Annotated in this window: 57 protein-coding genes (1 of these 57 only partly in view); 16 read left to right on the plus strand and 41 right to left on the minus strand. The window is 72.9% G+C overall.

Features of this window, described 5'->3' with window-relative positions; all coding sequences use genetic code 11:
• Nucleotides 1–79: 79 nt before the first annotated feature.
• Nucleotides 80–1,351, minus strand: a complete 1,272-nt coding sequence (locus ABD296_RS24570) for a DUF349 domain-containing protein (protein ID WP_344271417.1) — start codon at nt 1,349–1,351, stop codon at nt 80–82.
• A 37-nt stretch (nt 1,352–1,388) separates the two neighbouring features.
• Nucleotides 1,389–2,141, minus strand: coding sequence for a peptidylprolyl isomerase (locus ABD296_RS24575; protein WP_344271420.1), 753 nt, complete (start codon nt 2,139–2,141; stop codon nt 1,389–1,391).
• A 252-nt stretch (nt 2,142–2,393) separates the two neighbouring features.
• Here ABD296_RS24575 and ABD296_RS24580 point away from each other — a divergent pair, with 252 nt between their 5' ends.
• The 3 genes from ABD296_RS24580 to aspS are packed head-to-tail and all read left to right on the plus strand — an operon-like array spanning nt 2,394 to nt 6,139.
• On the plus strand, nt 2,394–3,089 hold the full coding sequence (locus ABD296_RS24580; RefSeq protein WP_344271423.1) for an MBL fold metallo-hydrolase: 696 nt from the start codon (nt 2,394–2,396) through the stop codon (nt 3,087–3,089).
• A gap of 12 nt (nt 3,090–3,101) precedes the next feature.
• Entirely contained in the window at nt 3,102–4,382 is a 1,281-nt protein-coding gene (gene hisS / locus ABD296_RS24585) for a histidine--tRNA ligase (RefSeq protein WP_344271426.1), read from the plus strand.
• Nucleotides 4,379–6,139, plus strand: coding sequence for an aspartate--tRNA ligase (gene aspS / locus ABD296_RS24590; RefSeq protein ID WP_344271429.1), 1,761 nt, complete (start codon nt 4,379–4,381; stop codon nt 6,137–6,139). The genes hisS and aspS overlap by 4 nt, the downstream gene beginning before the upstream one ends.
• A gap of 60 nt (nt 6,140–6,199) precedes the next feature.
• On the opposite strand, the gene ABD296_RS24595 is transcribed toward aspS, so the two are convergent.
• The 18 genes from ABD296_RS24595 to pgsA all read right to left on the minus strand — a co-directional run bounded on the left by ABD296_RS24595 (nt 6,200) and on the right by pgsA (nt 24,859).
• Complete coding sequence (locus ABD296_RS24595) at nt 6,200–8,374, minus strand: RelA/SpoT family protein (RefSeq protein WP_344271614.1); 2,175 nt, start codon at nt 8,372–8,374, stop codon at nt 6,200–6,202.
• A 708-nt stretch (nt 8,375–9,082) separates the two neighbouring features.
• A complete protein-coding gene (locus tag ABD296_RS24600) occupies nt 9,083–9,607 on the minus strand; it encodes an adenine phosphoribosyltransferase (protein ID WP_344271431.1) in 525 nt (174 codons plus the stop codon).
• Nucleotides 9,608–9,713: 106 nt separating this feature from the next.
• Nucleotides 9,714–10,886: a protein translocase subunit SecF gene (secF, locus tag ABD296_RS24605; protein WP_344271435.1), complete on the minus strand. Its 1,173-nt coding sequence runs from the start codon at nt 10,884–10,886 to the stop codon at nt 9,714–9,716.
• A gap of 3 nt (nt 10,887–10,889) precedes the next feature.
• Nucleotides 10,890–12,680 carry a protein translocase subunit SecD gene (secD, locus tag ABD296_RS24610; protein ID WP_344271437.1) on the minus strand — a complete coding sequence of 597 codons (1,791 nt, stop codon included), beginning with the start codon at nt 12,678–12,680 and terminating at the stop codon, nt 10,890–10,892.
• A gap of 42 nt (nt 12,681–12,722) precedes the next feature.
• Complete coding sequence (gene yajC, locus ABD296_RS24615; RefSeq protein WP_344271439.1) at nt 12,723–13,223, minus strand: preprotein translocase subunit YajC; 501 nt, start codon at nt 13,221–13,223, stop codon at nt 12,723–12,725.
• Between the two features lie 178 nt (nt 13,224–13,401).
• The gene (ruvB, locus tag ABD296_RS24620; RefSeq protein WP_344271442.1) at nt 13,402–14,466 is read right to left on the minus strand and encodes a Holliday junction branch migration DNA helicase RuvB; all 1,065 of its coding nucleotides are present in this window, start codon (nt 14,464–14,466) and stop codon (nt 13,402–13,404) included.
• Nucleotides 14,466–15,071, minus strand: a complete 606-nt coding sequence (gene ruvA / locus ABD296_RS24625) for a Holliday junction branch migration protein RuvA (RefSeq protein ID WP_344271445.1) — start codon at nt 15,069–15,071, stop codon at nt 14,466–14,468. Before ruvA ends, ruvB begins: the two co-directional genes overlap by 1 nt.
• Entirely contained in the window at nt 15,068–15,703 is a 636-nt protein-coding gene (gene ruvC / locus ABD296_RS24630; RefSeq protein WP_344271616.1) for a crossover junction endodeoxyribonuclease RuvC, read from the minus strand. The genes ruvA and ruvC overlap by 4 nt, the downstream gene beginning before the upstream one ends.
• Nucleotides 15,704–15,784: 81 nt before the next feature.
• Nucleotides 15,785–16,936, minus strand: coding sequence for a GNAT family N-acetyltransferase (locus ABD296_RS24635; protein WP_344271448.1), 1,152 nt, complete (start codon nt 16,934–16,936; stop codon nt 15,785–15,787).
• A gap of 94 nt (nt 16,937–17,030) precedes the next feature.
• Complete coding sequence (locus tag ABD296_RS24640) at nt 17,031–17,786, minus strand: YebC/PmpR family DNA-binding transcriptional regulator (RefSeq protein WP_344271451.1); 756 nt, start codon at nt 17,784–17,786, stop codon at nt 17,031–17,033.
• Nucleotides 17,787–17,790: 4 nt separating this feature from the next.
• Nucleotides 17,791–18,414 (minus strand): pyridoxal 5'-phosphate synthase glutaminase subunit PdxT, encoded by a 624-nt coding sequence (gene pdxT / locus ABD296_RS24645; RefSeq protein WP_344271454.1) that lies wholly within the window; start codon nt 18,412–18,414, stop codon nt 17,791–17,793.
• 106 nt (nt 18,415–18,520) lie between these two features.
• Nucleotides 18,521–19,135, minus strand: coding sequence for a DUF6928 family protein (locus ABD296_RS24650; RefSeq protein ID WP_344271457.1), 615 nt, complete (start codon nt 19,133–19,135; stop codon nt 18,521–18,523).
• 146 nt (nt 19,136–19,281) lie between these two features.
• Nucleotides 19,282–20,202 (minus strand): pyridoxal 5'-phosphate synthase lyase subunit PdxS, encoded by a 921-nt coding sequence (pdxS, locus tag ABD296_RS24655; RefSeq protein WP_455363863.1) that lies wholly within the window; start codon nt 20,200–20,202, stop codon nt 19,282–19,284.
• Between the two features lie 121 nt (nt 20,203–20,323).
• Nucleotides 20,324–21,355, minus strand: a complete 1,032-nt coding sequence (locus tag ABD296_RS24660; protein WP_344271463.1) for a DUF3048 domain-containing protein — start codon at nt 21,353–21,355, stop codon at nt 20,324–20,326.
• 142 nt (nt 21,356–21,497) lie between these two features.
• Entirely contained in the window at nt 21,498–22,040 is a 543-nt protein-coding gene (locus ABD296_RS24665; RefSeq protein ID WP_344271466.1) for a LemA family protein, read from the minus strand.
• A 10-nt stretch (nt 22,041–22,050) separates the two neighbouring features.
• Entirely contained in the window at nt 22,051–23,205 is a 1,155-nt protein-coding gene (locus ABD296_RS24670; protein ID WP_344271469.1) for a glycosyltransferase family 4 protein, read from the minus strand.
• Nucleotides 23,202–24,134 carry a phosphatidylinositol mannoside acyltransferase gene (locus ABD296_RS24675; protein WP_344271472.1) on the minus strand — a complete coding sequence of 311 codons (933 nt, stop codon included), beginning with the start codon at nt 24,132–24,134 and terminating at the stop codon, nt 23,202–23,204. Before ABD296_RS24675 ends, ABD296_RS24670 begins: the two co-directional genes overlap by 4 nt.
• Nucleotides 24,131–24,859 (minus strand): phosphatidylinositol phosphate synthase, encoded by a 729-nt coding sequence (gene pgsA, locus ABD296_RS24680; RefSeq protein WP_344271476.1) that lies wholly within the window; start codon nt 24,857–24,859, stop codon nt 24,131–24,133. The genes ABD296_RS24675 and pgsA overlap by 4 nt, the downstream gene beginning before the upstream one ends.
• Nucleotides 24,860–25,188: 329 nt before the next feature.
• Here pgsA and ABD296_RS24685 point away from each other — a divergent pair, with 329 nt between their 5' ends.
• From ABD296_RS24685 to ABD296_RS24700, 4 genes are all read left to right on the plus strand, one after another.
• Nucleotides 25,189–27,357 carry an elongation factor G-like protein EF-G2 gene (locus ABD296_RS24685; RefSeq protein WP_344271479.1) on the plus strand — a complete coding sequence of 723 codons (2,169 nt, stop codon included), beginning with the start codon at nt 25,189–25,191 and terminating at the stop codon, nt 27,355–27,357.
• A gap of 195 nt (nt 27,358–27,552) precedes the next feature.
• Entirely contained in the window at nt 27,553–28,359 is an 807-nt protein-coding gene (locus ABD296_RS24690) for a polysaccharide deacetylase family protein (protein ID WP_344271482.1), read from the plus strand.
• 9 nt (nt 28,360–28,368) lie between these two features.
• On the plus strand, nt 28,369–28,824 hold the full coding sequence (locus ABD296_RS24695; RefSeq protein WP_344271485.1) for a hypothetical protein: 456 nt from the start codon (nt 28,369–28,371) through the stop codon (nt 28,822–28,824).
• Nucleotides 28,821–29,774 (plus strand): hypothetical protein, encoded by a 954-nt coding sequence (locus tag ABD296_RS24700; protein ID WP_344271488.1) that lies wholly within the window; start codon nt 28,821–28,823, stop codon nt 29,772–29,774. The genes ABD296_RS24695 and ABD296_RS24700 overlap by 4 nt, the downstream gene beginning before the upstream one ends.
• Before the next feature lie 39 nt (nt 29,775–29,813).
• Here ABD296_RS24700 and ABD296_RS24705 read toward each other — a convergent pair whose 3' ends face one another.
• Nucleotides 29,814–30,215, minus strand: coding sequence for a thiol-disulfide oxidoreductase DCC family protein (locus ABD296_RS24705; RefSeq protein WP_344271491.1), 402 nt, complete (start codon nt 30,213–30,215; stop codon nt 29,814–29,816).
• 58 nt (nt 30,216–30,273) lie between these two features.
• On the minus strand, nt 30,274–30,813 hold the full coding sequence (locus ABD296_RS24710) for an HIT family protein (RefSeq protein ID WP_344271619.1): 540 nt from the start codon (nt 30,811–30,813) through the stop codon (nt 30,274–30,276).
• Nucleotides 30,814–31,071: 258 nt separating this feature from the next.
• On the opposite strand from ABD296_RS24710, the gene ABD296_RS24715 reads away from it, so the two are divergent.
• The gene (locus tag ABD296_RS24715; protein ID WP_344271495.1) at nt 31,072–31,632 is read left to right on the plus strand and encodes an Asp23/Gls24 family envelope stress response protein; all 561 of its coding nucleotides are present in this window, start codon (nt 31,072–31,074) and stop codon (nt 31,630–31,632) included.
• Nucleotides 31,633–31,667: 35 nt separating this feature from the next.
• Here the strand turns inward: ABD296_RS24715 and ABD296_RS24720 are convergent, their stop codons facing one another.
• On the minus strand, nt 31,668–32,288 hold the full coding sequence (locus ABD296_RS24720) for a hypothetical protein (RefSeq protein WP_344271498.1): 621 nt from the start codon (nt 32,286–32,288) through the stop codon (nt 31,668–31,670).
• 69 nt (nt 32,289–32,357) lie between these two features.
• The gene (locus ABD296_RS24725; RefSeq protein WP_344271622.1) at nt 32,358–32,579 is read right to left on the minus strand and encodes a hypothetical protein; all 222 of its coding nucleotides are present in this window, start codon (nt 32,577–32,579) and stop codon (nt 32,358–32,360) included.
• A gap of 116 nt (nt 32,580–32,695) precedes the next feature.
• Here ABD296_RS24725 and ABD296_RS24730 point away from each other — a divergent pair, with 116 nt between their 5' ends.
• A complete protein-coding gene (locus tag ABD296_RS24730; protein ID WP_344271501.1) occupies nt 32,696–32,836 on the plus strand; it encodes a hypothetical protein in 141 nt (46 codons plus the stop codon).
• A 56-nt stretch (nt 32,837–32,892) separates the two neighbouring features.
• On the opposite strand, the gene thrS is transcribed toward ABD296_RS24730, so the two are convergent.
• The 4 genes from thrS to ABD296_RS50655 form a co-directional block, all read right to left on the minus strand.
• The gene (gene thrS / locus ABD296_RS24735; protein ID WP_344271503.1) at nt 32,893–34,878 is read right to left on the minus strand and encodes a threonine--tRNA ligase; all 1,986 of its coding nucleotides are present in this window, start codon (nt 34,876–34,878) and stop codon (nt 32,893–32,895) included.
• 299 nt (nt 34,879–35,177) lie between these two features.
• The gene (locus ABD296_RS24740; RefSeq protein WP_344271506.1) at nt 35,178–36,647 is read right to left on the minus strand and encodes a sugar porter family MFS transporter; all 1,470 of its coding nucleotides are present in this window, start codon (nt 36,645–36,647) and stop codon (nt 35,178–35,180) included.
• Between the two features lie 138 nt (nt 36,648–36,785).
• A complete protein-coding gene (locus tag ABD296_RS24745; protein WP_344271509.1) occupies nt 36,786–37,301 on the minus strand; it encodes a cysteine dioxygenase in 516 nt (171 codons plus the stop codon).
• Between the two features lie 74 nt (nt 37,302–37,375).
• The gene (locus ABD296_RS50655; RefSeq protein ID WP_375046440.1) at nt 37,376–37,462 is read right to left on the minus strand and encodes a putative leader peptide; all 87 of its coding nucleotides are present in this window, start codon (nt 37,460–37,462) and stop codon (nt 37,376–37,378) included.
• Between the two features lie 156 nt (nt 37,463–37,618).
• Here ABD296_RS50655 and ABD296_RS24750 point away from each other — a divergent pair, with 156 nt between their 5' ends.
• Together ABD296_RS24750 and ABD296_RS24755 are read left to right on the plus strand one after the other, a co-directional pair.
• Nucleotides 37,619–38,866 carry a sensor histidine kinase gene (locus ABD296_RS24750; RefSeq protein WP_344271512.1) on the plus strand — a complete coding sequence of 416 codons (1,248 nt, stop codon included), beginning with the start codon at nt 37,619–37,621 and terminating at the stop codon, nt 38,864–38,866.
• 22 nt (nt 38,867–38,888) lie between these two features.
• Nucleotides 38,889–39,566: a response regulator transcription factor gene (locus ABD296_RS24755; RefSeq protein WP_344271515.1), complete on the plus strand. Its 678-nt coding sequence runs from the start codon at nt 38,889–38,891 to the stop codon at nt 39,564–39,566.
• Nucleotides 39,567–39,570: 4 nt separating this feature from the next.
• On the opposite strand, the gene ABD296_RS24760 is transcribed toward ABD296_RS24755, so the two are convergent.
• Nucleotides 39,571–40,527 (minus strand): quinone oxidoreductase family protein, encoded by a 957-nt coding sequence (locus tag ABD296_RS24760; protein WP_344271518.1) that lies wholly within the window; start codon nt 40,525–40,527, stop codon nt 39,571–39,573.
• A 35-nt stretch (nt 40,528–40,562) separates the two neighbouring features.
• The gene (locus ABD296_RS24765) at nt 40,563–41,309 is read right to left on the minus strand and encodes an SDR family oxidoreductase (RefSeq protein ID WP_344271520.1); all 747 of its coding nucleotides are present in this window, start codon (nt 41,307–41,309) and stop codon (nt 40,563–40,565) included.
• Nucleotides 41,310–41,355: 46 nt separating this feature from the next.
• Here ABD296_RS24765 and ABD296_RS24770 point away from each other — a divergent pair, with 46 nt between their 5' ends.
• Nucleotides 41,356–42,579 carry an acyl-CoA dehydrogenase family protein gene (locus ABD296_RS24770; RefSeq protein WP_344271522.1) on the plus strand — a complete coding sequence of 408 codons (1,224 nt, stop codon included), beginning with the start codon at nt 41,356–41,358 and terminating at the stop codon, nt 42,577–42,579.
• A complete protein-coding gene (locus ABD296_RS24775) occupies nt 42,576–43,256 on the plus strand; it encodes a TetR/AcrR family transcriptional regulator (protein ID WP_344271524.1) in 681 nt (226 codons plus the stop codon). The genes ABD296_RS24770 and ABD296_RS24775 overlap by 4 nt, the downstream gene beginning before the upstream one ends.
• Nucleotides 43,257–43,294: 38 nt before the next feature.
• Here ABD296_RS24775 and ABD296_RS24780 read toward each other — a convergent pair whose 3' ends face one another.
• Nucleotides 43,295–44,332: an ROK family transcriptional regulator gene (locus tag ABD296_RS24780; RefSeq protein ID WP_344271527.1), complete on the minus strand. Its 1,038-nt coding sequence runs from the start codon at nt 44,330–44,332 to the stop codon at nt 43,295–43,297.
• A gap of 73 nt (nt 44,333–44,405) precedes the next feature.
• On the opposite strand from ABD296_RS24780, the gene ABD296_RS24785 reads away from it, so the two are divergent.
• Nucleotides 44,406–45,593 (plus strand): MFS transporter, encoded by a 1,188-nt coding sequence (locus ABD296_RS24785; protein WP_344271531.1) that lies wholly within the window; start codon nt 44,406–44,408, stop codon nt 45,591–45,593.
• Here ABD296_RS24785 and ABD296_RS24790 read toward each other — a convergent pair.
• Nucleotides 45,582–46,397, minus strand: a complete 816-nt coding sequence (locus tag ABD296_RS24790) for a helix-turn-helix transcriptional regulator (protein WP_344271533.1) — start codon at nt 46,395–46,397, stop codon at nt 45,582–45,584. The two genes, ABD296_RS24785 and ABD296_RS24790, sit on opposite strands and share 12 nt — an antisense overlap.
• Before the next feature lie 116 nt (nt 46,398–46,513).
• Between ABD296_RS24790 and ABD296_RS24795 the strand changes: the two genes are divergently transcribed.
• A complete protein-coding gene (locus tag ABD296_RS24795; protein ID WP_344271536.1) occupies nt 46,514–47,359 on the plus strand; it encodes an SDR family NAD(P)-dependent oxidoreductase in 846 nt (281 codons plus the stop codon).
• A 60-nt stretch (nt 47,360–47,419) separates the two neighbouring features.
• Here ABD296_RS24795 and ABD296_RS24800 read toward each other — a convergent pair whose 3' ends face one another.
• From ABD296_RS24800 to ABD296_RS24835, 8 genes are all read right to left on the minus strand, one after another.
• Nucleotides 47,420–47,623 (minus strand): cold-shock protein, encoded by a 204-nt coding sequence (locus ABD296_RS24800; protein ID WP_131889351.1) that lies wholly within the window; start codon nt 47,621–47,623, stop codon nt 47,420–47,422.
• Between the two features lie 236 nt (nt 47,624–47,859).
• Entirely contained in the window at nt 47,860–49,137 is a 1,278-nt protein-coding gene (gene kynU, locus ABD296_RS24805) for a kynureninase (RefSeq protein WP_344271540.1), read from the minus strand.
• On the minus strand, nt 49,134–50,204 hold the full coding sequence (locus ABD296_RS24810) for an amidohydrolase family protein (protein WP_344271543.1): 1,071 nt from the start codon (nt 50,202–50,204) through the stop codon (nt 49,134–49,136). The genes kynU and ABD296_RS24810 overlap by 4 nt, the downstream gene beginning before the upstream one ends.
• A gap of 26 nt (nt 50,205–50,230) precedes the next feature.
• Nucleotides 50,231–50,803: a 3-hydroxyanthranilate 3,4-dioxygenase gene (locus tag ABD296_RS24815; protein ID WP_344271546.1), complete on the minus strand. Its 573-nt coding sequence runs from the start codon at nt 50,801–50,803 to the stop codon at nt 50,231–50,233.
• The gene (locus ABD296_RS24820) at nt 50,800–51,234 is read right to left on the minus strand and encodes a RidA family protein (protein ID WP_344271549.1); all 435 of its coding nucleotides are present in this window, start codon (nt 51,232–51,234) and stop codon (nt 50,800–50,802) included. Before ABD296_RS24820 ends, ABD296_RS24815 begins: the two co-directional genes overlap by 4 nt.
• On the minus strand, nt 51,231–51,980 hold the full coding sequence (locus tag ABD296_RS24825) for a 2-keto-4-pentenoate hydratase (RefSeq protein ID WP_344271552.1): 750 nt from the start codon (nt 51,978–51,980) through the stop codon (nt 51,231–51,233). Before ABD296_RS24825 ends, ABD296_RS24820 begins: the two co-directional genes overlap by 4 nt.
• Nucleotides 51,977–52,777 carry a 2-keto-4-pentenoate hydratase gene (locus ABD296_RS24830; protein WP_344271555.1) on the minus strand — a complete coding sequence of 267 codons (801 nt, stop codon included), beginning with the start codon at nt 52,775–52,777 and terminating at the stop codon, nt 51,977–51,979. The genes ABD296_RS24825 and ABD296_RS24830 overlap by 4 nt, the downstream gene beginning before the upstream one ends.
• A gap of 11 nt (nt 52,778–52,788) precedes the next feature.
• Nucleotides 52,789–54,225 carry a 2-hydroxymuconic semialdehyde dehydrogenase gene (locus ABD296_RS24835; protein ID WP_344271558.1) on the minus strand — a complete coding sequence of 479 codons (1,437 nt, stop codon included), beginning with the start codon at nt 54,223–54,225 and terminating at the stop codon, nt 52,789–52,791.
• Nucleotides 54,226–54,340: 115 nt separating this feature from the next.
• Between ABD296_RS24835 and ABD296_RS24840 the strand changes: the two genes are divergently transcribed.
• Nucleotides 54,341–55,270 (plus strand): LysR substrate-binding domain-containing protein, encoded by a 930-nt coding sequence (locus ABD296_RS24840; RefSeq protein WP_344271561.1) that lies wholly within the window; start codon nt 54,341–54,343, stop codon nt 55,268–55,270.
• Here the strand turns inward: ABD296_RS24840 and ABD296_RS24845 are convergent, their stop codons facing one another.
• Nucleotides 55,271–55,941 carry the 3' portion of an alpha/beta hydrolase gene (locus tag ABD296_RS24845; RefSeq protein ID WP_344271564.1) on the minus strand. 208 nt of this gene lie beyond the right edge of the window, so 671 of the gene's 879 nt are visible here — the last part of the coding sequence; its start codon lies off the right edge, out of view; its stop codon occupies nt 55,271–55,273.

Below are 55,941 nucleotides of genomic sequence, written 5' to 3' on the forward strand. Positions count from 1 at the left end.
TTTCGCGCGGAGCGCCAGCGGAGCGGGAAACGGCCTGTCGGCCGCAACGGGGGTTCCAGGGGGTCGCCCCCCTGGGAGATCAAGAGAACTCGGCGAGGGTCCTCTCGGCCTCTTCGAGCCAGGCGCGGCGGGCGCCGAGAGCCTCCTCGGCGTCCTTGACGTCCTTGTCGCGGCCGGCGGTGCGGGCCTTGTCGAGGCGCTTCTCCAGCTGCTCGATGGAGCTGCGCAGCTGGTTGACGGTGGCCTCGGCGCGGGCGCGGGCCTCGGGGTTGGTGCGGCGCCACTCCGACTCCTCCGCGGTGCGGACGGCCTCCTCGACCTTGCGGAGCCGGCCCTCGAGGCGGTCGCGCTGGTCGCGGGGCACCATGCCGGCGGCCTCCCAGCGCTCCTGGATCGCGCGCAGCGCCTGCCGGGCCTGCCGGACGTCCCGGATCGGCAGCAGCCGCTCGGCCTCGACGAGGATCTTCTCCTTCTCCTCGGCGTTGCCGCGGAACTCGGCGTCGCGCTCGGCGAACGCGGCGCTGCGGGCCTGGAAGAAGGTGTCCTGGGCGCCCTTGAAGCGGGCCCACAGGTCCTCCTCGGCGTCCCGGGCGGCGCGGCCGGCGAGCTTCCAGCGGCGCATGAGGTCGCGGTAGGCGGCGGCGGTCTCGCCCCAGTCGGTCGACTCCTGCATCGCCTCGGCCTCGGCGACGAGGCGCTCCTTCTCCCGGCGGGCCTCCTCGCGCTGGTCGTCCAGGGTCGCGAAGTACACCTTGCGGCGCTTGGTGAAGGCGTTGCGGGCCGACGACAGCCGCTTCCAGAGGGCGGTCTCGGTGGGCCGGTCGATGCGGTCGGCGGCCTTCCACTCCTCGACGAGCTGGCGCAGCCGCTCGCCGCCGTTCTTCCAGTGCGTCTCCTCGACCGCGATCCGCTCGGCCTCGGCGACGATCCGCTCCTTGATCTCGCGGGCCTCGTGCCGGTGCTGCTCGCGCTGGGCCTTGACCTCCTCGCGGCGCCGGCCGACCCGCTCGGTCAGGCCGTCCAGCCGGCGGGCGAGGGCGTCGAGGTCGCCGACGGCGTGCGCCTCGCCGACGGCCTCGCGGAGCCGGGCGATGCTGTGCTGCGCCTGGGCGGGCTGCAGGTCGGTGGTGCGGACGCGCTGTTCGAGGAGTCCGATCTCGGTGGCGAGCGCGTCGTACTTGCGCTTGAAGTAGGCCAGGGCCTCCTCAGGCGCACCGGCCTGCCAGGACCCCACGACGCGTTCGCCGTCGGACGTCCTGACGTAGACGGTGCCGTCCTCGTCCACCCGGCCCCAGGGATCGGTCGCGCTGGACACCCTTGCCTCCTGAATCGCAGGTCCGATCGGGCTCATGGCCACCGGACCCTCCACACCTTAGTATCCCGATCGCCTAAACCGGGGCGATCGCGACGTCCTGGATCGTGACCTTCTTCTTGGGCTTGCCGTCCTCCGCGGGCTCGGAGCCCGCCTTGGCGATCTTCTGCAGCACGTCCAGTCCCTTGGTGATCTTTCCGAACACGGAGTAGTTCGGGTCCAGCTGCGAATCCTTGTAGACCAGGAAGAACTGGCTGCCGTTGGTGTCGGCGCCGGAGTTCGCCATGGCGAGGGTCCCGGCCGTGTACTTGGCGTTCGCCGTGTTCTCGTCGGGGTACTCGTACCCGGGGCCGCCGCTGCCGGTACCGCTCGGGTCGCCGCACTGCAGGACGTTCAGGCCGCCACTGGTCAGCCGGTGGCAGGGGCTGTCGTCGTAGAAGTTCTTCTGGGCGAGGTAGACGAACGACCCGACCGTGCACGGCGCGGCCTTGGCGTCCAGGTCCATGACGATGTCGCCCTGGTTCGTCTTCACCGTGGCCTGGACGGTGCCCTTGTAGGCGGGCTTCTTCGGCGGTGTGCCGAGGTTCTTGACCTTGCCCGCGGGCTGGCCCGCGGTGTTGTAGGCGCAGTGCGGGCCGTCGGCCTTCGACTTGTCGTCCTTGCCGGTGAACACGACGACGGCCGCGCCTCCCACCACGACGACCGCCACCGCCACCGCGGAACTGATGATCTTGACGCGGCGGGCCTTGGCGGCCGCTTGCGCCAGCGCCTGCTGCTGCCGCTCGTAGCGCTGCCGAGCGAGCTGCTTCTTGCGGTCCTTCGCCGCCACGTGCCTGCCCTTTCGCCGTGATCAGGTGAACGTGCAGCGCATAGTAGCGGCACCCGCGCGCCGGACGGACCTCCGCCTGAACGAACGTGGAGGAAGCCGCGCCGGCCCGCGGCCGGCCCGCCGATCGCCCCGCGGGCCCTCCCGCGGGGCGCGCCGCGACACGGCGATCGCCGCATCTCGTTCGCGATGGCCGTGGCCGCGCCGGTACGCTCGGGACAAGCCCACCCGAGATGGTTTCAAGGAAGGACGACCGTGCTCGTCGCCGGGTTCCCCGCTGGATCGTTCGCCGCGAACTGCTACGTCGTGGCGCCCGCCGCGGGCGAGGAGTGCGTCATCGTCGATCCGGGCCAGGACGCCGAGGCCGGGATCGAGGAGATCCTGCGCGAGCACCGGCTCAAGCCGGTCGCGGTGCTGCTGACGCACGGCCATATCGACCACGTGTGGTCGGTGGCGCCGGTGTGCGGCGCCAAGGACGTCCCGGCCTACATCCATCCGGACGACCGCGACCTGCTCACCGACCCGGCCAAGGGGCTGTCCCTCGGCCCCGGGCAGCAGCTGTTCGGGGGCCTGGAGCTGACCGAGCCGGACGACGTGAAGGAGCTGGCGGACGGCGCGGTGCTGGAGCTCGCGGGGCTGAGCCTCACCGTCGACCACGCGCCCGGCCATACGCCCGGGTCGGTGACCTTCCGGACGCCGAGGACGCAGGAGCTGCCGGACGTGATGTTCACCGGCGACCTGCTGTTCGCCGGGTCCATCGGCCGCACCGACCTGCCCGGCGGGTCCTACGAGGACATCCTCGCGAGCCTGTCCCGGGTGTGCCTGTCCATGCCGGACGAGACGGCGGTCCTGCCCGGGCACGGCACGCAGACCACAATCGGCCGCGAACGCGTCACGAATCCGTTCCTTGCCGAGCTGACTCCGGCCGACGGGCCGAACAAGGGATTCTGAGCCTAAAAGATCATGAGTTCGAGTTTCCGGGCCCCCAAGGGGGTCAGTGAGTACGTTCCGCCGCGCGCGGACCTCTTCTACGCCATCCGCGAGGCGTTCGCCGAGCAGGCGCGGCTGGCCGGTTACGGCTACCTGGAGCTGGCCGTCTTCGAGGACACCAACCTGTTCCGGCGGGGCGTCGGGGAGTCCACCGACGTGGTGTCGAAGGAGATGTACACCTTCGAGGACCGCGGCGGCCGGTCGCTGACGCTGCGGCCCGAGTTCACCGCGACGGTGCTGCGGTCCGTCCTGGAGAACAACCTGCACAAGGGCGCGCTGCCGGTGAAGGTGTGGACGTCCGGGCCCGCGTTCCGCGCCGAGCGCCCGCAGCAGGGCCGGTACCGGCAGTTCTACCAGCTCGACCTGGAGGCGATCGGCAGCGAGGACCCGCAGATCGACGCCGAGACGATCGCGATCGCCGCGAACTGGTACCGCTCGCTCGGCCTGACGCAGGTGCGGCTGCTGCTGAACTCGCTGGGCTGCAAGGAGTGCCGTCCCGCGTACCGGGCGCTGCTGCAGGACTTCCTGCGCAGGCTCGACCTGGACGACGACACCCGCGCCCGCGTCGAGATCAACCCGCTGCGCGTCCTGGACGACAAGCGCCCGCAGGTGAAGGCGCAGCTCACGGACGCGCCGCTGATGGCCGACCACCTGTGCCCGGACTGCAAGGCCTACCACGACCGGGTCCGTGAGCTGCTGTCCGACCTCGGCATCGCCTGGGAGGACACCCCCGCCCTCGTCCGCGGCCTGGACTACTACACCCGCACCACCTACGAGTTCGACCACCCGCTGCTCGGCGCGCAGTCCGGCATCGGCGGCGGCGGACGCTACGACGGCCTGTCGGAGGACATCGGCGGCCCGCCGCTGCCCGGCATCGGGTTCGGCCTCGGCCTGGACCGCACGATCCTGGCGCTGGAGGCCGAGTCGGCGGAGGGCGAGGGCGCCGCGTTCGCCGCGAAGCCGCGCTGCGAGGTGTTCGGGGTGGCGCTCGGCGAGAACGCCGAACGCCGGCTGTTCGCCCTGGTCGCCGAGCTGCGCCGGGCCGGGATCGCCGCCGACATGTCGTTCGGCGGGAAGAGGCTGAAGGGCGCCATGAAGGACGCCGACCGGTCAGGCGCCCGGTACGCCGTGATCCTCGGTGAGCGAGATATCGCCGGCGGCGTCGCCCAGGTCAAGGATCTGGCCGAGGGCGAGCAGACCGCCGTCCCGCTCACCGGCATCACCACGACGTTGAAGGAAAGGCTCCAGAAATGATCCGCACGCACGAGGCGGGGACGCTCCGCAAGGAGCACGCCGGGCAGCAGGTCACGCTGGCCGGCTGGGTCGGCCGCCGCCGCGACCACCGCGGCGTCACGTTCATCGACCTGCGCGACGCGTCCGGCACCGCGCAGGTCGTCTTCCGCGAGGACGAGGCGGCGCACGACCTGCGCTCGGAGTTCTGCGTGAAGGTCGTCGGCGAGGTCCGGGTCCGGCCCGCCGGCAACGAGAACCCCGAACTGCCGACCGGCGACATCGAGGTCGCCGCCACCGACATCCAGGTGCTGTCGGAGTCGGCGCCGCTGCCGTTCCCGATCGAGGGCGACGTCAACGTCAACGAGGAGATCCGGCTCAAGTACCGGTACCTCGACATCCGCCGCGACGCCGTCGCGCGGGCGATGCGGATCCGGTCCGAGGCGTCCTTCCTCACCCACGAGGTCATGCGCGAGCACGGCTTCGTCAACGTCGAGACCCCGACGCTGACCCGCTCCACCCCCGAGGGCGCCCGCGACTTCCTCGTGCCCGTCCGGCTCAAGCCCGGGCACTGGTACGCGCTGCCGCAGTCCCCGCAGCTGTTCAAGCAGCTGCTGATGGTCGGCGGCCTGGAGCGCTACTACCAGATCGCCCGCTGCTACCGGGACGAGGACTTCCGCGCCGACCGGCAGCCGGAGTTCACCCAGATCGACATCGAGATGTCGTTCGCAGACCAGGACGACGTCCTGAAGGTCGGCGAGGACCTCGTCGCGCGGCTGTGGAAGGACATCGCCGGGTACGAGATCCCCCGGCCGATCCCCCACATCACCTACGCCGACGCGATGGCCCGTTACGGCTCCGACAAGCCCGACCTGCGGTTCGGCAACGAGCTGACCGACATGACCGCGTACTTCGCCGGCACGTCGTTCCGGGTGTTCCAGGCCCCGTACGTCGGCGCGGTCGTCATGCCGGGCGGCGCGTCCCAGACCCGCAAGGAGCTGGACGGCTGGCAGGACTGGGCGAAGGCCCGCGGCGCCCGCGGCCTCGCCTACGTCCTCCTGCAGGAGGACGGCACGCTCGGCGGCCCCGTCGCCAAGAACCTGTCCGACACCGAGAAGGAGGGGCTCGCCGCCAAGACCGGCGCGTCCCCCGGCGACGCGATCTTCTTCGGTGCCGGGAAGCCGCACGCCACCCAGGAACTGCTCGGCGCCGCCCGCCTGGAGATCGGCCGCCGCGGCGGCCTGATCGACGAGGCGGCGTGGAACTTCGTCTGGGTCGTCGACGCGCCGATCTTCGAGCCGGTGGAGAACGACAAGGGCGAGCAGATCGGCTGGACGTCGGTGCACCACCCGTTCACCGCGCCGAAGCCGCAGTTCGCCGACACCTTCCACGAGGACCCGGGCTCCGCGCTCGCCGACGCCTACGACCTCGTCCTCAACGGCAACGAGATCGGCGGCGGCTCCATCCGTATCCACCGCGCCGAAATGCAGCAGCGCGTGTTCGACGTGCTCGGGCTGTCGAAGGAGGAGGCCGAGTCGCAGTTCGGCTTCCTGCTGGAGGCGTTCAAGTTCGGCCCGCCGCCGCACGGCGGCATCGCGTTCGGCTGGGACCGCACCGTCATGCTGCTGGCCGGCGGGGACACCATCCGCGACGTGATCGCCTTCCCGAAGGCCGCGTCCGGTCTGGACCCGCTGACCGCCGCGCCCACCACGATCACCCCGGCGCAGCGCAAGGAGGCCGGCGTCGACGTCATCCCCGAAGACGCCCCCGCCGAGAGCTGACCGAGCGGCAACGCCGAAGGGCGGTCACCGCGGTTCCGCGGTGGCCGCCCTTCGGCGTCGTCAGCGGGTGGCGCCGCTCGTCACGCGGTAGACGTCGTAGACGCCGTCGATGGTGCGGACGGCCTTGAGGACGTGGCCGAGGTGCTTGGGGTCGCCCATCTCGAAGGTGAAGCGGGAGACGGCGACGCGGTCGCGGGTCGTGGTGACGGACGCGGACAGGATGTTGACGTGCTGGTCGGACAGCACGCGCGTCACGTCCGACAGCAGGCGGGGACGGTCGAGGGCCTCGACCTGGATCGCGACGAGGAACACCGAGTCCTCGCCGGGCGACCACTTGACGTCGATCAGCCGGTCGGGCTGCGCCTTCAGGGCGGCGACGTTGGCGCAGTCGGCCCGGTGGACGGAGACGCCGTGCCCGCGGGTGACGAAGCCGACGATGTCGTCGCCGGGGACCGGGGTGCAGCAGCGCGACAGCCGGACCCACACGTCCGGGTCGTCGGCGACGACGACGCCCGGGTCGCCCGCCGGGCGGGTCCGCTTGCGGCGGGTCGGCAGGGCGATCTCGGCGAGGTCCTCTTCGGCGCTCTCCACGCCGCCGAGGGCGTCGACGAGGCGCTGGACGACGGTCTGCGCGGACACGTGGCCCTCGCCGACCGCCGCGTACAGCGAGGACACGTCGGTATAGCGCATGTCGCGGGCGAGGGCGAGCAGCGCCTCCCCCGACATCATCCGCTGCAGCGGCATGTTCTGCTTGCGCATCGCGCGGGCGATGGAGTCCTTGCCGGACTCGATCGCGGTGTCGCGGCGCTCCTTGGAGAACCAGTGCTTGATCTTGTTGCGGGCGCGGGCGCTCTTGATGAAGCCGAGCCAGTCGCGGCTCGGGCCGGCGTCCTGCGACTTGGAGGTGAAGACCTCGACGGTGTCGCCGTTGTCGAGGGTCGATTCGAGGGGGACGAGGCGGCCGTTCACGCGGGCGCCGATACATCGGTGCCCGACCTCGGTGTGGATCGCGTACGCGAAGTCGACGGGCGTGGCGCCCTGCGGCAGCGCGATGACGTCGCCCTTCGGGGTGAAGACGAACACCTCGGAGACCGACAGGTCGAAGCGCAGCGACTCCAGGAACTCCGCCGGGTCGGCGGTCTCCTTCTGCCAGTCGAGGAGCTGGCGCAGCCACTGCATGTCGCCGGCCTTGCGGCCGCCGACCGTCTCCTCCTTGTACTTCCAGTGCGCGGCGACGCCGTACTCCGCGCGCCGGTGCATGCCCCAGGTACGGATCTGCAGCTCGACGGGCTTGCCCTCGGGGCCGATCACCGTCGTGTGCAGCGACTGGTACATGTTGAACTTCGGCATCGCGATGTAGTCCTTGAACCGGCCGGGGACCGGGTTCCATCGCGCGTGGATCGAGCCGAGGGCGGCGTAGCAGTCGCGGACGCTGTCGACGAGGACCCGGATGCCGACCAGGTCGTAGATGTCGTCGAAGCTGACGTCGCGGGCGATCATCTTCTGGTAGATCGAGTAGTAGTGCTTCGGCCGACCGGTCACGGTGGCCTTGATCCGGGCCTCGCGCAGGTCGGTGGAGACGTTCTCGATCACTTCCTGCAGGTAGACGTCGCGGCGCGGGGCGCGCTCGGACACCAGCCGGGCGATCTCGTCGAACCGCTTGGGGTACATCGTGGCGAACGCGAGGTCCTCCAGCTCCCACTTCAGCGTGTTCATCCCGAGGCGGTGCGCCAGCGGCGCGAACACCTCCAGGGTCTCGCGGGCCTTCTTCTCCTGCTTGTGCCGCGGCATGTAGCGCAGCGTCCGCATGTTGTGCAGCCGGTCGCCGAGCTTGATCACCAGGACGCGGATGTCGCGGGACATCGCCACGACCATCTTGCGGACGGTCTCGGCCTCGGCGGCCTCGCCGTACTTGACCTTGTCGAGCTTGGTGACGCCGTCGACGAGCGCGGCGATCTCGTCGCCGAAGTCGGCGCGCAGCTCCTCGAGGGCGTACTCGGTGTCCTCGACGGTGTCGTGCAGCAGCGCCGCGCACAGCGTCTCGGTGTTCATGCCGAGCTCGGCGAGGATGGTCGCGACGGCGAGCGGGTGCGTGATGTACGGGTCGCCGCTCTTGCGCTTCTGGTCGCGGTGGTAGTGCGCCGCGACGTCGTAGGCGCGCTCGATCAGCCGCAGGTCCGCCTTGGGATGGGTGTTGCGGACCGTCTTGATGAGCGGTTCGAGTACCGGGTTCATAGTGGGGCCCCGCTGGGCGCCCAACCTGGCGAGCCTGCGGCGCACCCGGGCGGCGGACGGTGGGATCGCGGCCTGCGTCGGCCTGGTCTGGGCATCGGAGGGGGTCGCTCCCGGTCCGGCGGGCGGCTGCGGTGTCGCGGGCCCTCCGACGGGGCGGGCCGCGGTGGCCGGCGCCTCGGAGGCTCCATCGGCGGAGGGCGCCGCGCTCCGCGGCTTCTCCCCTTGCGAAATGGATGATCTGCCGGCGGACGATTTCGCGGCGGACGGTTCACCGGCAGGCGGTTCACCTGCGTCCGGCTTGGTCCCCGCGGGCTTCTCGGCGGACGGCTTCTCGGCGGACGGCTTCGCCGCCGGCGGCTTCTCGGCGGGCGGTTCGGATTCCGAGGGTTCCGCGGCAGGCGATCCCGCCGCGGGCGGTTCGGTGGCGGGTGGTTCCTGGGCGGTGGCGGGCGGACGGGCGGCGGGCCGGTCGGCGGTGCGTCGCCCCGCGGCGGTGGACGCACCGGTGCCCTCGGCGGGCTCCACGGCGGCGTCCCGCTCCCGGCGGGCGTCGTCCGCGGCGTCCGCTGCGGCGTCGGTCACCGCTCCGGTCGATGCCACCTCACCGCGCACCCAGCCTCCTCAGCCCTCGCGGGCGTCGTCTCCGCGGGAACGCGCCCGTCCCCGGCGGACCCTGTTGGCGCCAGTGTATCCGCCGGTCATTTCGTCCTAGACCGTAACCAATGACTGGACGTCCAGATTCCCCAGCTTGTCGCGCCCGTGCAGGAACGACAGCTCCAGCAGCACCGACAGGCCGACGACCTCGCCGCCGCCGCGGCGGACCAGTTCGGCGGCGGCCCGGGCCGTCCCGCCGGTGGCCAGCACATCGTCGACGATCAGCACCCGGTCGCCGGGATCGAAGGCGTCGACGTGGATCTCGATCGTCTCGGTCCCGTACTCGAGATCATAGGTCTCCTCGTGCGTCCGCGAGGGCAGCTTCCCCTTTTTGCGCACCGGGACGAACCCCGCGCCGAAGTGGTAGGCGACCGGGGCGGCGAGGATGAACCCGCGCGCCTCGATCCCGACGATCTTGTCGACGGTGCCGCGGCCGTAGTGGTTGACGATCGCGTCCACGACCCCCGCGAACGCCACGTGGTCGGCCAGCAGCGGCGTGATGTCCTTGAACACCACGCCCGGCTTCGGATAGTCGTCCACGTCGCGGATCCGCTCCTGGATCAGCTTGCCGAGGTCCACCGTTTCACTCCCTGTGACGAATCCCACGTGTTCCCGCTCAGAACCGGGCCGTGCCCGCGCCCGTCACCACCGTGGGTGACCGGCGCGGGCACGGCCCGTCTCCGCTCTACTTGTTGCCGCCGCGGCGCTGCTGGCGGCTGCCGCGGCGCGGCTGCTGCCGCGGCCCCGTCTGCACGACCTTCCGGATGGTCACCCCGGTCGGCAGGCCATCGGCGGCCTCCGCCGTGTCGCCGGCGTCGTCGTCCGGTTCGTCGTCCGCCGGAGCGTCGCCGGACGCCCCGGTGGCGGCCTTGACCTTGGCGTTCCTCGCCTGCCGCTTGGCGCTCTGCTCGCGGCGGGCGATGTTCGCGCGGATCTGCTTGTACTTCGGTTCCCGCTCCTTGAGCTGGACGAGCAGCGGCGTCGCCACGCACAGCGAGGAGTAGGTACCGATGATCATGCCGACGAACAGGGCGAGCGACAGGTCCTTCAGGGTGCCCGCGCCGAACAGCGTGGTGCCGATGAACAGGATCGCGCCGACCGGCAGGATCGCGACCAGCGAGGTGTTCAGCGACCGGACCAGCGTGCTGCTCAGGGCCTGGTTCGCCGCCTCGCTGTAGGTCGTCCTGGAGGTCGCCGTCAGCGGCCTGGTGACCTCCTTGATCATGTCGAAGACGACCACCGCGTCGTACAGCGAGTATCCGAGGATCGTCAGGAACCCCAGCAGCGTCGCGGGGGTGACCTCGAACCCGGACCAGGCGTACACGCCCGCGGTGATGATCAGGTCGTGCACCAGGGCGACGACCGCGGCGAGCGCCATCCGCCACTCGAACGCCACCGACAGGTAGCCGATGATCAGGATCATGAAGACGACCAGCGCCTGCCACGCCTTCTTCTGGATCTCCCCGCCCCAGGAGGCGCCGACCACCTGGGTGCTGACCTTGCTGGCGGGGACCTTCAGCTCCTTGGTGATGTTCGCCTTGACCTCGGTGACCCGGTCCGAGGGCAGGCTCTCGGTGGTGACCCGCCAGTCCTCGCCGGCCTTCTGCACGATCGCCTCGTGGGTGCCGGCGCCCGTGACGGCGCCGCGCACCTGCTCGATCGAGGAGCTCTGCGCCTTGAAGGTGAAGACCGACCCGCCCTTGAACTCCACGCCGAAGTTGAGGCCCTGGATCAGCAGCCCGGCGATCGACAGGATCAGCAACGCCCCGGACAGCGAGTACCAGATCCTCGGCTTGCCGACGATGTCGGCGCTGATCTCGCCTCGGTAGATCCGGGAGATGACCGCGCGCAGCCCCATGTCTCAGGCCTCCTGGCTCGTCTTGCGGGCGGTGGCGCCGGCGGTGTCCGGCGTGGTGCGGCGCAGCCGCTTGGCGTCCAGCCCCGACATCGGATGGCCCCGGCCGAAGAACCTCGTCCGCGACAGCAGCGCGACCATCGGCTTGGTGAAGAAGAACACCACCACGATGTCGATCAGCGTGGTCAGGCCCATCGCGAACGCGAACCCGGCGACGCCGCCGACCGCGAGGAAGTACAGCACCAGGGCGGCCAGGAAGGTCACGGCGTCGGCGACCAGGATGGTGCGCCGCGCCCGCTTCCAGGCGTTCTCCACCGAGGAGCGGAGCTTGCGGCCCGCTCTCAGCTCGTCCCGCAGCCGCTCGAAGTAGACGATGAACGAGTCGGCGGTGATGCCGATCGACACGATCAGGCCGATGATGTGCGGCAGCGAGAGCCGGAAGCCCATCCCCTCGCCGAGGATCACCACCGCCTCGTAGGTGATCACGGAGGCCACGACCAGGCTGGACACCGCGACGAGGCCGAGGCCCCGGTAGTAGAGCAGGCAGTAGACGACGACCAGGCCGAGGCCGATCGCGCCGGCGATCAGGCCGCCGGTCAGCTGGTCGGAGCCGAGCGTGGACGACACCTCGTCGATGGAGCTCTGCTTGAACTCCAGCGGCAGCGCCCCGTACTTCAGCACGTTCGCCAGGTCGGTCGCGTACTGCTGGGTGAAGCTGTCGGCGGGCCCGTCGATGCTGGCGTTGCCGCCGGTGATCGCGCCCTGGTTGATCTGCGGCGCGGACACGACCTGGCCGTCCAGCACGATCGCGACCTGCGCCTGCGGCGCGGACGGGTCTCCCTGGTAGGCCTTGGACGCGTCGGTGGTGACGTCGCCGAACTGCTTGGCGCCCTTGCCGTCGAACTTCAGCGACACCGACCAGCTCGCCTGGCCCTGCTGGGAGTTCGGCGGCATCGCGGTCGCGCTCTTGACGTTCTCGCCCAGCACCCGGACCGGCCCGAGGATGTACTTGCCGATCTGGCCGTCCTCGACCTTCTGGGCGCACGCCGCGACGAACTTGCGGTTCGGGTCGTTGGAGCCCGGCGCGTGGCGGTCGCCGTTGTAGCAGTCGAGCGACTCGAACTGCTGGATGACCGCCTTGTCGGTGACGCCGGGGTAGGTCTGGGCGCCGGTGGACGGCGACGGGGACACCAGCGGCGAGGTCGGCGACGCCGAGGGCGACGGCGAGCCCGACCCGGACGGGTTCGGCGTCGGCGCCGCGAGGGCGTCCGAGACCGCCCGCTTGCGCGGCGTCGCGGACGACGACGCGGAGGGGGACGCCGTCGGGGACGCCGAGGAGGACGGCGTGGAGCCCGGGCTCGCCTTGCCGGTCGGGCTCGCGGACGGCGAGGGGGTGGCCCCGCCGGCCGTCGGCTTGCCGTCGGTGTAGGCGAACACCTGCCGGAACTGCAGCTTGGCGGTCGTGCCGATCAGCCCGACGACGCGGCCCTGCCCCTCGCCGGGCACGTTCACCACGATGTTGTTGCTGCCCTGCTTGGCGACCTCGGCGTCGGACACGCCCAGACCGTTGACCCGCTGCGTCATGATCTTGACGGCCTGGTTCATCAGGTCCGCCGGCGGGTTCTTCCCCTTCTCGGTCTTGGCGGTGAGCGTGACGGTCGTCCCGCCCGCCAGGTCCAGGCCGAGCTTGGGCTTGGTCTGTCCCTGCAGGAGCGCGACGCCGGCCAGGATCGCGATGACCGCGAAGAGCGCGAAGAGCGTGCGCCCGGGCTTGGGAACGTTGCTAGGCGAGGCCACTGGTCGTTTTCTTTCCCGTCTCGAGTCGTTGCCGGAGGCGCGTCAGGCCGAGGGCTTCTCCCCGGCCTTGGCCTTCGCCTTGGGCTTGGACTCTTCGGCCTCGTCCTCGTCGAGCTCGTCGAGGCCGGCGGTGTCCTTGGACAGGTCCACCTCGGACGGCTCGTCCTTGACCAGGTCGACGCGCTCGTCGTCCTCGTCGGCCTCGAGCTCGTCCTCGTCGGCCTCGTCGTCCAGCTCCTCGGGCTCGTCGTCCTTGAGGACCTGCATGACGGCCTGCTTGACGAAGTGGACCTCGACGCCCGGCGCGATCTCCAGCAGGAGACCGTCGTCGTCGACGGAGACCACGGTGGCGCGGATGCCGCTGGTCGTCAGCACCCGGGCACCCGGCTCCATGGCGGTCTGCATGTTCATCTGCTCCTTGCGCCGCTTGCTCTGCGGGCGGATGAGCAGGAAGTAGAACACCACGGGGACGGCGAGGAGCAGCAGCAGGTTGAAACCCCCGCTGCCGCCGGACGACGCCGCCAAAATCATGTCGCTGCCCATTACTGGGGCATCCTTCCGATGTGGTTTGCCCAGCCTGTGACCGGATCGGCCACCCCATGGGGAACGCGGGCTGGAGACGGTGGAACCAAGTCCCGGAGTCTAGAGAGTACGCGAGACCCCGGCAACGACGTGACGATCCGCGGTGCCGGGAAGTTCCCATCCCGTTACAACATGATCACTATTCGGGCCGATCGGCGTCGTCGTCCACCTCGAACAGCGTACCGGCCATCGGGGAGGAGGCCGGTTGGGCGATGCCCAGATGCGCCCACGCGGCGGGCGTCGCGATGCGCCCGCGGGGCGTCCTGGCCAGCAGACCCTGCCGGACGAGGAACGGCTCGGCGACGACCTCGACCGTCTCGGGCTCCTCCCCCACCGACACCGCCAGCGTCGACAGCCCCACCGGCCCGCCGCCGAACTTGCGCATCAGCGACTCCAGGACGGCCCGGTCGAGCCGGTCGAGACCACGCTCGTCGACCTCGTACAGTTTGAGCGCCACTTGCGCCAGATCCCGCGTGATCACGCCGTCGGCGCGGACCTCGGCGTAGTCGCGGACGCGGCGCAGCAGCCGGTTGGCGATCCGGGGCGTCCCCCGGGACCGCCCGGCGATCTCGGCGGCGCCGTCGTCGGTGATCTCCACGTCCAGCAGCCGCGCCGACCGCCGGACGATCACCTCCAGCTCGGCGGGCGCGTAGAAGTCCATGTGCGCGACGAACCCGAACCGGTCGCGCAGCGGCCCCGGCAGCATCCCCGCCCGGGTCGTCGCGCCGACCAGCATGAACGGCGCGATGTCCAGCGGGATCGCGGTCGCGCCCGGCCCCTTGCCCACGACGACGTCGACCCGGAAGTCCTCCATCGCCATGTAGAGCATCTCCTCGGCCGGGCGCGCCAGCCGGTGGATCTCGTCCAGGAACAGCACCTCGCCCTCGGCGAGCGTGGACAGCACCGCCGCGAGGTCGCCGGCCCGCTCGATCGCCGGACCCGAGGAAATCCGCAGCGGCTGCCCCAGCTCCGCCGCGATGATCATGGCGAGGGTGGTCTTGCCGAGGCCCGGGCCGCCCGACAGCAGCACGTGGTCGGGCGTCCGGCCGCGCCGCAGCGCGCCTCGCAGCACCAGCGACAGCTGCTCGCGGACGCGCTCCTGCCCGACGAAGTCGGCCAGCTTCTTCGGCCGCAGCGCGGCCTCGATCACCTGCTCCTCGGCGCCCTCCGCGTCCGCCGAGACGAGCCGGTCCGCCTCGTCCATCACTTGGCGAGCTTCTTGAGCGCGGACCTCAGCAGGGTCGCGACCGGGGGCGCCTCGGCGCCGTCCAGGTCGGCGGCGACGGCGTCCACCGCGGCGTCGGCGTCCTTGGCGGACCAGCCGAGGTTGACCAGCCCCATCTGGACCTGCGGGCGCCACGCCTGCGCGGCGGCGGGCGCGCGGACGTCGCCGGCGGTGTCGCCGACCGGGCCGCCGAGCCGGTCCCTCAGCTCCAGGACGATGCGCTGGGCGCCCTTCTTGCCGATCCCCGGCACCTTGGTCAGCGCGGCCAGGTCCTCGGTGGCGACCGCGCGGCGCAGCGCGTTCGGGGTGTGCACGGCGAGCATCGCCAGGGCCAGGCGGGGGCCGACGCCGCTGGCGGTCTGCAGCAGCTCGAAGACCGCGCGCTCGTCGTCGTCGGCGAACCCGAACAGGGTCAGCGAGTCCTCCCGGACGACCAGCGAGGTGGCCACCTTCGCCTGGTCGCCGACCCGCAGCCCGGCGAGCGTGGCGGGCGTGCACTGCACCGCGAGGCCGACGCCGTGCACGTCGATCACTGCGCCGTCCGGCCCGGCGGCGGCCACCTGGCCGCTGACGAAGGCGATCACTTGATGCTTCCTCCTGTGCTCGGGTCCTTCCGGCGGACGCCCCGGGGGGCCGGGGGGCCGTCCCCTGGGGCGGTGCCGCCGCGGGCGGCGAGCCGCTCGCGCTCGGCCTGCGCCGCCTGCTCGATCCGCGCGACCTGCGCCCGCGCGAGCCGCTGCTGCGCTCCCCCGCGCCACACGTGGCAGATGGCGAGCGCGAGCGCGTCGGCCGCGTCCGCGGGCCTGGGCGCCGTCTCCAGGTTCAGCAGCCGGGTCACCATCGTGGTCACCTGCGCCTTGTCGGCGCGGCCGTTGCCGGTGACGGCGGCCTTGGCCTCGCTCGGGGTGTGCAGCGCGACGGGCAGGCCGCGCCGGGCGGCGGCCAGCATCGCGATGCCGGCGGCCTGCGCGGTGCCCATCACCGTGCGGACGTTGTGCTGGGAGAACACCCGCTCGACGGCGACGGCGTCGGGGCGCAGTTCGTCCATCAGCGCCTCGATCCCCCGCTCGACGCCCAGCAGCCGCAGCGCGTGGTCCTCGCCGGGGTCCGTCCGGACCACCGACACGTGGACCAGGTGCAGCCGCTTGCCGGGCGCGCCCTCGACGACCCCCACCCCGCACCGGGTGAGCCCGGGGTCCACCCCCATCACCCGCACGGCCGCTCCTTCGATCATGTGTTCGGCCGAACACGCTACCAACTCAGGATGACATCGTCCGCCTGCGGCGGGCGTGTCCCGCTAGAAGTAGTCGAGGGAGAAGGGGGTGGCCGCGAACGGGGCGGAAAGCGCCCCCGCGTCCCCGCCCTGCAGCAGCCCGGCACCGCGCAGGGTCGCGACCGGAACGCCGGCGTAGAGCGCGGACAGGCCCCGCACGCCCAGCCGGACGGCGGCGGCATCCTCTCCGGAACGCTCCAGCCGCCCTTCGCCGTCCTTGATCTCCAGGCGCCAGTGCCCGGAGTTCGCGGGCCGCTGCGGGTCGTCGATCTCCAGCGGAACCGCGGCGGTCACGCCCTCCGGGTAGCCGCGCGCCGCGATCGCGGCGGGCGCGTCCACCACCCGCAGCATCCACTGGCTGCGCTGGACGGTCTCCTTCTCACGCTCGCCCGGCAGCCACAGGACCGGGTCCATGGGCGACACGCACGCACGGACGGTCGGGGCCGTCGAGGAGCCGGAGCCCACGATGCCCCACAGCGCGCGCAGCGTCCGCTCCGAGGACGCCACGGCCCGAACGACCTCCAGCGCCGTGTTCCCCGTGGCCCAGCGGTAGGCGAGGAACCCGTCCTCGGCCAGGTGGCAGTACGTGTCGCGGTCGTCGAGGAAGGCCGGCCACATGCTCCCGTGCCAGCCGATCGGACCGCAGTCGCCGGCGGCCGCGTGGGCGCGGCCGATCACGGCCGCGACCTCCGCCGCGTCACCGGGCCCGGCGCGGCGGACCGGCACCCGCTCGGCGGCGATGCCGCGCAGCGCCTCGGCCGGGATCTCGATCTTGTGCTGGGCGCCGGCGTGCTCCCAGCCGAGCGACCGGTAGATCCGCGTCGTCGCCGGGTACAGCATCGACAGCGCATGCCCGAACCCGGCGCAGCGCTCCAGGATGTCGGTCATCAGGCGGCGTCCGAGCCCGCGCCCGCGCTCCTCCGGCGCGACCGTGATGCCGCCGATGCCGCCCATCGAGACCGCCCGCCCGTGCCACCACTGGGTCATGTCGTGGATGCGGCCCGTCGCCACGACGCGGTCGCCGTCGAAGCCCGCGAACTGCCGCCCCGCCGCCAGCACCGGCGCGGTGTGGCGCATCGTCGCCTCCCACTCGGCGTCCGGCAGCGCCCCGAAGGCGCGGGCGCGGATGTCGCGGGTGGTGTCCATCTCGCCGGGTTCGAGGGCACGGATCTCCATGATCCCGACCGTAGGCCATGCCGGTGGCCTCCCGGAACGCCGAGCGCCGCCGCGCCTCGCGGGCTGCGGCGGCGTTCACGGCACGGGACGCGCCTCAGGCGTCGATCTTCTCCATGACCTCGTCGCTCACGTCGAAGTTGGCGTAGACGTCCTGGACGTCGTCGGAGTCCTCCAGGGCGTCCAGGAGGCGGAAGACCTTCTTGGCGTTGTCCTCGTCCAGCGGGACGGTCACGCTGGGCAGGAACTTGCTCTCGGCCGACTCGTAGTCGATGCCGGCCTCCACGAGGGCGGTGCGGACCGCGACCAGGTCGCCGGCCTCGCTCACGACCTCGAAGTTCTCCTCGTCGAGCTCGTTGACCTCTTCGGCGCCGGCGTCCAGGACGGCCATCATGACGTCGTCCTCGCTGGTGCCCGCCTTCGGGACGATCACGACGCCCTTGCGGGTGAACATGTACGAGACCGAGCCCGGGTCGGCGAGGGAGCCGCCGTTGCGGGTGAGGGCCACCCGGACCTCGGAGGCCGCGCGGTTGCGGTTGTCGGTCAGGCACTCGATCAGCACGGCGACACCACCGGGGGCGTAGCCCTCGTAGGTGATGTTCTGCCAGTCCGCGCCCCCGGCCTCCTCACCGGCGCCGCGCTTGCGCGCGCGCTCGATGTTGTCGTTGGGGACGGAGTTCTTCTTCGCCTTGTAGATGGCGTCGTAGAGGGTGGGGTTGGCGTCGGGGTCGCCGCCGCCGGTGCGGGCCGCCACCTCGATGTTCTTGATCAGCTTGGCGAAGAGCTTGCCCCGCTTGGCGTCGAGGGCCGCCTTCTTGTGCTTGGTCGTCGCCCATTTGGAATGGCCGGACATTCAGTCAATCCTCCTTGCGCATCGCCCGGCGCACCAGATCGGCGAAGTAGTGGTGCACGCGGAAGTCGCCCGTCAGCTCCGGGTGGAAGGCGGTCGCCATCAGGCGGCCCTGGCGGACGGCGACGATCCTACCGGCGTTCGGCCCGGTCTCGGCGCGTCCGAGGACCTCGACGGCGTCGCCGACGGACTCCACCCAGGGCGCGCGGATGAAAACGGCGTGGTACGGCGTGTCCCCCATACCGGTCAGGGGGACGTCGGACTCGAAGGAGTCGACCTGCCGGCCGAACGCGTTGCGCCGCACGGTCATGTCGATCCCGCCGACGGTCTCCTGGCCCGCCACGCCGTCCCGGATCCGGTCCGCCAGCATGATCATGCCGGCGCAGGAGCCGTAGGCGGGCATGCCGGCCTCGATCCGCTTGCGCAGCGGCTCCAGCAGCTCGAACGCGCGCGCCAGCCGCCACATGGTGGTGGACTCCCCGCCCGGCAGGACCAGCCCGTCGACCTGGTCGACCTCCTCGGCGCGGCGCACGGTCACGGTGCGCGCCCCGGCCTGTTCGAGCGCGCGGGCGTGCTCGAGCACGTCGCCCTGGAGGGCGAGGACGCCGATCGTCGGTACGGCAGCAGTCACGTGGGGAACCTCTCGGGGGATCGCGCGGACGCACGGGCATGTCGCAGCCCTGGACGTCCCTTACAACACCGCGGGACGCGGTGGATCTTCCCGCTCCGGCCGCCGGTCAGGCGTGCTTGAAGCGGCGGAGGGGGAGCTCGAGGGGCAGGAAGCCGTCCTTGCCGCGGTCGGCGATGCCGCGGCCGAACATGTGCGCCTCGGCGAGCGCGAGCCCGAACTCCTCGTGGTCGAAGGGCAGCGGCACGTCCGGCGCGCCGGCGTCGATGGCCCGCCAGAACGGCAGCTCCGCGGGGAGCCGCTCGCCCTGGTCGACGACGACGCCGTCCTCGGCGGTGACGAACACGTCGCGGAGCAGCTCGCCCGCGGTGTACCAGCGGAACCAGCAGCCGCGGATGACCGTGTGCAGGACCAGCACGCCGCAGGAGGCGCCGGGCAGCGCGGCGGCCGCGGTGTCGGCGATCCGGCGGGCGTCGTCGTCCAGGCAGAACAGCCGCCGGTCGCACAGCAGCAGCGCCCGCTCGAACGCGCCGACGAACAACTCGTCCTCGTACGGCCAGAGCGCGAAGTCCAGGACCGTGTCGCCGGTCTCGGTGAGGGTGGCCGCCGGGTAGAGGCCGCGCGCGATCCGCGCGGCCGCGTCCGGGTCGGGCACCAGGCCCGGCCGGAACACCTCGGTGGGTTCACCCGCGCTCGCGCACGCCAGCGCGACGGACCAAGCCATGCTCTCCCCTCCCGCGGCCGGGCACCGCGCAGGGGCGCCCGGTCTCCGGGGGGCCCGCCCCGGTGACCCGGCCCCTCACCGGCCGCGCCGCCAGCGTAATCCCTCCGGCGGCGCGCCGGGGAGGGGGACCCTGCCGGCGGAACGGGTCACCAGCCGCGGTGGGCGAACTTCTGGTCCTCGCCGAGGGAGGCGACGTTGATGCCGACCATGGCGTCGCCGAGGCCGCGGGACACCTTGGCGATCACGCCGGGGTCGTCGTGGAAGGTGGTGGCCTTGACGATCGCCTCGGCGCGCTGCGCGGGGTTGCCGGCCTTGAAGATGCCGGAGCCGACGAACACGCCCTCGGCGCCGAGCTGCATCATCATCGCGGCGTCGGCGGGGGTGGCGATGCCGCCGGCGGTGAACAGCACCACGGGGAGCTTGCCGGCCCGCGCGACCTCCTTGACGAGCTCGTAGGGGGCCTGCAGCTCCTTGGCGGCGACGTACAGCTCGTCCTCCGCCAGGTTCTGCAGCCGGCGGATCTCCTGCCGGATCCGCCGCATGTGCGTGGTGGCGTTGGAGACGTCGCCGGTGCCGGCCTCGCCCTTGGAGCGGATCATCGCCGCGCCCTCGGTGATGCGGCGCAGCGCCTCGCCGAGGTTGGTGGCGCCGCACACGAAGGGGACGGTGAACGCCCACTTGTCGATGTGGTTCTCGTAGTCGGCCGGGGTGAGCACCTCGGACTCGTCGACGTAGTCGACGCCGAGGGCCTGCAGCAACTGGGCCTCGACGAAGTGGCCGATGCGGGCCTTGGCCATGACGGGGATGGAGACGGCACCGATGATGCCGTCGATCATGTCGGGGTCGCTCATCCGGGAGATGCCGCCCTCGGCGCGGATGTCGGCGGGCACCCGCTCCAGCGCCATCACCGCGACCGCGCCGGCGTCCTCGGCGATCTTCGCCTGCTCGGGGGTGACGACGTCCATGATCACGCCGCCCTTGAGCATCTCCGCCATGCCGCGCTTGACGCGGGCGGTCCCGGTCTCGGGCGCGTTCTCCGGGGCGGAATTCAAAGTGGACACGGGCATTCCTCACGTGCGCGGACGACAGGTCGCCTTCCATGATATTGCCTGCTCGAGGGCCGTTTCGACGCCCCTCCGGGGGCAGGCCAATGGGCGGGAATTGGCCGTTGACCGGGCGCCCGCGGCGCTATGGAATGTGGGGCTTGCCGTCGTTCAGCAGGACCACCCAGACCTGCCCCCGGGCGAACGTCATCGGCTTGCCGTCGGGGGTGGTGTAGGTCGTCCCGGCGGTCTCCGAGGGGCGCGACCACTTGGCGTCGTAGGCCTTGCCGTCGCGCAGTACGGTGGCGCGGCCGGTGCCCGTCGTCTGGATGAGCGGGGTGTAGCTGCCGAGGAAGTCGTGGAATTTCGAGCGGGTCGTCTTGGCGTACTGGACGACGATCGTGGCGCCGCCGAGGCGGCCGCCTTCGGCCGCGGTGTCGGGCTTGCCGCCCCAGCTGGCGAGCCAGCGCTTCGCCTTGGCCGACCAGGTGAACCCCATGGTCGCGGCCGGCCATTTCGCGGTGAACGACCCGGTCGGCTTGCCGCCTTCCGGCGCCGGTCCGAAACGGAAGCCGATGTCGCGGGGCGCGGACGCCTTGGGCGCCTGCTTGAGGAGGGCCTTCGGGTCGCCGTAGAGGTTGTAGGGGATCTGCCTCGCGCTGGAGCGGGAGTAGGCGGATCCGGCGTTCTCCTGGGAGATGTCGTACACCGGCGCCTTGCGGATGTACTTCTTCATCTTGCTCTGCACGCCGGAGAACGCGAACGCCGGATGCCCGAACTGCGGGAGGATGTGCAGGTCGGAGATCCGGGCGCTGCGGACCGGCCCGACGCGCTTGGGCAGCTTCGACGAGTACACCGCCATCAGGCGGGTCTCGCCGCCCTCCACCTGCTCGACGTAGACGATGTCGGCGGCGGACACCCCCGCCTGCGGCAGCGCGGGCTTGGTGTTCTCGATCTTCACGGCGAGGACGGGGTTGGTGATCCCCGTGGTGCCGCCGTTGAACGGGTGCGTCGCCGGCACCGGGCTCCCGGACGCCGTCCCGCCGTGCGCGCTCGGCGGCGCCGCGGTGCCCGATCCGTGCGAGTCCGAGCAGGCCGCGAGGGCCGAGCCGAGCACGACGGCGCCGAGCCCCGCGGCCGCCCGCCCCCGTGCCGTCCTGTGCCACGCGTGTCGCATAACCCTCCCTTTGCGGCGATCTGCCCGAGGGTAGCGAACGGAAATGATGCGTTCGCCCAGTCCGCTGTACGCGCGGGCGCCTGGACGGGCTCGATCGGCCTCCGGATCCGGGCGGCGGATCCCGGCGACGGATCCAGGCGGGTCAGAACCGGGGCGGGTCGTCGTCGATCTCGAAGAAGTCGGGCAGCGCCGCCCGTCCCGCCAGCGGCAGCACCCGGATGAGCGGCTTGCGCCGCGCGGCCCGCGCCTGGGCGACGGCGTCGTTGTAGAAGCGGCGGGCGTAGGCGACCTTCGCGGACGACGAGGACAGCTCCTCCAGGACGTCGGTGCCCTCGCCGCCGCCCTCCCCCGCGACCGTGCCGGCGAAGTCGGGCTGGTCGGCGACGGCGCGCAGCGCCCGCGACAGATCGCTCTCGGCGAACTCGCGGTTGTCGGCGTCGGCGGTGCGGGCCTCGTGCGCGGCGGTGGCCAGCACGAGGCTCGCGGCCGGGTCCAGCAGCCGGGAGGCCGCGAGCTCCAGCGCGGCGGCGGCCCGCCGGACCAGCGCGGCGTCCAGCGCGGCGCGGGCGGTCTCGACGCGGACGTGCAGCCGGTCGAGCCGGGTGGCGCGCCACGACACGTACACGCCGATGAGGAAGACGACGGCGATCCAGAACAGGACGTCGATGATCCAGTGGTAGAGCATCGGTGATCCCTCAGGCGCCCGGGCCGGACTCGACGACGCCCGCGCCGGCGTAGGCGACCGTCTCGTAGACCCGCAGCACGTCCCGGGCCACCGACGACCAGTCGTAGGCGCGGACGGCGGCGCGCGCCTCGGCGGACAGCTGCTTGCGCCGGGCCGGGTCGTCCAGCAGCGCGCCGGCCGCGGCGGCGAGGGCCTCGTGGTCGCCGGCGGGGAACAGCGCGCCGGCGCGGCCGCCGAGCAGCACCCGGTCGAACGCCTCGATGTCGCTGGCGAGGATGGGGGCGCCCGCCGACATCGCCTCGGCGAGCACGATGCCGAAGCTCTCGCCGCCGAGGTTGGGCGCGACGAACACCTCCACCGAGTGGTAGGCGCGGATCTTGTCCTCCTCGCTCACCATGCCGAGCACGACGACCCGGTCGCGCAGCTCCGGGGAGACGCGGGCGGCCACGTCGTCGGCGTCGCCCGGCCCGGCGAGCAGCAGCCGCAGCCCGGGACGGCGGCGGCCGAGGATCTCGAAGGCGCGCAGCAGCACCGGCAGGCCCTTGCGCGGCTCGTCCATCCGGCCGAGGAACCCGAGCGCCTCGGCGCCGCGGGGGGAGTCGGAGCGTCCCGGCCAGCCGGGCAGCGGGTCGGCCATAGCGTACCGCTCGGTGGCGACCCCGTTGGGGATCAGCACCGCGTCGCCGCCGAGGTGCTCGACCAGGCTGGTGCGGGCCGCCTCGGACACCGCGATCCGGCCGTTGATCTTCTCCAGGGCGCTGCGCAGGATCGGCGCGGTCACCGACAGGGCCCGGGACCGCTCGTAGGAGGCGTGGAAGGTGCCGACGATCGGCCCGTCCGCCGCCCAGCAGGCCAGCAGGCCGAGCGACGGCGCGGCGGGCTCGTGGACGTGCAGCACGTCGAACCGGCCCTCGTTGATCCAGCGGCGGACGCGCGCCGAGGACAGGAACCCGAACGCCATCCGCGCGACCGAGCCGTTGTAGGGGACGGGGACGGCGCGCCCGGTGGAGACGGCGTAGGGCGGCAGCTCGGCGTCGTCGTCCGCGGGGGTGATCACCGACACCTGGTGGCCGAGCGCCGTCAGCGCCTCGGCGAGGTCGCGGATGTGCTGCTGGACGCCGCCGGGGACGTTCCAGGTGTAGGGGCAGACGATGCCGACGTTCACCGCGGCGCCTCTCCCGGCCGGGGCGGTTCCAGGTCGTCCACCCAGACCTTCTGCAGCATGTGCCAGTCCTCCGGGTGGGCGGCGATGCCCGCCTCGAAGACCCGCGCGGTCTCCTGCGTCATGGTCCGGATCTTCTCCCGCCTGGCGCCCTCGTCCGGGACCGGGACCTCCTCGTGGACGCGCGCCGCCCAGTACTTCCCCTCGTACCAGAGTGTCACGGGAATGAGGGCGGCGCCCGTCTGGACCGCCAGCGCGGCGGAGACGGCGGGCATCCGGGCGGTGGCGCCGAAGAACTCGACGTCGACGCCGCTCGCGGTGAGGTCGCGGTCGACGACCAGGCAGACGGGCCGCCCGGCGCGCAGCCGCTGGGCCATCCGGCCGAAGGCGGAGGCGCCGGTGTGCGCGAGGACCTCCATGCCGAGGCTCTCGCGGAACGCCACGAACCGGTCGAACAGCGACTCGGGCCTGAGGCGCTCGGCGACCGTCGTGAACGGGTACCCGCAGGCAGCGAGCCAGGCGCCGGCGTGCTCGTAGTTGCCCATGTGCGGCAGCGCGAGGACCACGCCGCGGCCGGCGTCGAGGTTGGCGAAGATCTTCTTCTCGCCGGTGACCCGCATCCGGCCGAGGATCCGCGCCCGGCCGTACTCGGGCAGCCGGAACACCTCCAGCCAGTAGCGGGCGTAGGAGCGCAGCACCCGCTTGCTGAGGACGCGGACCTCGTCGTCCACGGCGTCCTTGCCGAGGACGCGGCACAGGTTGCGCTCCAGCTGCCGGACGCCGGACCCGTGCGCCTGCCAGGCGCGGTCGGCGACGGCGGTGAACGCGAGCCGGGCGGCGCCCTCGGGCATCTTGCGGACGATCGTCCAGCCCATCGCGTACGCGGCGTCCATCACCTCGTCGCGGAGCGCCGCCGGCGCGGAGCGGGTCATCGGCGCGGGCCCGGCCCGGCCTTCGCGTGCGCCTTCTCGCCGTTCTCCTCGTCCTCGGATCCGCCGTCCTCGGACCCGCCCGACGCCGCGGACGCGCCGGGGCCGGAACCGGCGGGATCCGGCGCGGGGGCGGCCTTCGCCTGGGCGTAGACCGTGGCGAACCGCTGCCCCACCGTGACCGTGCTGAGCACCGCCAGCACCCACAGGGCGATCGCCAGGATGTAGGGGACGCCGAGGCCGTCGAACCCGGCGGCCACCAGGGCGATGAGCAGGCGCTCGGAGCGCTCGGCGATGCCCACGTTGCAGGTGTACCCGAGGCCCTCGGCGCGGGCCTTGGCGTAGGACACCACGACTCCGGCGACGAGGCAGTACAGGGCGACGCCGGCGAGGCCGTGCTGCCCGTCCCGGTAGAGCCCGATCATCAGCCCGGAGAAGATCGCCGCGTCCGCGATCCGGTCCATGGTGGAGTCCAGGAACGCGCCGAACTTGGAGATCTTGCCGGTGACCCGGGCGACCGCGCCGTCCAGCATGTCGAAAAGCACGAACGCGGTGATCACTATGGTGCCCCAGAAGAACTCCCCGCGCGGGAACAGCACCAGGGCGCCGGCCGCGACGCCGGCGGTGCCGATGACGGTGATGGCGTTGGGCGACACCCCGGTCCGCGCGACCGTCCGTCCGATGGGCGTCAGGACGCGCCCCAGCGCGGGCCTGATTCTGTTGAGCATCGCCGTCCGTTCTCCTGCTGCCGGGTGGAAGGGCCGCCGGCATCGGCCAGGGGGGCCGCCGTTGGCGGGCCCAATCGTAGTGCGGCCGCCGGCCCGGCGCGCTCAGGCCCGGGTTTGCCGCCCCCGCGCGGCGGACAGAAGCGGGTTGATTGCCGTTCACCCCTTGTGATCCCGCCGCACACGGGAAAGGGTGTTGACACGGGTGTGACGTCGGTCACGCACGTTGGACGAGGTCGGACGCCGCACTCGGACGTCAGGGCCGGGCCCTCCGGGCCGGGCCCCAGCCGCACGCGGGCCCCCGCGAAGGAGGCCCCTCCGAGGAGGTAGCCATGGCGGACAAGGGAGGACACCCGGGAGCCCCCGGCAGGGCACCGGAGGCCGGCGGGTGCGACAGGGTGCGCAACGTCGCGCTGGTCGGCCATTCGGGGGCGGGCAAGACCACGCTCGTGGAGGCGCTGCTGACGGCCGCGGGCACGCTGCAGCGGGCCGGCCGCGTCGAGGAGGGCACCACGGTCAGCGACTTCGACGACGTCGAGGTCCGCCAGCAGCGGTCGGTCAACCTCGCGCTCGCCCCGCTCCAGCACGGCGACATCAAGGTCAACCTCATCGACACGCCCGGCTACGCCGACTTCGTCGGCGACCTGCGGGCCGGGCTGCGCGCCGCCGACGCGGCGCTGTTCGTGATCTCGGCGGTGGACGGCATCGACGGCCTCACCCGGATGATCTGGGAGGAGTGCGCCGCGGTGGGGATGCCCCGCGCGGTCGTCATCACCAAGGTCGACCAGCAGCGCGGCGACTTCGACGACGTGGTGCTGAGCTGCCAGGACGCCTTCGGCGAGGGCGTGCTGCCGCTGTACTTCCCGGCGGCGGGCGGCGACGGGCTGAAGGGCCTGGTGGGGCTGCTCACCCAGCGCTGCCTGGACTACTCCACCGGCGAGCGCACCGAGTGCGCACCCGATCCGCAGTACCTGGAGCAGATCTCCGAGCAGCGCGCCTCGCTGATCGAGGGGATCATCCAGGAGAGCGAGGACGAGACCCTCATGGACCGGTACCTGTCCGGTGAGGAGATCGACGTCAAGGCGCTCATCGAGGACCTGGAGACCGCGGTGGCGCGCGGCAGCTTCTACCCGGTGCTCGCCACGTCGGTGCCGCACGGCGACCATCCCGGCCCGGTCGTCGGGATGCTGGAACTGCTGGAGGTCGTCACCCAGGCGTTCCCCTCGCCGCTGGAGCACGGCATCCCGGCGGTGGCGCCCGTCGACGGCGGGCCGCCGAAGGAGGTCGGCTGCGATCCCGGCGGGCCACTCGTCGCCGAGGTGATCAAGACCGCCTCCGACCCGTACGTCGGACGGATCTCGCTGGTGCGGGTGTTCTCCGGGACGCTGCGTCCCGACATGACCGTGCACGTGTCCGGGCACGGCATGGCCGAGCGCGGGCACGAGGACCACGACGTCGACGAACGGGTGGGCGCCCTCACCTCCCCGCTCGGCAAGACGCAGCGGTCCGTCGCCTCGTGCGGCGCCGGCGACATCTGCGCGGTGGCGAAGCTGTCGCGCGCCGAGACCGGCGACACGCTGTCCGATCCGTCCTCGCCGATGGTGATGGCGCCGTGGACGATGCCGGACCCGCTGCTGCCGGTGGCGATCCGGGCCAAGTCGAAGGCCGACGAGGACAAGCTCAGCCAGGCGCTCGGCCGGCTCGTCGCCGAGGACCCGACGCTGCGGCTGGAGAACAACGCCGAGACCCGGCAGCTGGTGCTGTGGTGCATGGGCGAGGCGCACGCCGACGTGCTGATCGACCGGCTCAGCGGCCGGTACGGCGTCGAGGTGGAGCGGGTCGAGCTGAGGGTGCCGCTCCGCGAGACGTTCGGCGGGTCCGCCAAGGGCCTCGGCCGGCACGTCAAGCAGAGCGGCGGACACGGCCAGTACGGCATCTGCCACGTCGAGGTCGAGCCATTGCCGTCCGGCGAGGGCTTCGAGTTCGTCGACAAGATCGTCGGCGGGGTGGTGCCGCGGCAGTTCATCCCGTCGGTCGAGAAGGGCGTCCGGCAGCAGATGGAGCGCGGCGTGTCCGCCGGCTACCCGCTGGTCGACGTCAAGGTCACGCTGTACGACGGCAAGGCGCACTCGGTGGACTCCTCCGACATGGCCTTCCAGGCCGCCGGCGCGCTCGCGCTGAAGGACGCCGCCGGGCAGGTGCCGGTGCTGCTCCTGGAGCCGGTGGACGAGGTGACCGTGCTGATCGCCGACGAGTACGTGGGCGCGGTGATGTCCGACCTCACCTCGCGGCGCGGCCGGGTGCTCGGGACGCAGGCGGTGCCGGGCGGCCGCACGATGATCAAGGCCGAGGCGCCGCAGCTGGAGATCGTCCGGTACGCGATCGACCTGCGGTCGATGTCGCAGGGCACCGGCTCGTTCGACCGGAGGTTCCTGCGCTACGAGCCGCTCCCCTCGCATCTGGCGGAGAAGGTCGCCAAGGCGGAGGCAGTGCACGACTAACGCGCGGCGGGGACGGGCTTGCGGCCCGTCCCCGCCCCGTCCTCACCCGGTCGCCGTCGTGGTCCACCCGGGACACCCCGGATGATCCTTCCGGAGTCGTCCAACTGGCGGCGCGGTCTCATCCCTGAGGGTGACTCCGATTTCGGCATCTCGGGCGATGGCCGGCGGTTTCCGTCGTGAAACTCTTACTGCGCTATGAGCGACACGGGGGAAGATCGGCGGCCCGCCCGGCCGGGGCGCCGCAATGTGGTCCGGGGCATCGGCCTCGCGGCCGGAGGGCTGCTCGCGGCCGGCGCCGGGTTCGCCACCGAGCAGGCCTGGCGCCGGGACGACCCGCCGACCCCCGCCTCCGCCGCGTCCGTCGACTCCTGGCAGCCGCCCGACCGGCAGGTCGACGTGGTGTGGTCGGTCGACACCCGGCGCCGGCTGGTCGCGCTGACCTTCGACGACGGGCCGATGGCGAAGTGGACGCCGCAGGCCCTCGACGCGCTCGACGAGGCGAAGGTGCCGGCGACGTTCTTCATGGTGGGCAGCCGCCTGGTCCGCAACGCCCGTCTCGTCGAGGGGCGGCTGGGCCGGCACGAGATCGGCAACCACACCTGGAAGCACGACGACCTGTCCAAGCTGAGCCTCGCGCACGCGTACCGCTCCATCCACCGCACGCACGAGGCGATCCAGCAGGTCACCGGGCGGACCCCGAGGCTGCTGCGGCCGCCGTGGGGGCGGCTCGGCGGCACCACCCTGCACGTCGCCGCCCAGCACGGCTACGACATCGCGCTGTGGTCGCTGCTGGTGCAGGACCTCCGGCTGGGCCGCGAGCCGTCCGAGATGGTCTCCGCCGTCGTCGACAACGCCCGGCCCGGCACCATCGTGCTCGCCCACGACGTCGGCGCCCCCAGCCGGGAGGCGGCGATCGAGCGGCTGCCCGCGATGATCCGCGGGCTGCGCGGCCGGGGTTTCGACTTCGTCACCGTGTCGCAGCTGCGGCGGGCCGCGCTCTAGGCTTGCCCGGTGAACCTACCTGTCCTCCGCCTGGGCGCCCGCGCGCGGCTCTGGCGGTCGCTCGCGGGCGCGGCCTTCGTCGCCGCGCTGCTGTTCACCAGCGCGTACGGGAGCAACGACGACTTCCCCATCGGGCCGATGACGCAGTTCGCGTTCTCGGTGAAGAACGACGGCGGGACGATCGGATCGTTCTGGCTGGAGGCCGACACCGCCGAGGGCCGGCACGTCGAGCTGTCCCGGGACGCCGTCGGGACCGGCATGAAGCGCGCCGAGATCGAGGGGCAGATGGACCGCATCGTCCACCATCCGGCGCTGCTGCAGGGCATCGCCGAGGGGCAGCGCCGGCTGCACCCCCACGACCCCCGGCTCACCAGGATCTACGTGGTGGAAGAGATCAAGAGGCTGGAGCACGGCGAGGTCGTGTCGACCAGGCGCGTCAACCGCGTCGTCTGGGACGTGCGGTGACCGCCGCCGCGACGCCGGAGGCGCCCAGGCCCGTCGCGCCGGCCGGCCCGGAGCCCGGCCCCGCCCGCACCCCGTGGGACCGCTGGTGGTTCGGCCCGGTCCCGCGCGCCCGCATCGCCTGGCTGCGGATCCTCGGCTACGCGTTCCTGCCGTTCGACATGCTGCTGCTGACCGGCAGCACGCTGGCGCACGCCCGGCTGCCCGCCGACCTGTACCGGCCGGTGCTGGTCGGGCGGCTGCTGCACCTGCCCGCGCCCACGCCCGCCGCGATGTACACGCTGCTCGCCGTGACGCTCGCGACCGGGTTCGCCGCGGCGACGGGCCGGTTCCTGCCGCGGCTGACCGGCTACGTCTGCGCGTGCGGGTACCTGTGGTGGGTCACGATCAGCATGTCGTACGGGAAGGTCGACCACGACCATCTCGCGCTCGTGATGGCGCTGTTCATGCTGCCGAGCGTGGGACGGGCCCGGATCGACGACGAGCGCGGGTGCGAGTCGTCCGCGTGGGCGGTGCGCGGCATCCAGATCTCGGTGGTGGCCGCCTACTTCCTGTCCATGTGGGCGAAGGTGAGGATCGGCGGGTTCCCCGCGTGGCCGAACGGGGCGACCGTCCAGTGGGCGCTGAGCCGGCGCGGGACGGCGTTCGGGCGCAGCCTCATCGGCTACCCGCTGGCGCTGAAGGCGAGCCAGTGGTTCATGATCACGGCGGAGGCGATCTCACCGGCGCTGCTGTTCCTGCGCGGCCGGCCGCTGTACCTGTTCGTGCTGTTCTTCGCCGGGTTCCACGCCGCCACCTACGCGCTGATGAGCATCCACTTCCTGCCGCACGCGATCTGGCTGGCGGCGTTCCTGCCGCTGGAGCGGCTGACCGGGCGGCTCCCTTCAGGGCTCCGCCGGGCGCTCGGCGGCCGGGCGGGCACGGCCGACACGACCGCGTTCGAGGCGGCCTGACCGCCTGCGAGCAGGCCCGCGACGGGCAGCCCGGGGCGGTCAGCCCTGGGCGCCGGGGCGCTGCGCGGCGGGCAGCATGCAGGCGGCCGTGCCGCCCGGCATCCGCTGCCGGTTGTCCGCGACGAGCCGGTAGACGGCGTGCGCGAGCCAGCTCACCGGGGGCGTCCGCATGACGACGCCGGGGACGCGCCAGATCCCGCCCGCGGCGGTCAGCAGCCGTCCGATCGCCTCCGCGCCACCGCTGACGCGACCCGCCCGGTCGACCCACAGCACCTCGTGCTCCGCGCGCTCCCGCGTGGTGCCGAGCGCGGCGAGGTCGGCGAACTGGAAGGCGACGACCTCGGCGTCCACGGGGACGTTGCGTTCCAGGAACCGTACCGAGGTGGTGCAGAACCCGCAGTCGCCGTCATAGACCAGCACCGGCCGCTCGCGTCGCGTCATGGCGTCCATCATGCCGTGCCGCTCGTGCATGGCGTGCCGCAGGTGCGCGCCGGCACCGTCAGTCCTGCGGCCAGGCGTCGGCGAGGATCTGCCGGGTGTCGCGCAGCAGCTGCGGCAGAACCCGCGTGTGCCCGACGACCGGCATGAAGTTGGTGTCGCCGCCCCAGCGCGGCACCACGTGCTGGTGCAGGTGCGCGGCGATGCCGGCCCCGGCGACCAGGCCGAGGTTCATGCCGACGTTGAACCCCTGCGCGCCGCTGGCCTTGCGCAGCGCGGCCAGCGAGCGCCGGGTGAAGACGGCCAGCTCGGTGTACTCCGGCTCGTCGAGCTCGCCGTAGTCGGCGACGTGCCGGTACGGGACGACCATGAGGTGCCCGGAGTTGTAGGGGTAGAGGTTGAGCACGGTGAACACCGACCGGCCGCGCGCCACGACGAGGCCGTCCTCGTCGGACATCGCCGGGATCTCGCAGAACGGGCAGCCCTCCTCGGCTCCCGGACCGGTGGGCTTGTTCTCGCCCTTGATGTAGGCCATCCGGTGCGGGGTCCACAGCCGCTGGAAGTGGTCGGGCGTGCCGGCGCCGCCCCTCTCCTCCTCCAGGCTGGGCCTGCGCTCCCCGGCGCCCGCCCCGGACGCCTCGTCGCGCCCCTGCTGGTCCACGGGCTTCTCCGGCTCTGCGGTCAAGGCGGCGGTCTCCTTTTGTTCACGGCCTGACCAGCAGCATAGAGAGAGGAGCCCGCGGGCACGTAGCCGGGATGCCCGGCGGACGCCGCGGACGCGCCCGCGAACCGGGGCCTGCGTGACGTATCACCGGTCTCTCCGACACCATGGTCGTCCAGCCGACCAGTGGGAGCGATCATGAGCGAGCTCGACAGGGGCCGCGCCGCGGACGGCGCCGAACCGCACCCGGGAGCCGGGTCGATGCCGTTCTTCCCCGGGGCCTCCGGCCGGCCGGTGCCGCCGCCGCTGCCCGCGCCCCCGCCGGGGCCCTCCATGGCCCCGTCCGCGGGCTCCTCGGCGGGCTCCTCGGCGACCGCGACCGCCGCGCCGCCGGTGGAGGGCCGGATCACGATCGGCGACGAGATCGCCGAGAAGGTCGCGGTGCTGGCCGCGCTGGACGCCGGCGGCGTCTGCGCGCTCGGCTCCGGGGTTCGGGTGCGCCGTTCGGGCGACGCGGTCACGGTCGACGTCGGCGTCGTCGTGGAGTACGGCCACGTGATCAGGGACGTGGCGGCGGCGGTGCAGGCCGGGGTGGCGCGGATGACCGGGCTGATGCTGGGCGCGCGGGTCGCCGCGGTCAACGTGTCGGTCGAGGACGTCCGCCGCTCGCCGGGAGCGGGATCCGGCGAGGCGGGCGCCGGCGGGGCCGCTCCCCTCCCGCCCACGGGAACGGGCCCGGGCACAGGACACGCACTCTAGGCGCGCCCCGCCCGCGTACCAAGCGGTATCCGGCGTCAGGCGGGCCGCGCGTAGCAGTTCTGCATGGCCACCCCGACCGACACCGTCGTCACCTTCACCTTCTGGACGAGCCCGGCGGAGACGTTCTTGAACCGGAAGGTGTGCGGCTTCCCGCCCGACACGCTGCTCTGCCGCGTCTGCATGGCGTGTCCCTTGACCGACATCTCGACGCGGACCAGCCCGCTGGCGGAGACGGTGATGGTCACGTCGACGCTCCGCCCCGAGGCGCGGTAGAAGGCCGTCCCCTGCGGGCACCAGTCGGTGCCGGTGGCGCCGTTCTGGTCGGGGATCTGCATGCCGCCGCCCTGGCCGCCCCCGATGTACGGACTGCCCCCGCTGCTCTGCGGGACGGGATTGGTCGGCGTCCCGGACTGCCCGGACGGGCCGGGAACGACGCCCTGGCCCGCCGTCGGCGACGCGCCGGCGCCCGCCGTCCCGCCCGCCGTCCCTGCGGCGCCCGCGGCGCCGGTGCCGTCCTTGTGCCCGTCGAGCAGCGGGACGAGGAGCACGACGAGCGCGGCCGCCACGAGCAGCGCGGCGCCCCCGTAGCCGGCGACCCGGCCCCAGATCGAGCGCGCCCGCCGCGGCCCCCGCCGCCGCGGCCTCGTGGACTTCATCTCGGCCCTCTCCCCGGTCCCTGGAACGTGACCGTTGAGGCTACCAACTCCGCGGATCCCTTATGTCCCTCATGCGCAGGTCCGCCGCAGCCCGGCCGGAGCCGGTCGCCGCGCCCACCCCATCAGCCGCCGGGTCAGCTCCGCCAGGCTCCGCGCCACCTCGTCCGGCCCGTGCAGCCGCGCGACGACATGGCTGACGGTGACCCGCATCAGCGTCTCGACGAGCAGGTCCTTGACCTCGGCGGGGACGGCCGGCCACGTCGCGTCGGGACCACTGGGCCGGGTCGGGATGGCAGTGCCCGGCGGAGCCCGACGGCGTCCGGTTCACCGGCGCCCTCACCGACGACGGCGGGGGCGGCGTCCGGGCGACCGGGGCGCGGCGGAACGCTCCGGAGGTCTCGGTCCTGGTGCACTACACCGACGGCGCCTGGCGGACGGAGATCGACACGACCGCGGTCTTCAGCGGGCTCACGCGCGTCCCGGGCACCCGGACGCTGTGGGCGGTCGGCGCCCTGGCCGGCAAGCCCTACGTGATCTCCACGGGCTGACGGGCGCCCGGGTCCGCGCCCGCGCGGGGGGCGGGCGCGGAACCGGGCGGCACCGGTCAGATCTGGACGCGGGCCTCCACGGCCTTCACGATCTCCTCGACGGCCTCGTCGATCGGCACGCCGTTCTTCTGCTCCCCGTTGCGGTACCGGAACGACACCGCGTCCTTCGCGACGTCCTCGTCGCCGGCGAGCAGCATGTAGGGGATCTTCTGCTTCTGCGCGTTGCGGATCTTCTTCTGCATCCGGTCGGAGGAGGAGTCGACCTCCACCCGGATCCCGCGCTCGCGCAGCCGCTCGGCCACCCTGTCCAGGTGCGGGACGTGCGCGTCGCCGATCGGGATGCCGACCGCCTGCACCGGCGACAGCCACGGCGGCATGGCGCCCGCGTAGTGCTCCAGCAGCACGCCGAAGAACCGCTCGATCGAGCCGAACAGCGCCCGGTGGATCATGACGGGCTGCTTGCGGGTGCCGTCGGCCGCCTGGTACTCCAGCTCGAACCGCTTGGGCTGGTTGAAGTCGACCTGGATGGTGGACAGTTGCCAGGTGCGGCCGATCGCGTCCCTGGCCTGGACGGAGATCTTCGGCCCGTAGAAGGCCGCGCCGCCCGGGTCGGGCACGAGGTCGAGCCCGGAGTCGCCGGCCGCCTCCTCCAGCGCCGCGGTGGCCTCGGCCCAGTCCTCGGCGGAGCCGATGAACTTCTCCGAGTCGTCCCGGGTGGACAGCTCCAGGTAGAACTCGTTGAGGCCGTAGTCGCGCAGCAGTTCGAGCACGAAGGTGAGCAGGTTCTTCAGCTCGCCGACCATCTGCTCGCGGGTGCAGTAGATGTGCGCGTCGTCCTGGGTCATGCCGCGGACGCGGGTGAGGCCGTGCACCACGCCGGACTTCTCGTACCGGTACACCGACCCGAACTCGAACAGCCGCAGCGGCAGCTCCCGGTAGGACCGCCCGCGCGCCCGGAAGATCAGGTTGTGCATCGGGCAGTTCATCGGCTTGAGGTAGTAGTCCCCGCCGTCCACCTCCATGGGCGGGAACATGTCGTCCTTGTACCAGCCGAGGTGGCCGGAGATCTCGAACAGGTTGCCCTTGGTGATGTGCGGGGTGTTGACGAACTCGTACCCGGCGGTCTCGTGCCGGCGGCGCGAGTAGTCCTCCATGACGCGGCGGACGACGCCGCCCTTCGGGTGGAAGACGGCGAGGCCGCTGCCGATCTCGTTGGGGAAGGAGAACAGGTCGAGTTCGGCGCCGAGCCTGCGGTGGTCGCGCTTCTCGGCCTCTTCAAGGAACTTCAGGTACTCGTCCTGCTTCTCGCGCGACTCCCACGCGGTGCCGTAGATGCGCTGGAGCTGCGGGTTCTTCTCGCTGCCGCGCCAGTACGCGCCGCCCGAGCGCATCAGCTTGAACGCCGGGATGACGCGGGTGGTCGGCAGGTGCGGGCCGCGGCACAGGTCCTTCCAGCGCAGCTCGCCGGACTTGGCGTCGAGGTTGTCGTAGATGGTCAGCTCGGCGCCGCCCACCTCCACGTTCGCGCCGTCCGCCGCGTCCTCGACGGGGCCGGAGCCCTTGAGGCCGATGAGCTCCAGCTTGTAGGGCTCTGCGGCCAGCTCGGCGCGGGCGTCGTCGTCGGAGACGGGGCGGCGGGAGAACCGCTGGCCCTGCTTGACGATCTCGCGCATCCGCTTCTCGACGCGCTTGAGGTCGTCGGGGGTGAACGGCTCGGCGACGTCGAAGTCGTAGTAGAAGCCGTTCTCGACCGGGGGGCCGATGCCGAGCCTGGCCTCGGGGAACAGCTCCTGCACGGCCTGCGCCATGACGTGCGCGGCGGAGTGCCGCATGATGGCCCGGCCGTCGTCGGAGCCGATCTCGACCGGCTCGACGGCGTCGCCGTCGCGCAGCTCGCCGGCCAGGTCGCGCAGCTCGCCGTTGACCCGGGCGGCGATCACGGTGCGGCCGTCGGCGTCCAGTGCCTGCCCCGCGGTGGTGCCCGCCGGCACCGCCCGCTCGCTCCCGTCGAGGGTGATGCGCAGCTCAGACACGGTGGACACGGGTACTCCTCGTGATGGTGAGTTGGGATCAACGGGTTCCGATGCTATCGACTCGGGGTCTCCCCCGGACGCATCCGGCTCCATCGGCCGCTCCTGTCCTCCTCCGGGGACCCGGCCACGACCCCGGAGAGCGCGAAGGCCCCGGGATCGCTCCCGGGGCCCTCACAGCGTGCGATGTCAGTGCATGCGGCCGTGGCGCCGGGTGCGACCCGGCGTCGTCGTCTCGAACACGAGCGATACGGCCTGCATGCGTCCATGGTAACCGACGGCCGCCTCCCCCGGCACGGCCGTTCCCGCGGTCATGCGCGGGCCGCCCGCCGCGGCCCTTCGAGCCGGTCCATGTCCTCCAGCTCGCGTCCCTTCGTCTCCGGGACGGCGCGGATCACGAAGACGAACGCCAGCACGGAGAACGCGGTGTACAGGCCGTAGGCCAGGCTGAGCGAGAAGCCGGAGATGCCGGGGAACGTCGTCGTGACCACCCAGTTGGCGAGCCACTGCGCGGCGGCGGCGACGGCCAGCGCCGACGCCCGGATGAAGTTGTTGAACATCTCGCCGAGCATCACCCACACGACCGGGCCCCACGTCGCGGCGAACGCGGCGACGAAGACGTTCGCGGCGACGAGCGCGATCGGCCCGGCGGCGCCGCTCAGCTCCGGCTTGCCGTCCACCACGTGGGCGGTCGCGAAGCAGGCCGTCAGCGTGCCGAGCGACAGCGCCATGCCCGCCGCGCCGCCGAGCAGCAGCGGGCGCCGCCCGACCCGGTCGACCAGCGCGATCGCGACCAGCGTGAACGCCACGTTGACGATCGAGTTGATCACCGAGGTGAACATCGCGTTGCTCTCGGAGAAGCCGACCGCCTGCCACAGCGACGACGAGTAGTAGAAGATCACGTTGATGCCGACGAACTGCTGGAAGACCGACAGCAGGATGCCGACCCACACGATCGGCAGCAGGCCGAGCCGCGAGCCGCGCAGGTCGCGCAGGTGCACCGCGCGGTCCTCGGCGATCGACCGGACGATGTCCTGGATCTTGCCGTCCACGTCGCCGCGGCCCATGACCCGGCCGAGCACCCGCCGCGCGTCGGTCATCTTGTGCTTCTTCACCAGGTAGCGCGGCGACTCGGGGATGGTCGTGGCGATCACGCCCCAGAACACCGCGGGCACGGCCGCGCTGGCGAACATCCACCGCCACGCGCCGCCGCCCCAGGGGAACGTCCCGGTCGCGCCGCCCTCGGAGACCTGGGCGATCACGTAGTCGACGACCAGCGCCGCGAAGATGCCGAGGACGATCGCCATCTGCTGCAGCGAGCCGAGCCGGCCGCGCAGCTCGGCGGGCGCGATCTCGGCGATGTAGGCGGGCGCGATGACCGACGCGGCGCCGATCGCCAGCCCGCCGACCAGCCGCCACGCGGTGAGGTCCACGGCGCTGAAGGCGAACGCCGAGCCGAGCGAGCTGATGACGAACAGCGCGGACGCGGCCAGCATCACCTTCACCCGGCCGATCCGGTCGCCGATCGGGCCGGCGAACCAGGCGCCGACCGCGCAGCCGAGCAGCGCCGCCGACACCACGAAGCCGACGACGAAGCCGCTCAGGTGGAAGGTGTCCTTGAGCGCGTCGACCGTCCCGTTGATGACCGAGGAGTCGTAACCGAACAGGAAGCCGCCGAGCGCGGCGGCGCCCGCCAGGAGAGCGGCGGTCGCGGCGGAGTGCGAGGGGCCGTCGTGGTGCTCGTCCGCCGTCGTCTTCGGTTCGCTGCCCGGTGTGCTCATGAGGCCGGATCTTCCCCGCAGAGAAAACCTTATGCGGCCGCGTTGCCCGGGCCTCACTTCCCGATGGCGATTCCGAAACCGTGCGCTGGGACGGAGCCGAACCTCCGGCCCGTGTCACCAGTCGTCGGCCGACCCGTGTCACCAGTCGTCGGCCGACTCCGCGGCGAGCCGGACGAGTTCGCCGCCCGCGTCCACGTCGTAGCGGCGCATGGTCGACAGCGGCGGCGCGTACACGTGCACGCTCACCGCGGGCGCGTCCGAGGTGTTGCGGACGTCGTGGACGTAGTCGGGCCCGAACGAGCGGGCCTGCCCGGAGCCGACCTCGCGCCGGGCGCGCACGCGGTGCTCCTCCAGCGTGCCGAGGGCGACCGCGAAGGCGCCGGCGGAGCCGCCGTGGTCGTGGAAGCCGGTGGCCTGGCCGGGCAGCCAGCTGATCAGCCAGATCTCGTGGTCGGCGTCCTGGTGGATCCGCTCGTACCAGCGGCCCTGCGGGTCGAGCCGGACGCGGTGGATCCACTCCTCCGGGTTCGCCGCGAGCGCGCGGGCCCGCTCGGCGAGCCGCGGCGGCGCGAACGGCGCGCCCGTGTCCTTCGAACCCTCCGAGGCGGTCGCGCCCGGCTCGGGCGTGCCGAAGTCGGTCGTGGCGGTGGTCATGCGTCGTTCTCCTCAGCTGTGCGGTCGGACGTGCCGGAGCGGCTCCCCCGCCGGTGGGAACCGGCGGGTCGGCGCTAGCGGGTCGTCCGGCGACACAGCGCGCTGGCCTGGCGGCGAAGATCGACGTGCAGCCGCTCGTGCAGCGAGATGGAGATCGTCACGCCCCTCAGGGTGGACCAAATTCCCTATAAAGTCAATCGGGAATGCAGGGAAGGATCGCCCCCTCGTTGTGCAGCGGTGATACCAGCGGGGGCGGACCGATCTCCCTCCCCGGAGGCAGGCGGACGCGGCGCGGGGCGTTCTAGGCTCGCAGCGAGATGAACGAACCACACCGCTCCGACGCCGGCGGCCGGCCGAGGCTGCTCGCCGGCGTCTCCTCGGCCCTCCTGCCGGGCCGCGACGACCCGGCCGTCACCCTGCTGCCGCGCCGGATGCTGCTGCGCGCGCCGATCCTGGCCCTTCTGCTCGCCCTGACGATCGGGTTCACCGCCGGATCCATCGCGATCTCCATCGACCAGTACCACGTGGACGCGGGCGCGGCCTGGCCGCTCGGCGTGCTGATGGCGACCCCGCTGGTCTTCGCGGCCCGCTGGCCGCTGGCCTCCTGGCGGATCGCCGCCATCGGGCTGCTGATCACCGTGTTCGTCCGGCACGGCACCGGCTTCATGCCCTGGCCGGTGACCGCGATCCTGGCGCTGGTGGTCGTGCTGTTCTTCACCGGGGTCGGCTGCGACCGGGAGGTGACGCTCGGCGTCGGCGCGGTCACGATCGTGGCGGTGCTGCTGCCCGCCGTGCTGCTCGGCATGCCGGGCTGGTTCGGCATGATCCTCGCCGGGATCACCGCGGTCGTGCTGACCTTCGGCGACGCGGTCGGCGGCCGCCGGTCCGCGGAGGCGCAGCTGCGCCTGCGCGAGGAGCAGCACCGGCAGGACCTGGCCCGCCAGGCGGTACTGGAGGAGCGCGCCCGCATCGCCCGCGAGCTGCACGACGTCGTCGCGCACCACATGTCGGTGATCGCGATGCAGGCCGAGGCCGCGCCGTTCAAGATCCCGGACCTGCCGGACTCCGCCCGGGAGACGTTCGGGGTGGTGCGGGACGCGGCCCGCGAGGCGCTCACCGAGACCCGCCGCGTGGTGGGGCTGCTGCGCTCGGACGACGAGGGCGCCGAGCGCGCCCCGAGCCCGGGCCTGGACCGGCTCGACGAGCTGGCGGCGGCGGCCCGCAACTCCGGGCTGTCGGTCGCCACGGTGGTCGTCGGGATGCCGCGTCCGCTGGACGCCGGGGTGGACCTGTCGGCCTACCGGATCGTCCAGGAGTCGCTCAGCAACGCCGCCCGGTACGCGCCGGGATCGCGCGTCCACGTGGAGATCAAGTATGGCCGGGAGGCGCTCGCGGTGACCGTCGCCGACGACGGCGCGCGCCGCGCCCCGGACGCCTCGGAGGGCGGCGGGCACGGCCTGGTCGGCATGCGCGAGCGCGTCACCATGCTCGGCGGCGAGATCGCGGCCGGGCCGCGCGACCCCGCGGGCTGGACCGTCGCGGCCGAGCTGCCCTACGGGGACTGATCATTCGCCGTAGGGTGGCGTCGTGACGATTCGGGTGCTGATCGCCGACGACCAGGTGATGATCCGCGACGGGCTCGCGGCGCTGCTGTCCTCCGACCCGCAGATCGAGGTGATCGGGCAGGCGGGGAACGGGCGCGAGGCCGTGGACATGGCCCGGGCGCTGGATCCGGACGTCGTGGTGATGGACATCAGGATGCCGGAGATGGACGGCCTCGCCGCGACCGCCGAGCTGATCGGCGAGCCCGCTCGGGCCGGCGGCGATCCGGCGGACGTGCGGCCGAAGATCCTGATGCTCACCACGTTCGACCTGGACGAGTACGTCTACGAGGCGCTCGGCGCGGGGGCCAGCGGGTTCCTGCTGAAGGACGCCTCGGCGGCCGACCTGGTGGCCGGGGTGCGGGTGGTGGCGGCGGGCGACGCGCTGCTCGCGCCGTCCATCACCCGGCGGCTGATCGGCGACTTCGCGCGCCGGCGCCGCCACCAGCGGCCGAGCCCGGCGGCGACGGCGGGGCTCACCCCGCGCGAGATGGACGTGCTGCGCCTCATCGCGCGCGGGCTGTCCAACGCCGAGATCGCCGCCGAGCTGGTGCTGGCCGAGCAGACGGTCAAGACGCACGTCGGGCACGTGCTGACCAAGCTGGCGCTGCGCGACCGCACCCAGGCCGTGGTGTTCGCCTACGAGAACGGCCTGGTGGGCTGAGGGCTCAGCGGGCCGGGTCCAGGACGAGCTTGCCGGTGGTGCGGCGGGCGCGCAGGTCCTCGTGGGCGCGGCGGACCTCGGTGAGGCCGTACTCGCCGCCGCCGATGACGCGCAGCCGGCCGTCCGCGGCCAGGCCGAACAGCTCGTCCAGCGCGGCGCGCATCACGTCGCCGGGCAGCTGGAACACGTGCGGCAGCCACATGCCCGCGATCGTGGTGGAGTGCGACATCAGCGAGGCGGGCCGAACCGGCGACGGTTCCTTGCGGGAGGCCATGCCGTAGAAGGCGAGCCGGCCGAACGGCGCGAGCGCCTTCAGGCTCTGGTCGGTGACGGTCCCGCCGGTCATCTCCAGGACGGCGTCGACGCGGCGGCCGCCGTTGGCCTCGATGAGCGCGTCCTTGAGGTCGGGCTCGTTGGCGTCGATCGCCGCGTCCGCGCCGAGTTCGAGGGCGAGGGCGCGCTTGCCCTCGGACGAGGCGGTGGCGATGACGCGGCCGGCGCCCCAGGCCTTGGCGAGTTGGACGGCGAGGGTGCCGACGCCGCCGGCGGCGGCGTGCACGACGACCGACTCCCCCGGCGCCAGGTGCACGCTGCGGCGCAGCAGCACCCACGCCGAGGCGCCCTGGACGATCATCCCGAGCGCGGTGACGTCGTCGATCGCGTCCGGGACCTGCCACGCCAGCGCCTCCGGCGCGACGGCCTTCTCGGCGTACCCGCCGGTGCCGACGAGCGCGACGACGCGGCGCCCGTCCGGGGTGGTGCCGACGACCTCGCCGCCCGGCACCATCGGCAGCGTCGACTCCGACAGGTAGCTGTTCTCGGCCTGGTGGGTGTCGGCGTAGTTGACGCCGGCGCGGGAGACGTCGACGAGCAGATGCCCGGGCCCTGCGACCGGGTCGGGCAGCTCGGCGACGTTCAGCACCTCGGGGCCGCCGAACTCGGTGATCTGGATCGCGCGCATGACTCTCCTGTTCGGGTCCTGGGTCGAAGAACGGGTCAGCGCGGGCCGGGGACGCCGCGGAACTTGAAGGGCTCGGACGGGCGGCCCGGCACCACGTACCACGCCTCGCCGACGCCGTCGGCCTCAAGGATCCGCATGAAGGCCTCGACCACGTCGCTCACCTCCAGGATCGGGAACCCGCTCTCCTGGAGCTGCCCCTTCATCTCACCGAGAATCGCGGTGTCGGCGAACGACGGGCACAGCGCGTTCACCCGGATCCCCTCGGGCTCGTAGGTGGGGCCGAGGGCGCGGACGAGGCCGACGACGGCGGCCTTGTTCGCGCCGTAGACGGGGTCGAAGGGCGTCGCGGTGAGCGCGGCCATGCTGGCGGTCGCGATGATGTTCCCGCCGCCGCGGCTGCGGAGCGCGGGCAGCGCCGCGTGCACCCCGTAGACGACGCCGTCGAGGTTGATGCCCATCGCGCGGCGGTAGACGGCGGGGTCGAAGGTCTCGTCGAGCCGCCCGCCCCCGGCGATGCCGGCGTTGAGGAACGCCACGTCCAGGCCGCCGAAGCGCTCGACGGCGGTGGCGACGGCGGCCTCGCTGTCGGCGGGCTCGCGGACGTCGCACCGGACGAACGCGCCGTCCAGCTCCTTGGCGAGCGCGGCGCCGGCGTCGGCGTCGACGTCGGCGAGCACGACCCGGGCGCCCGCGCGGGCCAGCCGGCGGGCGACGGCGGCGCCGATGCCGTTGGATCCTCCGGTGATCAGCGCGACCTTGCCGGTTCCGTCGAAGGCTGCCATCGGGACTCCCCTCCCAAGTAACTGACTCGTCAGTTACTCTAGCGGAATGGACTTCGGTTTGAGCGAGCGGGCCCAGGAGCACCTCGGCCGCCTCCAGGACTTCATGGACTCCCACGTCTACCCGGCGGAACCGGTCTACGCGGCGCAGCGGGCGGAGCTGCGCGCGCAGGGCCGCGAGCACCACGTCCCGCAGGTCGTCGAGGACCTCAAGGTGGAGGCGCGCAAGCGCGGCCTCTGGAACCTGTTCCTCCCCGACAGCGAGGACCCGGCGCACGGCCTGACGGTCACCGACTACGCGTCGCTCGCCGAGATCACAGGCCGCTCCCCCAGCCTCGCGCCGGAGGCGACCAACTGCGCGGCCCCCGACACCGGCAACATGGAGGTCCTGCACCTGTTCGGCACGCCCGGGCAGAAGGAGCGGTGGCTGCGGCCGCTGCTGGACGGCGAGATCCGCAGCGCGTTCGCGATGACGGAGCCGGAGGTGGCGAGTTCGGACGCCACCAACATCTCCACCCGGATCGAGCGCGACGGCGACCACTACGTGATCAACGGCCGCAAGTGGTGGATCAGCGGCACCGCCGACCCGCGCTGCAAGATCATGATCGTGATGGGCAAGACCGACCCGGAGGGCCACCCCTACCGGCAGCAGTCGATGGTGCTGGTGCCGCTGGACGCGCCCGGGGTCGAGGTCGTCCGGCCGCTGCCCGTGTTCGGCTACCAGGACCAGCACGGCCACTGCGAGATCACCTTCACCGACGTCCGCGTGCCGGTGGAGAACCTCGTCGGCGAGGAGGGCGGCGGGTTCGCGATCGCGCAGGCGCGGCTCGGGCCCGGCCGCATCCACCACTGCATGCGCGCGATCGGGATGGCCGAGCGGGCGCTGGAGATGATGTGCCGGCGCGCGGCGTCCCGTGTGGCGTTCGGCGGGCCGCTCGCCAAGCAGGGCGTGGTGCGCCAGCAGATCGCCGAGTCGCGGATGGCGATCGAGCAGGCCCGGCTGCTCACCCTCAAGACCGCATGGCTGATCGACAAGCAGGGCGTGCAGGCCGCGCGGTCCGAGGTCGCGGCGATCAAGGTGATCGCGCCGCGGGTCGCGCTGGACGTCGTCGACAGGGCGATCCAGGTGCACGGCGGCGCCGGCGTCAGCGACGACACCCCGCTCGCCGCGATGTGGGCGGGCCTGCGCACCCTCCGCCTCGCCGACGGGCCGGACGAGGTCCACGTCCGGTCCGTCGCGCGCGCCGAGCTGGGCAAGTACCTCGGCACATGACGAGCGGCACGGGGGAGGCGGGACCGCCCGCCGCGGGGCCGGGCGTGCGGCGGCGGATGCCGTACGCCCGGCGGCGCGAGCAGCTGCTCCAGGTGGCGCTGGAGGAGTTCGGCCGGCGCGGCTACCACCTGACGCAGATGGAGCACGTCGCCGCGGCGGCGCAGGTGTCCAAGGCGCTGCTGTACCAGCACTTCGTGTCCAAGGAGGAGCTGTTCGCCGAGGTAACGGAGGCGATCGTCACCGAGCTGACCGGGCGGCTGAACGAGGCGGTGCCCGCCGCGCACGGCACGGCGGGCGGTATCCGGGCGATGATCCGGGTGCTGTTCGACTACGCGACCGAGGAGCCGGACGCGTGGTCGCTGGTGGTCCGGCACCTCGACAAGCCGGAGGTCGGGCTGGAGCTGCGGGAGCTGCGCGAGCGGCTCGGCACCGCGTTCGCCGACCTGCTGCTGCGCCGCCGGCGCGCCGACCCGAAGCTGTCGCGCGCCGCCCTCGAGGTGAACGAGCGGCGGGCGCGACTGCTCGTCCCGCTGATGTACGGGTCGATGCTGTCGATGGTGTCGTGGTGGCTGGAGCATCCCGACACGTCGCGCGAGCGGGCCGAGCAGATGGCGCTGGAGTTCATCTGGCTGGGCCTCGACCGGCTGCGGACGGGCGAGCGACTGCCCCGCGGCTGACGGGGTCCCCTGGGTGACGTCGCGGGCGCGGGCGGCGGTCAGCCCGCGGCGACCGGCCGGCCGAAGACGTCGGCGCGGGCGAGGTCGAGCGCGGTGAGGACGGCGCCGTGCAGCACCGCGTCGCCGTCGTACGCGGCCGGCCGCACCACGGTGGCGGCGGGGCTCAGGGCGGCCAGCCGGGCGCCGACCAGGCCGGCGAGGCGGTCGCCGCCGCCGCGGCCGAGCACGCCGCCGAGCACGACCAGGCCCGGGTCCAGCACGGCGACCAGCGCGAACGCGCCCTCGGCGACGCGGTCGGCGAACGCCTCGGCGTCCAGCTCCCCGGCGGACGCCAGATCGACCAGGTCGCAGAACCCGGTGCCGCCGAACCGGAGCATCCCGACCTCGCCCGCGCCACCGGACGCGCCGCGCCGCAACCGCCCGTCCAGCACGATCGCGGCGCCGACGCCGTCGTCCAACCACAGCAGCGCGAAGTCGTCGTGGCCCGCCGCGGCGCCGTCGCGGTGTTCGGCGACGGCGGCCAGGTTGACCTCGTTCTCCACGACGACGCGCGCGGTGGTCCGGTCCCGCAGGGCTTGGAGCAGGTCGGGGCGCCAGCCGGGCATGTCGCCGTCGGTCACCAGGCCGGTGCCCGGATGGATCAGGCCGGGCGTGCCGACCACGACGGCGTGCAGGTCGATGCCGCCCGCGGTGCCGGCGACCGCCTCGCCGATCAGGGCCGGCAGGTCCGGGTCGTCGGGCAGCGGGCGGGAGGACACCCCGGCCGGGTTCCCGGCGAGGTCGGCGACCGCGACGTGCAGGGCGTCGCGGCGCAGGTCGACCCCGGCGACGTGGGCGCGGCCGGCGACCAGTCCGTAGAGCCGGGCGTTCGGACCGCGCCGGTCGGCGCCGGCCTCCCCGGTGACCTCGATCAGCCCGTCCGCGCGCAACCGCTCGACCAGGTCGGACACCGTCGGCCGCGACAGCCCGGTCAGCGCGCGCAGCTGCGGCGCGGTGAGCGGGCCCCGCTCGAGCAGCAGGTCCAGGGCGAGCCGGTCGTTGATCGCGCGGGCCATCGTCGGGTCGGCGGTCTTCACGGGAGCCATCGTAGCCAGGGATGTCGCGTTATCCGCTTTTCATCAGGAAGCCTGCCTGTTAGTTTCTGTGGCCATGAGCCGTCCCCATCGCGCCATCGCCGCGGTCTTCGCCGTGCACGGCGCCGTCGCGGGCACCCTCGCGACCCGCATCCCCTGGATCCAGGACCACCTCGGCCTCGGCGCCACGCTCCTCGGGCTCGCCCTCCTGTGCCCCTCCATCGGCGCGTTCGCCACGATGCCGACCGCGAGCCGGATCGCGCACCGCATCGGGGAGCGCACCGCCACCCGCGCCCTGATCGCCTTCTGGGCCGCGGCCCTCGCGCTGCCCGCGCTGTCGCCCGCGCCCGGCTTCCTGTTCGCCGCGATGCTGGTCTACGGGATGGCCGCCGGGATGTCGGACGTGGTGATGAACGGCCACGCGGTGTCGGTGGAACGGCACCTGAAGCGGCCGATCATGTCGGGGCTGCACGGGCTGTGGGCCGTCGGGAGCCTCGCCGCGGGCGGCGTCGGCATCCTCGCGGCGCACGCCGGGGTGGACGCCCGCGTGCACCTCGGCGTCGTCGCGCTGGTCCTGCTCGCCGCGGGCGCCGCGGCGGGCCGCGGCCTGCTCCCCGACCGGACGGACGCGGACGCCCCGGCGCCGCGCCGGTTCGCGCTGCCGAACCGGGCGATCGCGGCGATCGGCGTCGTCGGGTTCTGCGCGACGTTCGCCGAGGGCGCGAGCGCCGACTGGTCGGCGGTCTACCTCACCAAGGTCGCGGACGCGGGCCCCGGGCTGGCCGCGGCCAGCTACACGATCTTCATGGCGTGCATGGCGGCGACGCGGCTCGCCGGGGACCGCCTCGTCCGCCGGTTCGGTCCCGCGACGGTCGTGCGCTGCGGCGGGGGCGTCGCCGTGCTCGGCGGCGTGCTGGTGGTGGCGGCGCGCAGCGCGGTGCCGGGCATCGCCGGTTTCGCGCTCCTCGGCGCCGGCGTCGCGACCGTCGTCCCGCTGGTTTTCGCGGCGGCCGGCAGTGCCGGGAACACCCCGGGTGAGGGCGTGGCGGGCGTCGCCACGATCACCTACCTGTCCGGGCTGACCGCGCCGGCGGTGACGGGCTGGGCGGCGGGCGCGCTGTCCTACCCGGCCGCGTTCGCGCTCATCACCTGCATCGTTGCGCCGACGCTGCTGTTCGCCGGCGCGCTGCGCCCGCGCCCCGCCCCGGTCGCTGCGCCCGCCGGACGGCCGGTCGAGCCGCCCGTCCGGGAGCTACGCCCCTGAGAGGCGGGCGAGGGTCGCCGCCGCGGCCGACCCGGGCGGCGCGTAGTGCACCAGGACGCTCTGATCCGGATCGTTCTCGACATTGATCTTCATATAGCGGAGCGTGATCTCCCCGAAGGCCGGGTGGCGGAACGCCCGCTCGGACGGCGTGAACGGGGTGATCTCGTGGGACGCCCAGAACGCGCGGAAGTCGCTGCTGGTGGCGGCCAGCCGTGCCACGAGCCGCTGGAAACGGGGGTTTCCGGCCTGCCGTCCGGACTCGTTGCGCAGCAGCGCGGTCAGCCAGCGGGCCTCGGCCTCCCACTCGGCGAACCGCTCGCGCATCCAGGCGTTGTGGAACATCAGCCAGACGACGTTGAGGTCGTCGCCCGCGGGCCGCTCGGGCATGGTGCGCAGCAGCGCCTCCACCGGCGCGTTCCAGGCGACCAGGTCGAAGCAGCGGGTCACCACGTGGGCGAGGTTCGGTTCGACCATGGCGAGCAGGTCGCGCACCTCGCGCGTCACCGCGCCCGGCTCCGCCGGCTCGACCGCGGGCTCCCCGGCCAGTTCCAGCAGGTGCCGGTGCTCGGCCTCGCCGAGCAGCAGCGCGCGGGCCAGGCTGTCGAGGACCTGCCGCGACACCCCGTTGACGCGGCCCTGCTCAAGCCAGGTGTACCAGGTGAGGCTGACGCCGGCCGCCGTCGCGACCTCCTCGCGGCGCAGCCCGGGCGTCCGGCGCCGCGGGCCGGGGACGATGCCCGCCTCCTGCGGCCGCACGCGGGCGCGCCGGGACCGCAGGAAGTCGCCGAGTTCCTTGCGGCGCACGTCGGCGGTCGGGGACGGCAGGACCGGTCACCTCGCTTCGCTCATGCCTGTCAGTGGCGTTACTAGCGTTAACTCTAATCTTGTCCGGCCGGGCCGGGGGGCCCAGCATCGGCGGCATGAGCACTCGAACCGTACTGATCACGGGCGCGGCCGGCGGGCTCGGCTCCGCGGCCGTCCGCAGGCTGACCGAGCTGGGCTGGGAGGTGTACGCCGGGGTGCGGCGGCCGTCCGACGCCGGCCGGGTCCCCGGCGGGGCGCACCCCCTCGTCGTCGACCTGATCGACGAGGAGACGGTCGACGCCGCCGCCAAGGAGATCGCAGCGCGCACCGGCGGGCGCCTGGACGCGCTGGTCAACAACGCCGGCGTCATCGTCGAGGGCCCGGTGGAGCTGGTCCCGCTGGAGGACTGGCGCCGGCAGTTCGACGTCAACGTGGTCGGCCAGATCGCGATGACGCAGGCGGTGCTGCCGATGCTGCGCGCCGCGAAGGGACGGGTCGTCAACATCGGCGCCGTGAGTTCGAGGATGAGCGGTCCCGCGTTCGGGCCGATCGCCGCGTCCAAGGCGGCGCTGGCGTCGGTCACCGAGGCGCTGCGGGTGGAGATGCGGCCGCTCGGCGTCAAGGTCTGCGTGATCGAGCCCGGCCTGCTGGACACCGAGATCTTCGGCAAGTCCGGCGCCTCGCGGCGGGCGACCGGATGGCGCGGCGACGCGGACGCCCAGCGCCTCTACGAAGGGGTCAGCGCGAAGATGGGCGAGTTCAACGCCCGTGCGAAGCCGGGCCCGGTCGATTCGGCCGTGAAGACGATCGTCAGGGCGCTGACGGAGCGCCGCCCCAAGTCGCGCTATCTGGTCGGCCGGGACGCCCGGATGATGGCGACGCTCGCCAGGCTCCCCGACCACACCCGTGACCGGCTGCTCCTGCGGGCCGTCGGCATCGACGCCGCCACCTACGGCGGGTAGGCATGCGAAAGGCCGGGGACGGCGAACGTCCCCGGCCGAATCACGCGTTGGACGCCGGCCTTACAGCGGGTAGACACCCTCGGCCTGCGGGCCCTTCTGGCCCTGGGTGATCTCGAAGCCGACGCGCTGGTTCTCGTCCAGGCTCCGGTAGCCGCTGGAGGTGATCGCCGAGTAGTGGACGAACACGTCCGGGCCGCCGCCGTCGGGGGCGATGAACCCGAAGCCCTTTTCGGCGTTGAACCACTTCACGGTGCCTTCGGCCATGATGTTCTCCTCTGGGTGAACGGAATCACCGGCCGCCGGACGGCGGCCGGGCTGCAAGCGGACTCATCTCACGTCCGCCCGGATCACCCGGAGCTGCAACGGAGAACGCCCTCGTCTTGAACTTCTGCGGGCGTTTCATAAAGCAAACGTTCGAGACTGCTTGGCCGCCGCGCCTGGCCGGCCCGGCGACAGCAACGAACTTACCCCATACGGGCCCGGCCGGACCCCCGACACACCTAAGTCAGATCATCCAGCGCGACGGCTGCGCGATGGCAGTCGTGGAACGTGCAGTACAGCGGCACGGGGGCGAACCGCACCACGTCCGGCTCGCGCGCGTCGGCGACCACGCCGTGGGTCTCGGCGAGCCGCCGCACCAGTCCCCCGGCGCCCTCGGCGCCCGCGACCCGCAGCGACAACTGGCTGCCGCGCGCCGCCGGGTCGTCCGGGGTGATCACCTGGACGCCGCGCAGCGGGGCGAGCCGGGCCGCGAGATAGCCGGTGAGCCGCTCGCTGCGGGCGCGCAGCGCCGCCATCCCGACCCGGTCGAAGATCTCCAGGGAGGCCAGCACCGGCGCCAGCGCGAGGATCGGCGGGTTGGACAGCTGCCAGGCGTCGGCGGAGGCGGGCGGCGCGATGTCGGGCTCCATCCGGAACCGGACGGACGGCGCGGTGCCCCACCAGCCCGACAGCTTCGGCACCGACGGGTCGGCGACATGCCGCTCGTGCACGAAGCAGCCCGCGACCGCGCCGGGGCCGCTGTTGAGGTACTTGTAGGTGCACCAGGCGGCGAAGTCGACGTCCCAGTCGTGCAGCCGCAGCGGGACGTTCCCGGCGGCGTGGGCGAGGTCCCAGCCGACGACGGCGCCGGCGGCGCGGCCCGCCTTGGTGATCGCGGCCATGTCCATGAGCTGGCCGGTCAGGTAGTTGACGCCGCCCAGCATGAGCAGCGCGACCGTGCCGCCCTCGCGTTCGAGGAACGCCAGGACGTCCTCGGTGCGCAGGTTGTCCTCGCCGGGGCGCGGCGTCAGCCGGACGACCGCGTCCGCGGGATCGAGCCCGTGGTGGATCGCCTGGCTGGCGACCGCGTAGGAGTCGGACGGGAACGCCGAGTCCTCGATGACGATGCGGGTGCGCTCCCCGGACGGCCGGTAGAAGCTCGCCATCATCAGGTGCAGGTTGACCGTCAGCGAGTTCATCGCGACGACCTCGTGCGGCAGCGCGCCGACGAGGCGGGCGGCGGGCTCGCGGAGCAGCTCGTGGTAGTCCACCCACGGGCGGCGGGCCTGCGTGTGGCCCTCGACGGCGAGGCTCGCCCAGTCGTCGAGCTCCTCGCGCAGGCGGCCGGCGACGGCCTTCGGCTGGAGGCCGAGGGAGTTGCCGGCGAAGTAGGCGGCCTCCGGGTACGTTCCGCCGGGCGCGGGCGGGATGAGGAACTCCCCGCGCAGCGAGGGCACCGGGTCGGTCTCGTCCAGCCGCAACGCCTCGCGCTCCCCGGCCTGCAGTTCCGCGCTCACGACGCGCTCCCCGCGACCGCCGCGTCGGCCGCGTCGGCCGCGTCGGCCGTGTCGGCGACGCCCGCCACATCGGCGGCGGGCGCGAAGAACGCCTGCGCGTTGGCGCCGAGCAGCTTGGCGCAGTCGGCGTCGTCCAGGCCCGGACACGCTCGTATCGTCGCGCCCGGTTCCTGCTCGCCGAGCGGGAACGGGTAGTCGGTGCCGAGCATGACGCGGTCGGCGCCCATCACCTCGACCAGCAGCCGGAGCGCGCGCGGGTCGAACACGGCCGAGTCGACGAAGAACCGGTCGGTGTACTCCGACGGTGGGCGCGGCGAGTCGGCGCGGACGATGTCGCGCCGGTGCCAGGCGTTGTCGGCGCGTCCGAGCGTGAACGCGAGGCTGCCGCCGCCGTGGCAGAAGCACAGCCGCAGCGACGCGGGGATCCGCTCGAACGCGCCGGACAGCATCAGCCCGAGGATGCTCAGCTGCGTCTCGGCGGGCATGCCCGACAGCCACGGCAGCATGTGGCCCCGCATCCGGTCGGCGCCGAGCATGTCCCACGGGTGCGCGAGCACGGGAAGGCCGATCCGCGCGCAGTGCGCGAGGAACGCGGTGATGCCCGGGTCGTCGAGGTTCCGGTCGCCGACGTGGTTGCCGATGTGGACGCCGCGGTGCCCGGCCGCCGCCGCGCGCGTCGCGACCTCGCAGGCGAGCGCCGGGTCCTGCAGCGGGACCTGGCAGAGCGGCAGCAGCCGGTCCGGCGCGTCCGCGCAGAAGGCGAGGATGCGGTCGTTGACCAGGTCGCACCAGTCGGCGGCGCGAAACGGCTCGGCCTCGTACCCGAACATCAGCGGGGTGGACGAGACGGCCTGGACGTCGACTCCGGCGGCGTCCATGTCGGCCACCCGCCGCGCGGGGTCCCACAGCCCCTCCTCGACCGGCCGGTACTCCCGGTCGCCGCTCATCATCATGCCGGTGCCGTCGCCGTGGACGCGCAGCCACGGCTCACCGTCGTCGCTGAGGACGCGGCCCTCGGCACGGCCGAGCCGGGGGAAGACATGGGCGTGGACGTCGATGACTGTCACTGGAGCTCCGTCGAACGCGAGGGGAGTCAGGCCCGCGGGGCCGTCTTCGGGATCATGGATTCGGGCCACTGGCGGCCCGGGTGGACGGCGCCGCAGTTCGGACATTCGCGGTCGCCGCCGTAGAAGCCCTCGAACGCGGGCGGCAGGTCATCCACGATGGAGCGGACCTGCAGCTCGGCGCGGTGCACGAGGTGGTGGCACTCGGTGCAGTACCACTCGAACGCCTCCTTGAGCCCTTCGGGCCGCGGGATCTCCACCACGAGACCGATCGAGCCCTCCTCGGGTCGCTGCGGTGAGTGCCGGACGTGCGGCGGCAGCAGGAACACGTCGCCCTCGTTGATCTGCAGGTCGGTGGGCGGCTTGCCCTCCTCCTCCATGACCCGCAAAACCATGTTGCCCTTGAGCTGGTAGAAGAACTCCTCGGTCGGGTCGTCGTGGAAGTCGGTGCGCTGGTTCGGCCCGCCGACCACCATGACGATGAGCCCGGTGTCGTCGAACACCTGGACGTTCCCGACCGGCGGCTTCAGCAGGTCGCGGTGCTCGTCGATCCACGCCTGGAAGTTGAAGGGGCGTCCGAACGTCAGCTGCGGCAGGGTCATGCTCCGGCCTCCTCGCCGTTGCGTGGGATGTGGGCGACGCACGAGATCTCGATGAGCAGGTGCGGGTGCGGGAGCTGGTGGACCGCGACGGTGGTGCGGGCCGGGCCGGTCTCGTCGAAGTACTCGCCGTAGACCTCGTTGTAGCCGCCGAAGTCGTTCATGCTCACCAGGTAGGAGGTGACGCTGACGACGTCGGCCAGCCCTCCCCCGGCGGCCTCCAGCAGGTCGGCGATGTTGTCGATGACCGCGCGGGTCTGCTCGCGGATGTCGAGGTCGGTGACGCCCATCGGGTCGGCGCTCGCGCCGGCGAACGTGCCGTCGGGCCGCCGCGAGCTGGTGCCGGACACGAACACGAAGTCCCCGGCCCGCTTCACGTGCGGGAACCGCCCGCGCGGCTTGGCCTTGCCCTCGACGAGGATCGCATCGCTCACCGGGTCGTCACCTCCGCGCTGCCGAGGCCCGCCCCGGTGACGCGGACGTGGGCGTCCTTGGGCAGCGGGACGGCGGCCGTCGCGGCGCCCGCCAGCACCACCCAGCCGGGTTCGAGGGTCATCCCGGCGCCGAGCGCGAGCCGGGCGGCCGCGCGCAGCGACCGGGCCGGGTCGCCGAGGATCGCGGCGGACGAACCGGTCTGCACCGGCCGCCCGTCGATCTCCATCAGCAGCCCCACGTTGGACAGGTCGCGCGGCTCGTGCCAGGCACCGAACCCGTAGAGGGCGGCGGAGGCGTTGTCGGCGACGACGTCCGGGAGCGTGAACTTGAAGTCCTCGTAGCGCGAGTCGAGGATCTCGAACCCGACGGCGACGCCCGCCACGGCCGACTCGACCTCGGCGACGGAGCGGACCTCCCGGCCGATCAGGTACACGATCTCCGGTTCGATCCGCGGGTGGATGAGGTTCGACAGGTCCGCGGAGTCACCGGCCTGCATCCCGTCGGTGAGCAGGCCCCAGATGACGTCGTCGACGCCCATCTGGACCATCTTCGCGCGGCTGGTGAAGCCCATCTTCACGCCGGAGAGCCGCTCCCCGCGCCGGACCCGGTGCTCGATCAGCTCGCGCTGCACCGCGTAGGCGGTCGCCACGTCGAACGGCGCGGCGTCGGTGAGCCTCGGGATCGCGCGGACGTCCCGGGCGGCGTCGTCCAGCGTCGCCGCGAGCGCGTGCACGTCAACGGTCACGATTCCTCCCTGTCCTGGTCGGCGCGGCCGAAGGCGACGCGGACGTCGCCGAGGCCGTCGATGCGGGCTTCGAACACGTCGCCGGGCGCGGCGGGCACGACCGGGCCGAGCGCGCCGGTCAGCACCGTGTCGCCGGCGCGCAGCGGGCGGCCGACGCGGGCGAGGGTGTCGGCGAGCCATAGCGCGGCGTTCAGCGGATGCCCGAGGCAGGCGGCGCCGGTGCCGCTGGACAGCTGCTCGCCGCGCCGCTCCACGACCATCCCGCACAGCCGCAGGTCGACGTCCTCCAGGCGGACCGGGCGGTTGCCGAGCGCGTACATGCCGGACGAGGCGTTGTCGGCGACGGTGTCGGCGAGCGTGATGTCCCAGTCGCGGATGCGGCTGCCGACGATCTCGATCGCCGGCAGCGCGAACGCGGTCGCGCGGATCAGGTCGGCGACCGTGTGCCGCTCGTGCGTCAGGTCGTGCTCCAGGACGAGCGCGACCTCCGCCTCGACGCGCGGCTGCAGGACGGCGCCGGCCGGGATCTCGTCGCCGTCCGGGACGGCCATGTCGGCGTACAGCATCCCGAAGTCGGGGCTGTCGACGCGCATCTGCTCCTGGACGGCGCGGGAGGTCAGGCCGATCTTGCGGCCGGACAGCCGCCGCCCCTCCCCCAGCCACCGCTCGGTCATCCGCTCCTGGACGGCGTAGGCGTCGTCGGCGGTCGCGATGAGGTCGCGGACGGGCCCGCACGGGACGCCCGAGGCGTAGGCGCCGAGGATGCGCTCGGCCGCCGCGTCGATGTCGCTGGTCACTTGGCTCGCTCTCAGATCTGGATGCACACGTTGACGGGCTCGGAGAAGAAGTCCAGTGAGTACTCTCCCCCTTCGCGGCCGATCCCGGACGCCTTGACGCCGCCGAAGGGGGTGCGGAGGTCGCGCAGGTTCCAGCAGTTCACCCACACGATGCCGGTCTCCACCTTCGGTGCGACGCGGTGCGCCCGGGACAGGTCGCGGGTCCACACGGTGGAGGCGAGGCCGTAGGGGCTGTCGTTGGCGAGCCGGAGCGCCTCGTCCTCGGTGTCGAACGGCGCGACGTGGCAGACCGGCCCGAAGATCTCCTCGCGGACGGTCCGGGCCGTCTCGGGGAGGCCGGTCAGGACGGTCGGCTCGACGTGGAAGCCGCCGTCGCGCCCGTCGCCGAACGACGGCGCGCCGCCGCCCGCGACCACGGTGGCGCCTTCCTCGCGGGCGAGCCGGTAGTAGGAGAGCACCTTGTCGCGGTGCGCGGCGGAGATCATCGGCCCGTAGTCCGCGAGTTCCTTTGCGCGCGCGCCGAGCCTCTCCACGAACTCGTCGAAGACGGGCCGCTCGACGTAGACGCGTTCGGTGCACAGGCAGATCTGCCCGGAGTGGGTGAAGGACGAGCGGACGGTGCCGTCGACGGCGGCGTCGAGGTCGGCGTCGGCGAAGACCAGCGCCGGGTTCTTGCCGCCCAGCTCGAACGAGACCGGCGTGACGTGGTCGGCGGCGTTGCGCATGATCGCCGAGCCGGTCGCGGACTCGCCGGTGAAGGCGATGGCGTCGACGCCGGGGTGCCCGGTGAGGAACTCGCCGGCCGCGCCGGGGCCGTGCCCGTGCACGAGGTTGAACGCGCCGGCCGGCAGCCCCGCCTGGTCGATGACCTGGGCGAGCAGCGTCGCGGTCGACGGGGTCTCCTCCGACGGCTTGACGACGACCGCGTTCCCGGCGGCGAGCGCCGGCGCGACCTTCCAGGTCATCAGCAGCAACGGCAGGTTCCACGGCGAGATGATCGCGACGACGCCGAGCGGCCGCCGCACCGTGTAGTTCAGTGCCTGCCCGCCACCGGTGCTCCAGCCCGGCACCTGCGTGGTGTAGGCGCGCTCAGGCCGCCCGTACAGCAGGTCGGCGTAGGCGCGGAAGTTGCCGATGGCGCGGGGCACGTCGACGGTCTCGGCGAACGCGCGGGGGCGGCCGGTGTCGGCGACCTCGGCGTCCACGAACTCGCCGAACCGCGCCTGGATCCCGTCGGCGATGCGCCGCATCGCGGCGGCCCGCTCCTCGACGCCGGCCGCGCCCCACGGCCCGCGCAGCACCCCGCGCGCCGCCGCGACCGCGTCGTCCACGACCTCGCGCGGCGCCTCCGGGACGGTGCCGATCTCCGCGCCGTCCGCGGGCGAGATCAGCGGGAAGGCCGGTCCGTCCGAACGGAACACCCCGCCGACGTAGTGCTCAGCCTTCATCCCGCTCCTCCACGACGTGACCTGCCCCGACGGTCAGATCCTCCGCCCGGACAGCTATGCCTTGCAAATACCAAAGATCCGCGGAGCTATGACGAGGCTGTGATATCAAGGCGGCATGCGTGCGATCGACCTGCTCAACGGGCGGCTCAAGCTGCGGCACCTGGTCCTCGTCGTCGCCATCGCCGACCAGGGCAGCGTGCTGCGCGCCGCCGAGCACCTGCGGCTGGCGCAGCCGGCGGTGACGCGCAGCCTGCGCGAGGTCGAGCACATCCTCGGCGTCGAGCTGTTCACCCGCGGCCCGCGCGGCGTGACGCCGACGATGTTCGGCGACGCGTTCGTCGAGCACGCCCGCGCCGTGCTGGCCGAACTGCGCCGCGCCGGCGAGCGCATCACCGGGCTGGCCGACGGCGAGGTCGGCACCGTCACCATCGGCACCCTGCTGGCGGGGTCGAACGTGCTGCTGCCCCGCGCGATCGCGGCGCTGAAGAGGGACCGCCCCGGCATCACCGTGATCGTCCAGGAGGCCACCTTCGACGCGCAGGTGCCGCGGCTGCTGGACGGCGAGATCGACCTGATCCTCGGCCGCCTCAACCCGATCGGCGACCTGCGCGGGCTGCGCCAGGTCACGCTGTACGGCGAGCCGATCCGGCTGGTCGCGCGGCACGGCCATCCGGCCCGCGCCCGCGCCGGGCTCTCCCTCGCCGACCTGCTCGACTACCCGTGGGTGCTGCCGCTGGAGCAGACCGCGCTCCGCGCCGAGCTGGAGCAGGTCTTCCGCGCCGGCGGCCTGGAGCCGCCCGGCGACCTGGTCGAGTGCACGTCGGTGCTCACCGTCCGGACGCTGGTCCGCGACACCGACATGATCGCCGCGCTGCCGCAGCTGGTCGCCGAGACCGACGGCGACATCGCGCCGCTGCCGGTGCCGCTGGAGACCGTCCGCCGCCAGGTCGGCGTCACGCTGCCCGCGCACCGCGCGCCGACGCCGTCGGCCCGGCTGATGCTCGACCACCTGCGCCGCGAGGCCACGAAGATCGCGGCGGCCTGATCACAGCGAGCCGACCAGGCCGAGCAGCGCCTTGCAGGCCGCCGACGCCGGGTCGCCGAGGTCGAGCACCACGTCGAAGTGGTCGCGGTCCGGCACCACCATCGCCTCGCCCGCGCCCCACAGCGGCGCGAACGTCCGCGACTGCTCGACGAACCCGGCGCCGTCGTGCTCGGCGACCGCGACGACCGCCGGGCAGCGCCGCTCGCCCGCCAGCAGCGCGGGACTGAGCGCCGCCGCGCGCTCCACGTCCAGCTTCACGTACTCGTTGACGTAGACGCGGGTGATCGGCCGGATGTCGAACAGCCCGCTGAACGGCATGGCCGCCTTCACCACGTCCTCGGGCAGCCCGAGCTCCTCCTGCCAGCCGCCGACCATCGTCATGCCGGTGAGGTGCCCGCCGGCCGAGCTGCCGCCGACCACGATCCGCTCCGGATCGAGGCCGTGCTCGCGGCCGTGCCGGTGGACCCACGCGATGGACGCGCGCACCTGCCGGACGATCTCCTCCAGCGTCGCCTGCGGCGCGAGCGTGTAGTCCGGCACCACGGTCGCGATGCCGTGCTCGTGGAGCGTCCGCGCCATGAACGACGAATCCGCCCGCGACAGCGCCATCCAGTAGCCGCCGTGCAGGAACACGAACACCGGCCGCAGGCCGTCATCGCCGACGCCCCACA

Source organism: Actinomadura napierensis, from assembly GCF_039529375.1.
In the GTDB taxonomy this organism is placed as follows: Bacteria; Actinomycetota; Actinomycetes; order Streptosporangiales; family Streptosporangiaceae; genus Spirillospora; species Spirillospora napierensis.

Excerpts from the sequence above, each read along its gene's own strand:
- pgsA (WP_344271476.1), bottom strand. The coding sequence starts at position 24,859 with ATGCTCAACAGAATCAGGCCCGCGCTGGGGCGCGTCCTGACGCCCATC.
- pdxS (WP_455363863.1), bottom strand. The coding sequence starts at position 20,202 with ATGCCCGTGTCCACTTTGAATTCCGCCCCGGAGAACGCGCCCGAGACC.
- ABD296_RS24570 (WP_344271417.1), bottom strand. The coding sequence starts at position 1,351 with ATGAGCCCGATCGGACCTGCGATTCAGGAGGCAAGGGTGTCCAGCGCG.
- ABD296_RS24770 (WP_344271522.1), top strand. The coding sequence starts at position 41,356 with ATGGACTTCGGTTTGAGCGAGCGGGCCCAGGAGCACCTCGGCCGCCTC.
- ABD296_RS24740 (WP_344271506.1), bottom strand. The coding sequence starts at position 36,647 with ATGAGCACACCGGGCAGCGAACCGAAGACGACGGCGGACGAGCACCAC.
- ABD296_RS24690 (WP_344271482.1), top strand. The coding sequence starts at position 27,553 with ATGAGCGACACGGGGGAAGATCGGCGGCCCGCCCGGCCGGGGCGCCGC.
- ABD296_RS24840 (WP_344271561.1), top strand. The coding sequence starts at position 54,341 with ATGCGTGCGATCGACCTGCTCAACGGGCGGCTCAAGCTGCGGCACCTG.
- ABD296_RS24745 (WP_344271509.1), bottom strand. The coding sequence starts at position 37,301 with ATGACCACCGCCACGACCGACTTCGGCACGCCCGAGCCGGGCGCGACC.
- ABD296_RS24685 (WP_344271479.1), top strand. The coding sequence starts at position 25,189 with ATGGCGGACAAGGGAGGACACCCGGGAGCCCCCGGCAGGGCACCGGAG.
- ABD296_RS24635 (WP_344271448.1), bottom strand. The coding sequence starts at position 16,936 with ATGGAGATCCGTGCCCTCGAACCCGGCGAGATGGACACCACCCGCGAC.
- ABD296_RS24785 (WP_344271531.1), top strand. The coding sequence starts at position 44,406 with ATGAGCCGTCCCCATCGCGCCATCGCCGCGGTCTTCGCCGTGCACGGC.
- ABD296_RS24640 (WP_344271451.1), bottom strand. The coding sequence starts at position 17,786 with ATGTCCGGCCATTCCAAATGGGCGACGACCAAGCACAAGAAGGCGGCC.
- ABD296_RS24665 (WP_344271466.1), bottom strand. The coding sequence starts at position 22,040 with ATGCTCTACCACTGGATCATCGACGTCCTGTTCTGGATCGCCGTCGTC.
- ABD296_RS24675 (WP_344271472.1), bottom strand. The coding sequence starts at position 24,134 with ATGACCCGCTCCGCGCCGGCGGCGCTCCGCGACGAGGTGATGGACGCC.
- ABD296_RS24815 (WP_344271546.1), bottom strand. The coding sequence starts at position 50,803 with ATGACCCTGCCGCAGCTGACGTTCGGACGCCCCTTCAACTTCCAGGCG.
- yajC (WP_344271439.1), bottom strand. The coding sequence starts at position 13,223 with ATGGGCAGCGACATGATTTTGGCGGCGTCGTCCGGCGGCAGCGGGGGT.
- ABD296_RS24660 (WP_344271463.1), bottom strand. The coding sequence starts at position 21,355 with ATGCGACACGCGTGGCACAGGACGGCACGGGGGCGGGCGGCCGCGGGG.
- ABD296_RS24760 (WP_344271518.1), bottom strand. The coding sequence starts at position 40,527 with ATGCGCGCGATCCAGATCACCGAGTTCGGCGGCCCCGAGGTGCTGAAC.
- ABD296_RS24835 (WP_344271558.1), bottom strand. The coding sequence starts at position 54,225 with ATGAAGGCTGAGCACTACGTCGGCGGGGTGTTCCGTTCGGACGGACCG.
- hisS (WP_344271426.1), top strand. The coding sequence starts at position 3,102 with ATGAGTTCGAGTTTCCGGGCCCCCAAGGGGGTCAGTGAGTACGTTCCG.
- ruvB (WP_344271442.1), bottom strand. The coding sequence starts at position 14,466 with ATGGACGAGGCGGACCGGCTCGTCTCGGCGGACGCGGAGGGCGCCGAG.
- ABD296_RS24595 (WP_344271614.1), bottom strand. The coding sequence starts at position 8,374 with ATGAACCCGGTACTCGAACCGCTCATCAAGACGGTCCGCAACACCCAT.
- ABD296_RS24765 (WP_344271520.1), bottom strand. The coding sequence starts at position 41,309 with ATGGCAGCCTTCGACGGAACCGGCAAGGTCGCGCTGATCACCGGAGGA.
- ABD296_RS24750 (WP_344271512.1), top strand. The coding sequence starts at position 37,619 with ATGAACGAACCACACCGCTCCGACGCCGGCGGCCGGCCGAGGCTGCTC.
- secF (WP_344271435.1), bottom strand. The coding sequence starts at position 10,886 with ATGGGGCTGCGCGCGGTCATCTCCCGGATCTACCGAGGCGAGATCAGC.
- ABD296_RS24720 (WP_344271498.1), bottom strand. The coding sequence starts at position 32,288 with ATGAAGTCCACGAGGCCGCGGCGGCGGGGGCCGCGGCGGGCGCGCTCG.
- ABD296_RS24775 (WP_344271524.1), top strand. The coding sequence starts at position 42,576 with ATGACGAGCGGCACGGGGGAGGCGGGACCGCCCGCCGCGGGGCCGGGC.
- ABD296_RS24800 (WP_131889351.1), bottom strand. The coding sequence starts at position 47,623 with ATGGCCGAAGGCACCGTGAAGTGGTTCAACGCCGAAAAGGGCTTCGGG.
- aspS (WP_344271429.1), top strand. The coding sequence starts at position 4,379 with ATGATCCGCACGCACGAGGCGGGGACGCTCCGCAAGGAGCACGCCGGG.
- ABD296_RS24705 (WP_344271491.1), bottom strand. The coding sequence starts at position 30,215 with ATGACGCGACGCGAGCGGCCGGTGCTGGTCTATGACGGCGACTGCGGG.
- ABD296_RS24650 (WP_344271457.1), bottom strand. The coding sequence starts at position 19,135 with ATGGCTTGGTCCGTCGCGCTGGCGTGCGCGAGCGCGGGTGAACCCACC.
- ABD296_RS24795 (WP_344271536.1), top strand. The coding sequence starts at position 46,514 with ATGAGCACTCGAACCGTACTGATCACGGGCGCGGCCGGCGGGCTCGGC.
- ABD296_RS24715 (WP_344271495.1), top strand. The coding sequence starts at position 31,072 with ATGAGCGAGCTCGACAGGGGCCGCGCCGCGGACGGCGCCGAACCGCAC.